At 66.9% G+C, this 55292-nt stretch carries 55 protein-coding genes (2 of these 55 only partly in view); 23 read left to right on the forward strand and 32 right to left on the reverse strand.

Going from position 1 to position 55292, the window contains the following annotated elements:
* The 4 genes from panB to AC6HZP_RS09985 form a co-directional block, all read left to right on the forward strand.
* On the forward strand, positions 1-589 hold the 3' portion of the coding sequence (gene panB, locus AC6HZP_RS09970) for a 3-methyl-2-oxobutanoate hydroxymethyltransferase (protein ID WP_497526433.1). The gene continues 230 nt to the left of window position 1, outside the view; the window shows 589 of its 819 coding nt (coding positions 231-819); its start codon lies off the left edge, out of view; it ends in the stop codon at positions 587-589.
* Positions 590-783: 194 nt separating this feature from the next.
* Positions 784-1461, forward strand: a complete 678-nt coding sequence (locus AC6HZP_RS09975) for a tetratricopeptide repeat protein (RefSeq protein WP_201403413.1) — start codon at positions 784-786, stop codon at positions 1459-1461.
* Positions 1462-1610: 149 nt separating this feature from the next.
* The gene (der, locus tag AC6HZP_RS09980) at positions 1611-3023 is read left to right on the forward strand and encodes a ribosome biogenesis GTPase Der (RefSeq protein WP_497526434.1); all 1413 of its coding nucleotides are present in this window, start codon (positions 1611-1613) and stop codon (positions 3021-3023) included.
* A 51-nt stretch (positions 3024-3074) separates the two neighbouring features.
* Complete coding sequence (locus tag AC6HZP_RS09985; protein WP_497526435.1) at positions 3075-4076, forward strand: NAD(P)-dependent oxidoreductase; 1002 nt, start codon at positions 3075-3077, stop codon at positions 4074-4076.
* Between the two features lie 201 nt (positions 4077-4277).
* On the opposite strand, the gene AC6HZP_RS09990 is transcribed toward AC6HZP_RS09985, so the two are convergent.
* The 14 genes from AC6HZP_RS09990 to AC6HZP_RS10055 all read right to left on the reverse strand — a co-directional run bounded on the left by AC6HZP_RS09990 (position 4278) and on the right by AC6HZP_RS10055 (position 17821).
* Positions 4278-4472, reverse strand: coding sequence for a type II toxin-antitoxin system HicA family toxin (locus AC6HZP_RS09990; protein ID WP_497526436.1), 195 nt, complete (start codon positions 4470-4472; stop codon positions 4278-4280).
* The gene (locus AC6HZP_RS09995) at positions 4469-4726 is read right to left on the reverse strand and encodes a DUF1902 domain-containing protein (protein WP_201403417.1); all 258 of its coding nucleotides are present in this window, start codon (positions 4724-4726) and stop codon (positions 4469-4471) included. The genes AC6HZP_RS09990 and AC6HZP_RS09995 overlap by 4 nt, the downstream gene beginning before the upstream one ends.
* Positions 4727-4783: 57 nt before the next feature.
* Entirely contained in the window at positions 4784-5518 is a 735-nt protein-coding gene (locus AC6HZP_RS10000) for an SDR family NAD(P)-dependent oxidoreductase (protein WP_244669892.1), read from the reverse strand.
* Between the two features lie 104 nt (positions 5519-5622).
* Positions 5623-7089 (reverse strand): amidophosphoribosyltransferase, encoded by a 1467-nt coding sequence (purF, locus tag AC6HZP_RS10005; protein WP_497526437.1) that lies wholly within the window; start codon positions 7087-7089, stop codon positions 5623-5625.
* A gap of 82 nt (positions 7090-7171) precedes the next feature.
* The gene (locus tag AC6HZP_RS10010; protein WP_497526438.1) at positions 7172-7873 is read right to left on the reverse strand and encodes a CvpA family protein; all 702 of its coding nucleotides are present in this window, start codon (positions 7871-7873) and stop codon (positions 7172-7174) included.
* A gap of 61 nt (positions 7874-7934) precedes the next feature.
* Positions 7935-9392, reverse strand: coding sequence for a DNA repair protein RadA (gene radA / locus AC6HZP_RS10015; protein WP_497526439.1), 1458 nt, complete (start codon positions 9390-9392; stop codon positions 7935-7937).
* A complete protein-coding gene (gene alr / locus AC6HZP_RS10020; protein WP_497526440.1) occupies positions 9392-10522 on the reverse strand; it encodes an alanine racemase in 1131 nt (376 codons plus the stop codon). Before alr ends, radA begins: the two co-directional genes overlap by 1 nt.
* A gap of 352 nt (positions 10523-10874) precedes the next feature.
* A complete protein-coding gene (locus AC6HZP_RS10025; RefSeq protein ID WP_201403423.1) occupies positions 10875-12362 on the reverse strand; it encodes a replicative DNA helicase in 1488 nt (495 codons plus the stop codon).
* A gap of 217 nt (positions 12363-12579) precedes the next feature.
* A complete protein-coding gene (locus AC6HZP_RS10030) occupies positions 12580-13842 on the reverse strand; it encodes a cyclopropane fatty acid synthase (protein WP_497526441.1) in 1263 nt (420 codons plus the stop codon).
* A gap of 222 nt (positions 13843-14064) precedes the next feature.
* Complete coding sequence (gene rplI / locus AC6HZP_RS10035) at positions 14065-14625, reverse strand: 50S ribosomal protein L9 (protein ID WP_201403425.1); 561 nt, start codon at positions 14623-14625, stop codon at positions 14065-14067.
* 39 nt (positions 14626-14664) lie between these two features.
* A complete protein-coding gene (locus tag AC6HZP_RS10040) occupies positions 14665-15612 on the reverse strand; it encodes a hypothetical protein (RefSeq protein WP_497526442.1) in 948 nt (315 codons plus the stop codon).
* Positions 15613-15818: 206 nt separating this feature from the next.
* Positions 15819-16082, reverse strand: coding sequence for a 30S ribosomal protein S18 (gene rpsR, locus AC6HZP_RS10045; RefSeq protein WP_201403427.1), 264 nt, complete (start codon positions 16080-16082; stop codon positions 15819-15821).
* Positions 16082-16543 (reverse strand): 30S ribosomal protein S6, encoded by a 462-nt coding sequence (rpsF, locus tag AC6HZP_RS10050; protein WP_201403428.1) that lies wholly within the window; start codon positions 16541-16543, stop codon positions 16082-16084. Before rpsF ends, rpsR begins: the two co-directional genes overlap by 1 nt.
* Positions 16544-16954: 411 nt before the next feature.
* Positions 16955-17821, reverse strand: coding sequence for an aldo/keto reductase family oxidoreductase (locus tag AC6HZP_RS10055; protein WP_497526443.1), 867 nt, complete (start codon positions 17819-17821; stop codon positions 16955-16957).
* 96 nt (positions 17822-17917) lie between these two features.
* On the opposite strand from AC6HZP_RS10055, the gene AC6HZP_RS10060 reads away from it, so the two are divergent.
* From AC6HZP_RS10060 to AC6HZP_RS10080, 5 genes are all read left to right on the forward strand, one after another.
* Positions 17918-18817 carry a LysR family transcriptional regulator gene (locus tag AC6HZP_RS10060; RefSeq protein WP_497526444.1) on the forward strand — a complete coding sequence of 300 codons (900 nt, stop codon included), beginning with the start codon at positions 17918-17920 and terminating at the stop codon, positions 18815-18817.
* A gap of 146 nt (positions 18818-18963) precedes the next feature.
* The gene (locus tag AC6HZP_RS10065; RefSeq protein WP_497526445.1) at positions 18964-20718 is read left to right on the forward strand and encodes an alkaline phosphatase; all 1755 of its coding nucleotides are present in this window, start codon (positions 18964-18966) and stop codon (positions 20716-20718) included.
* A 399-nt stretch (positions 20719-21117) separates the two neighbouring features.
* Positions 21118-21576 carry a hypothetical protein gene (locus AC6HZP_RS10070; protein WP_497526446.1) on the forward strand — a complete coding sequence of 153 codons (459 nt, stop codon included), beginning with the start codon at positions 21118-21120 and terminating at the stop codon, positions 21574-21576.
* A gap of 11 nt (positions 21577-21587) precedes the next feature.
* Positions 21588-22274 carry an ABC transporter ATP-binding protein gene (locus AC6HZP_RS10075; protein WP_497526447.1) on the forward strand — a complete coding sequence of 229 codons (687 nt, stop codon included), beginning with the start codon at positions 21588-21590 and terminating at the stop codon, positions 22272-22274.
* Positions 22271-23587, forward strand: a complete 1317-nt coding sequence (locus tag AC6HZP_RS10080; RefSeq protein WP_497526448.1) for an ABC transporter permease — start codon at positions 22271-22273, stop codon at positions 23585-23587. Before AC6HZP_RS10075 ends, AC6HZP_RS10080 begins: the two co-directional genes overlap by 4 nt.
* On the opposite strand, the gene AC6HZP_RS10085 is transcribed toward AC6HZP_RS10080, so the two are convergent.
* On the reverse strand, positions 23577-23918 hold the full coding sequence (locus tag AC6HZP_RS10085) for a hypothetical protein (RefSeq protein ID WP_497526449.1): 342 nt from the start codon (positions 23916-23918) through the stop codon (positions 23577-23579). The genes AC6HZP_RS10080 and AC6HZP_RS10085 overlap by 11 nt on opposite strands.
* A gap of 312 nt (positions 23919-24230) precedes the next feature.
* On the opposite strand from AC6HZP_RS10085, the gene AC6HZP_RS10090 reads away from it, so the two are divergent.
* From AC6HZP_RS10090 to mltG, 6 genes are all read left to right on the forward strand, one after another.
* Complete coding sequence (locus AC6HZP_RS10090; protein WP_497526450.1) at positions 24231-25451, forward strand: MFS transporter; 1221 nt, start codon at positions 24231-24233, stop codon at positions 25449-25451.
* Positions 25452-25732: 281 nt separating this feature from the next.
* Positions 25733-26671 (forward strand): ACP S-malonyltransferase, encoded by a 939-nt coding sequence (fabD, locus tag AC6HZP_RS10095; RefSeq protein WP_497526451.1) that lies wholly within the window; start codon positions 25733-25735, stop codon positions 26669-26671.
* A 35-nt stretch (positions 26672-26706) separates the two neighbouring features.
* Positions 26707-27444, forward strand: a complete 738-nt coding sequence (gene fabG / locus AC6HZP_RS10100) for a 3-oxoacyl-[acyl-carrier-protein] reductase (protein WP_497526452.1) — start codon at positions 26707-26709, stop codon at positions 27442-27444.
* Between the two features lie 269 nt (positions 27445-27713).
* Positions 27714-27950 carry an acyl carrier protein gene (locus AC6HZP_RS10105; protein WP_104218330.1) on the forward strand — a complete coding sequence of 79 codons (237 nt, stop codon included), beginning with the start codon at positions 27714-27716 and terminating at the stop codon, positions 27948-27950.
* Between the two features lie 74 nt (positions 27951-28024).
* On the forward strand, positions 28025-29287 hold the full coding sequence (fabF, locus tag AC6HZP_RS10110; protein WP_497526453.1) for a beta-ketoacyl-ACP synthase II: 1263 nt from the start codon (positions 28025-28027) through the stop codon (positions 29285-29287).
* 95 nt (positions 29288-29382) lie between these two features.
* A complete protein-coding gene (mltG, locus tag AC6HZP_RS10115) occupies positions 29383-30639 on the forward strand; it encodes an endolytic transglycosylase MltG (protein ID WP_201403440.1) in 1257 nt (418 codons plus the stop codon).
* Between the two features lie 424 nt (positions 30640-31063).
* Here mltG and AC6HZP_RS10120 read toward each other — a convergent pair whose 3' ends face one another.
* Positions 31064-31471, reverse strand: coding sequence for a GFA family protein (locus AC6HZP_RS10120; RefSeq protein ID WP_497526454.1), 408 nt, complete (start codon positions 31469-31471; stop codon positions 31064-31066).
* Between the two features lie 177 nt (positions 31472-31648).
* Positions 31649-33289, reverse strand: a complete 1641-nt coding sequence (locus AC6HZP_RS10125; RefSeq protein ID WP_497526455.1) for an FMN-binding glutamate synthase family protein — start codon at positions 33287-33289, stop codon at positions 31649-31651.
* A 211-nt stretch (positions 33290-33500) separates the two neighbouring features.
* Here AC6HZP_RS10125 and AC6HZP_RS10130 point away from each other — a divergent pair, with 211 nt between their 5' ends.
* Positions 33501-34388: a YicC/YloC family endoribonuclease gene (locus AC6HZP_RS10130; RefSeq protein ID WP_497526456.1), complete on the forward strand. Its 888-nt coding sequence runs from the start codon at positions 33501-33503 to the stop codon at positions 34386-34388.
* Between the two features lie 10 nt (positions 34389-34398).
* Entirely contained in the window at positions 34399-35043 is a 645-nt protein-coding gene (gene gmk / locus AC6HZP_RS10135; RefSeq protein WP_201403444.1) for a guanylate kinase, read from the forward strand.
* A gap of 146 nt (positions 35044-35189) precedes the next feature.
* Here the strand turns inward: gmk and rsmA are convergent, their stop codons facing one another.
* From rsmA to lptF, 6 genes are all read right to left on the reverse strand, one after another.
* Positions 35190-36023 carry a 16S rRNA (adenine(1518)-N(6)/adenine(1519)-N(6))-dimethyltransferase RsmA gene (gene rsmA / locus AC6HZP_RS10140; RefSeq protein WP_497526457.1) on the reverse strand — a complete coding sequence of 278 codons (834 nt, stop codon included), beginning with the start codon at positions 36021-36023 and terminating at the stop codon, positions 35190-35192.
* Positions 36020-37066, reverse strand: coding sequence for a 4-hydroxythreonine-4-phosphate dehydrogenase PdxA (gene pdxA / locus AC6HZP_RS10145; protein ID WP_497526776.1), 1047 nt, complete (start codon positions 37064-37066; stop codon positions 36020-36022). The genes rsmA and pdxA overlap by 4 nt, the downstream gene beginning before the upstream one ends.
* A gap of 6 nt (positions 37067-37072) precedes the next feature.
* Entirely contained in the window at positions 37073-38002 is a 930-nt protein-coding gene (locus AC6HZP_RS10150; RefSeq protein ID WP_201403446.1) for a SurA N-terminal domain-containing protein, read from the reverse strand.
* A 127-nt stretch (positions 38003-38129) separates the two neighbouring features.
* Positions 38130-40511, reverse strand: a complete 2382-nt coding sequence (locus tag AC6HZP_RS10155) for an LPS-assembly protein LptD (RefSeq protein ID WP_497526458.1) — start codon at positions 40509-40511, stop codon at positions 38130-38132.
* 44 nt (positions 40512-40555) lie between these two features.
* A complete protein-coding gene (locus AC6HZP_RS10160; protein WP_201403448.1) occupies positions 40556-41734 on the reverse strand; it encodes an LptF/LptG family permease in 1179 nt (392 codons plus the stop codon).
* Between the two features lie 3 nt (positions 41735-41737).
* A complete protein-coding gene (gene lptF, locus AC6HZP_RS10165) occupies positions 41738-42955 on the reverse strand; it encodes an LPS export ABC transporter permease LptF (RefSeq protein ID WP_497526459.1) in 1218 nt (405 codons plus the stop codon).
* A gap of 284 nt (positions 42956-43239) precedes the next feature.
* Here lptF and AC6HZP_RS10170 point away from each other — a divergent pair, with 284 nt between their 5' ends.
* Complete coding sequence (locus AC6HZP_RS10170) at positions 43240-44769, forward strand: leucyl aminopeptidase (protein ID WP_497526460.1); 1530 nt, start codon at positions 43240-43242, stop codon at positions 44767-44769.
* A 71-nt stretch (positions 44770-44840) separates the two neighbouring features.
* Complete coding sequence (locus AC6HZP_RS10175) at positions 44841-45290, forward strand: DNA polymerase III subunit chi (protein ID WP_201403451.1); 450 nt, start codon at positions 44841-44843, stop codon at positions 45288-45290.
* A gap of 481 nt (positions 45291-45771) precedes the next feature.
* On the opposite strand, the gene AC6HZP_RS10180 is transcribed toward AC6HZP_RS10175, so the two are convergent.
* From AC6HZP_RS10180 to AC6HZP_RS10190, 3 genes are all read right to left on the reverse strand, one after another.
* Entirely contained in the window at positions 45772-47661 is a 1890-nt protein-coding gene (locus tag AC6HZP_RS10180) for an ABC-F family ATP-binding cassette domain-containing protein (protein ID WP_497526461.1), read from the reverse strand.
* Positions 47662-47729: 68 nt separating this feature from the next.
* On the reverse strand, positions 47730-48554 hold the full coding sequence (locus AC6HZP_RS10185; protein WP_497526462.1) for a DUF4344 domain-containing metallopeptidase: 825 nt from the start codon (positions 48552-48554) through the stop codon (positions 47730-47732).
* A gap of 138 nt (positions 48555-48692) precedes the next feature.
* Complete coding sequence (locus AC6HZP_RS10190) at positions 48693-49208, reverse strand: DinB family protein (RefSeq protein ID WP_497526463.1); 516 nt, start codon at positions 49206-49208, stop codon at positions 48693-48695.
* Between the two features lie 168 nt (positions 49209-49376).
* On the opposite strand from AC6HZP_RS10190, the gene ndk reads away from it, so the two are divergent.
* Positions 49377-49799, forward strand: coding sequence for a nucleoside-diphosphate kinase (gene ndk / locus AC6HZP_RS10195; protein WP_201403455.1), 423 nt, complete (start codon positions 49377-49379; stop codon positions 49797-49799).
* Positions 49800-50020: 221 nt separating this feature from the next.
* Here ndk and AC6HZP_RS10200 read toward each other — a convergent pair whose 3' ends face one another.
* Genes AC6HZP_RS10200 through pgsA form a run of 5 tightly spaced genes read right to left on the reverse strand, consistent with a single transcriptional unit; the run spans position 50021 to position 52677 of the window.
* Positions 50021-50641 (reverse strand): glutathione S-transferase family protein, encoded by a 621-nt coding sequence (locus tag AC6HZP_RS10200; RefSeq protein WP_497526464.1) that lies wholly within the window; start codon positions 50639-50641, stop codon positions 50021-50023.
* Positions 50642-50686: 45 nt separating this feature from the next.
* The gene (locus AC6HZP_RS10205; protein ID WP_497526465.1) at positions 50687-51349 is read right to left on the reverse strand and encodes an HD domain-containing protein; all 663 of its coding nucleotides are present in this window, start codon (positions 51347-51349) and stop codon (positions 50687-50689) included.
* Positions 51346-51810, reverse strand: coding sequence for a molybdenum cofactor biosynthesis protein MoaE (locus tag AC6HZP_RS10210; protein WP_201403458.1), 465 nt, complete (start codon positions 51808-51810; stop codon positions 51346-51348). Before AC6HZP_RS10210 ends, AC6HZP_RS10205 begins: the two co-directional genes overlap by 4 nt.
* 7 nt (positions 51811-51817) lie before the next feature.
* Positions 51818-52069 carry a molybdopterin converting factor subunit 1 gene (gene moaD / locus AC6HZP_RS10215; protein ID WP_497526466.1) on the reverse strand — a complete coding sequence of 84 codons (252 nt, stop codon included), beginning with the start codon at positions 52067-52069 and terminating at the stop codon, positions 51818-51820.
* The gene (pgsA, locus tag AC6HZP_RS10220) at positions 52066-52677 is read right to left on the reverse strand and encodes a CDP-diacylglycerol--glycerol-3-phosphate 3-phosphatidyltransferase (protein ID WP_201403460.1); all 612 of its coding nucleotides are present in this window, start codon (positions 52675-52677) and stop codon (positions 52066-52068) included. The genes moaD and pgsA overlap by 4 nt, the downstream gene beginning before the upstream one ends.
* A gap of 235 nt (positions 52678-52912) precedes the next feature.
* On the opposite strand from pgsA, the gene AC6HZP_RS10225 reads away from it, so the two are divergent.
* Together AC6HZP_RS10225 and AC6HZP_RS10230 are read left to right on the forward strand one after the other, a co-directional pair.
* Positions 52913-53278 (forward strand): diacylglycerol kinase, encoded by a 366-nt coding sequence (locus tag AC6HZP_RS10225; RefSeq protein WP_497526467.1) that lies wholly within the window; start codon positions 52913-52915, stop codon positions 53276-53278.
* A gap of 81 nt (positions 53279-53359) precedes the next feature.
* On the forward strand, positions 53360-53611 hold the full coding sequence (locus tag AC6HZP_RS10230) for a DUF3297 family protein (RefSeq protein ID WP_201403462.1): 252 nt from the start codon (positions 53360-53362) through the stop codon (positions 53609-53611).
* Positions 53612-53630: 19 nt separating this feature from the next.
* Here AC6HZP_RS10230 and trhO read toward each other — a convergent pair whose 3' ends face one another.
* A complete protein-coding gene (gene trhO, locus AC6HZP_RS10235; protein WP_201403463.1) occupies positions 53631-54395 on the reverse strand; it encodes an oxygen-dependent tRNA uridine(34) hydroxylase TrhO in 765 nt (254 codons plus the stop codon).
* 147 nt (positions 54396-54542) lie between these two features.
* On the opposite strand from trhO, the gene AC6HZP_RS10240 reads away from it, so the two are divergent.
* Positions 54543-55292 carry the 5' portion of a Tim44 domain-containing protein gene (locus AC6HZP_RS10240; RefSeq protein WP_497526468.1) on the forward strand. Its footprint extends 285 nt past the window's final position, so the window shows 750 of its 1035 coding nt (coding positions 1-750); its start codon is at positions 54543-54545; its stop codon lies beyond the right edge, outside the window.

The raw sequence follows: 55292 nt of genomic DNA on the forward strand, positions 1-55292 counted from the left end.
GCGCGGCTCGAAGCGGGCGCTCGTCGTCGTCGACATGCCGTTCGGCTCCTATGAGGAGAGCCCGCAGGCGGCCTTCCGCTCGGCCTCGCGGATCATGAAGGAGACCGGCTGCGGCGCCATCAAGATGGAAGGCGGCGTGCACATGGCCGAGACGGTCAGCTTCCTGACCAAGCGCGGCATTCCGGTGATGGGCCATATCGGCCTGACGCCGCAGTCGATCAACACGATGGGCGGCTTCAAGGTGCAGGGCAAGAACGACGAGAGCGCGGCGGCGGTGATGGCCGACGCCAAGGCGATCGCGGAAGCCGGCGCCTTTGCCATCGTCGTCGAGGGCGTGATCGAGCCGGTCGCGCGCGACATCACGCGCGCGGTCGCGGTCCCGACCATCGGCATCGGCGCCTCGCCGGATTGCGACGGGCAGATCCTGGTGCTCGAGGACATGCTGGGCCTGTCGCCGCGCGTGCCAAAATTCGTCAAGAAGTTCGGCAATCTCGGCGGCATGATCGAGGAAGCGATCTCCGCCTATGCCGACGAGGTCAAGGCGCGCACCTTCCCGTCGCCCGAGCAGGTCTATACCAAGAAGGCCTGATTCCGGGCCGCCGGCCCGGGTTTTGGGGACCGCACGCAGGCCCGGCCGGTGTGCGCGTCCGCTCCCGATGCCACGGTGATGTTTCGGGCGCGGCGGCGAGCCGATATTCTCCTGGTTGACGGCGATCATCGATTTGCCAGCTGAGGGGCGCTTCGTTATGGTGCGCGCCGCTGACCGGAGCCGGAAAGAAGAGAATGACCGATATTTTTCACGAAGTGGAAGACGACCTTCGCCGCGAGAAGGCGAAGCGTCTCTGGGCTCGCTTCGGACCTTATGTTCTTCTGGTTGCGGTGCTGATCGTCATCGGCGTCGGCGGCTGGCGTGGCTGGGAATATTGGCGCGAGCAGCAGGCGGCCGCCGAGGGCGACCGTTTCGTCGCCGCGCTGAAGCTCGCCAGCGAAAGCAAGCATGACGAGGCGATCGCGGCGCTGAACGATATCGCGGCGACCGGCTCGGGCGGCTATCCCGTGCTCGCGAGCTTCCGGGCGGCTGCCGAACTCGCCGCCACCAAGAAGACCGACGACGCCGTGAAGGCGTTCGACGCGATCGCCGCCAAGGCCGATACGCCGCCGCTGTTGAAGTCGATGGCGCGGCTTCGCGCGGCGATGCTCGTCGTCGACACGTCCGATCTCGCCGGCATGAAGAGCCGCGTCGGCGATCTCGCCGAAGTCGGCAATCCTTGGCGCCACAGCGCCCGCGAACTGCTCGGCCTCACTGCCTGGCAGAAGGGCGACCTCGAGGCGGCGCGCGGCTATTTCCAGTCGATCCAGGACGATCCGGAGACGCCGCAGTCGATGCGCAGCCGCGCTCAGCTGATGCAGGACCTGATCCGTTCCAAGATCGGCGCGGCGCCGGCTCCGGCCAAGAGCTGATCTCCGGCCGAGCGGATCCGCTCGCCGTACCAACCGTTTTCGTCGTTCCGGGGCCACGCGGGGCGTGTTAGCCGGAACCTCGACGTGGCAGTCTTTCGGGAAGTCGCGGCCACCGCGGCTTCCCGTCGCCATTTGAGGCCCTACCCATCATGACCTTCACCGTCGCCATCATCGGCCGTCCCAATGTCGGCAAGTCGACCCTCTTCAACCGCCTCGTCGGCCAGAAGATCGCGCTCGTCGACGACACGCCGGGCGTGACGCGCGACCGCCGGCCGGGCGAGGCCAGGATCGGCGACCTCTATTTCACCATCATCGACACGGCCGGCCTCGAAGACGCCGATCCCGAGAGCCTCGAGGGCCGCATGCGCGCCCAGACCGAGATGGCGATCGAGGAGGCGGATGTCTCGCTGTTCCTGATCGACGCCCGGGTTGGCGTGACGCCGGTCGACGAGCATTTCGCCGAGCTGCTGCGCCGCGTCGGCAAGCCGGTCGTGCTGGTCGCCAACAAGGCCGAGGGCAAGCTTGGCGAGAACGGCGTGCTGGAAGCCTATTCACTCGGCCTTGGCGAGCCGATCGCGCTTTCCGCCGAGCATGGCGAGGGCATGGCCGACCTGTTCGCGGCGCTGCTGCCGTTCGAGCGGGAAGAGGACGAGCTCGACGACGAAGACGATGATTTCGACGCGCCGCTGCCGGTCGATCCCGAGACCGGCGAGGAGATCGAAGCGCCGCTCGACCTGACGAAGCCGATCAAGGTGGCGATCGTCGGCCGCCCGAATGCCGGCAAGTCGACGCTGATCAACACCATGCTCGGCGAGGATCGCCTGCTGGTCGGCCCCGAGGCCGGCATCACGCGCGACTCGATCTCGGTCGACTGGACCTGGAACGACCGCCGGATCAAGCTGTTCGACACGGCCGGCATGCGCAAGAAGGCGCGCGTCGAGACCAAGCTGGAGAAGCTCTCCGTCGGCGACTCGCTGCGCGCCATTCGCTTCGCCGAGGTGGTCGTGCTGATGCTCGACGTCACCATTCCGTTCGAGAAGCAGGACCTGCAGATCGCCGATCTGGTCGCCCGCGAGGGCCGGGCCTTGATCATCGCCTTCAACAAGTGGGACCTCGTCGAGGACCGCCAGGCGAAGATGGCGGAGCTGCGCGAGATGGCGGAGCGGCTGCTGCCGCAGGTGCGCGGCGTGCCGCTGGTGCCGCTCTCGGGCCTCACCGGTTCCGGCATCGACAAGCTGATGGGCGAGCTGCTCAAGGTCTACGCGACCTGGAACCGCCGCATTCCGACGGCGGCGCTGAACCGCTGGCTCGCGAGCGTGCTGGAGCATCATCCGCCGCCGGCCGTCTCCGGCCGCCGCATCAAGCTCCGCTACATGACGCAGCCCAAGGCCCGCCCGCCGACCTTCGTCGCCTTCTGCTCGCGCCCCGAGGCGCTGCCGGACGCCTATACGCGCTATCTGCTGAACGGCATCCGCGAACACTTCAAGCTCGCCGCCGTGCCGCTGCGCCTGCAGCTGCGCAAGGGCGAGAACCCGTTCGAGCACAAGGCGAAGAAGCGGTAGCTTCCCGGGGCCGGACAGGGCTCCCTGCCTCACGCAGATAGGATCGACGTCATGACATCGCCCATCCACGTCCTGATGACGGGCGATGATCTGCTGGAGCCGGCATCCCGGATCCTCGATCCGATCGGCGCCACGATCGAGACGATGAGCGGGCCGATCGACAAGGCGCGCATGATCGCGACGCTCGCGGCCCGGCGGTTCGACGCCATCCTCGTGCGGGCCAATCCACCGCTCGACGCCGCCGTGCTCGACGCCGCGCCGGGTCTCGCGCTGATCTCCAAGATGGGGGCAGGGGTCGACAGCGTCGACCTCGCCGGTGCGACCGAGCGCAACATCCCTGTGATGACGGCCGGCGACGCCAATGCCGATGCCACGGCGGAAATGGCGATCGCCTTGATCCTGGCGATCCGGCGCGATGTCGTGCGCCTCGATGCGCGGCTGAAGGCTGGCATCTGGGATCGCGGCCCCTACCGGGCGACCGAGCTTCGCGGCCAGACGCTGGGCATTGTCGGGCTCGGCCGCATCGGTCGCCGCGTCGGCGAGATGGCCCGTGCGCTGGGCATGCGCGTCGTCGCATCCGGCAGGCCCGGCGCTGCCGCGCCTCAGGCCGGCTTTGCCGTCATGCCGCTGCACCAGCTTCTGGCCGAAAGCGACATCGTCAGCCTGCACTGCCCGATGGATGCCAACAATCGCGGCTTCTTCGATCGAGAGGCGATTGCGCGGATGAAGCCGGGGGCGCTGCTGGTCAATACCGCGCGCGGCGGGCTCTTGAACGAGGCCGACATTGCCGAGGCGCTCGTCGACGGCCGCCTCGGCGGCGCGGCGCTCGATACGCTCGCGGTCGAGCCGCCGGCGGCGGGCAATCCGCTGCTGACGGCGCCCAACACGATCATCACCCCGCACATTGCCGCCGAGACGGCGGCGACCATGGAGCGCATCGCGTTGATGGGGGCGGAGAATATCGTGAACTGGTTCAGCCGGCGCGAGATCCTCGTCGACCGGCTGGTCAACCGCGCCGTGCTGTCACGACTAAAGGATGTTTCGGTCGTCTGACCGCTGGCGGGGGAGCGCATGCCACGCTGGCGGCGAAGCACCTTTTTGCACCCCTCCCTCAGGGAGAGGTCGACGCACGTAGAGGTCGTGCATCATCCAATCGACCGGCCGATCCGATTGACGCGATCCTGCTTCGCATCGAGCAGCAGGGCTGACGCGCCACACCCATGATTCAAGGGCCGGCCGAGGAAGCCGAATGGCTCAGAACGCCTTCGGAAGGCCTGCGTCCTTCAGGATCTTGCTGGCGGTATGGCGGGATCGGATGGATACCGGCACGGTAAATGGCAGGTCCGACTTCGGACTTCGCCAGATGTCGTGATCGCCGCGTCCATGTCGAACGAACCAGCAGCCGTTTGCGATCAGGATCGATCGAAGCGGCTTGCCGTAGTCGTTCATGCAGCCGTGCTCAGCCGTACCCGCGTGGTCGCATGGGCGACCACTTCGATCGAATATTCGCGTGTCGGGTTGTCGCGATCGGCGAGGAAGTCCGCTTCCTCGAGGAGGTCGGCGACGAGACCAGGCAACTGCTCGATCAGCGCTTCGAGCGTGTTGGATTCGGCGTTCAGGCCTGGGACATCGCTCGCCTCGACGAACCAGACACCCGCGTCCGGGTCGAGCGCCGCTTTCACGATGATGAGATGACCGGACATGAACAGGTCTCCAGTTGGCAACATCTGGCCACAGATGTCGCCATCCGGCAAGATCGCCTACAGGAAGCGCGTCACGTTCTTGCTCAGGAATTCGAACCGCGTGCCGTTGTCGGTGAAGCCGGGGGCGATCATGCGGACGATGTCGGGCGCGACGACACCGGGATGCTGCAGCGTGGCGGGATCCTCGCCGGGCCGGGCCTTGGCGCGCATCTGGGTGTGCAGCGGGCCGGGATCGAGCAGGTTGGCGCGGACGGTGCTGGAATCGATCTCCGCCGCATAGGTGCGGACGATCGCCTCGAGCGCTGCCTTGGAGGCCGAATAGGCGCCCCAATAGGGCCGGCAGGTCACCGCCGCGCCCGAGGTCAGGAACAGCGCGCGGCCGGCGTCCGACTGGCGCAGCAGCGGATCGAGCGAGCGGATCAGGCGATAGTTGGCCGTCACGTTGACGGTCATAACCGTATCCCATTCCTTCTGGTCGAGATGGGCGACCGGGGTGATCAGACCCAGCTGGCCGGCATTGCCGACGAGGCCGTCCAGCTTGCCCCAGCGCTCGTAGATCGAGTAGCCCAGCCGGTCGATCGCCTCGAGATCCTTCAGGTCGAGCGGCACCAGCGTCGCCGAGCCGCCCTTGGCCTTGATGGCGTCGTCGAGCTCCTCCAGCGCGCCGACCGTGCGGGCGATCGCGATGACATGCGCGCCGGCCTCGGCCACCGCCAGCGCGGCGTTCCAGCCGATGCCGCGCGAGGCCCCGGTAACGACAACGATGCGGCCGGAGAGAGCGGGTGTAGTCAAGGAGGCGTCCAATCGAGCTTCGGGAGAGTGCCCGGTCCGGGCTGACGATCCGGCGTCCGGGATGGCCGGGCGCCGGAAGGGGCGGGGATGGGAGGCGGGGTGGTTCAGCTCGCCTCGGCGAGCCGGGCCAGCGGCTGCACCTTGCCGCGATCCTCGAAATCGGCGAGGCGGGTCGGATAGTCGCCGGTGAAGCATGCGTCGCAGAACTGCGGGGCGGCGTTGTCGCGCTGGGCCTCGCCGACGGCGCGATAGAGGCCGTCGATCGACAGGAAGGCCAGGCTGTCGGCTTTGATGAAATCGGCGATCTCCTGCACCGACATGTGCGAGGCGATCAGCTTCGATTTCTCCGGCGTGTTGACGCCGTAGAAGCAGGAATCGGTCGTCGGCGGGCTGGCGATGCGCATGTGCACCTCGGCGGCGCCCGCGTCGCGCACCATCTGCACGATCTTCATCGAGGTGGTGCCGCGCACGATCGAATCGTCGACCAGCACGACCCGCTTGCCGGCGATCACGTCCATATTGGCGTTGTGCTTGAGCTTGACGCCCATGTGGCGGATCGCGTCGGTCGGCTCGATGAAGGTGCGCCCGACATAGTGGTTGCGGATGATGCCGAGGTCGAACGGGATGCCGGCGGCTTCCGCATAGCCGATCGCCGCCGGAACGCCGGAATCCGGCACAGGCACGATCACGTCGGCGTCGATGCCGCTTTCGCGCGCCAGCTCGGCGCCGATGCGCTTGCGGACCTGGTAGACGCCGCGGCCGTCGACCGACGAATCCGGGCGGGCGAAATAGACGTATTCGAACATGCAGAAGCGCGAACGCTGGCGCTCGAACGGGAAGAAGCTCTCGATGCCCTCGTCGGTGATGATGACCACTTCACCGGGCTCGACGTCGCGCACATAGGTCGCGCCGATGATGTCGAGCGCGCAGGTCTCGGAGGCGAGGATATGCGCGTCTTCGAGCTTGCCGAGCACGAGAGGGCGCACGCCGAGCGGATCGCGGCAGCCCATCATCTTCTTTTCCGACAGCGCGACGAGCGAATAGGCGCCCTCGATGCGGCGGATGGCGTCGATGAAGCGGTCGAGCAGCTGGCCGTGGATCGAGGTGGCGATCAGGTGGATGATCGTCTCGGTGTCCGAGGTCGACTGGAACAGCGAGCCGCGCCGCTGCAGCTCGCGCTTCAGCGTCATCGCGTTGGTGAGATTGCCGTTATGCGCGACAGCGAAGCCGCCGCCGGCGAATTCCGCGAACATCGGCTGCACGTTGCGCAGGCCGACGCCGCCGGTCGTGGCGTAGCGGTTGTGGCCGATGGCGCGCCGGCCGGGCAGGCGGTCGATCACCGTCTTGCGGGTGAAGTTGTCGCCGACGAGGCCCATATGGCGCTCGATCGAGAACTGGCGGCCGTCATGGGCGGCGATACCGGCCGCCTCCTGGCCGCGATGCTGGAGAGCATGCAGGCCGAGCGCGGTCAGCGCGGCCGCATCGTCATGGCCGAAGACGCCGAAAACGCCGCATTCCTCTCGGAGATGGTCGTCGTCCGAGTCCATCGGCAGCATCGAAAAGTCGTTCATTTCCGGTCCTCATAACCCGAACAGGCGCCCTGTCGCGGGCGTCTCAGGGATTGGTCAATTCCCCCGGTCATTCCGGCGTCGGCTATTGCTCCGGCCCTTCGGCTGGCGCTTCGCCATTGTTATCGAACAGATTGTCCAGGCCTTGGCGCTCCTGGGATCCGTAGCTCGGCGTCGGCTGCTGCGGCGCTGCGCCCGGCTGCGGGGCCGCCGCCGGCGCACCGGCATCGGGCGCTTCGTCGACAGGCGTGTCCGTGGGGGACGCCGTATCCTCGCCGCCGCGGTGCAGCCGATCCTGTATCGTCTTCTCGATGTCCTCGGGCAAGGCCGCGACGAGCTTGTCGGCTAGTGACTTCAACATAGGCGCGCTTTGCGCATCCGCAACCCATGCCGGCTGGCGATCGGAGAGGATCCAGGACAGGAAGGCGAAGGCGATCACCACCAGCAGCAGGCCGCGCGCCACGCCGAAGCAGAAGCCGAGGATGCGGTCGAGCAGGCCGACGCGGCTGTCGATGACGAAATCGGAGATCTTCATCGCGACATAGCTCGCGATGATCAGCGCGACGAAGAAGATGCCGGCAGCGGACGCGATGACCGCCACGTTCTTGTTGGCGATGTAGGGCTCCACGAAGGGCAGCAGCGACTTGTAGAAGAAGAAGGCCGCCGCCGCCGCCAGCGCCCAGGAGGCGACCGACAGCACTTCTCGGACGAAGCCGCGCACCATGGCCAGCATGGCCGAGATCAGCACGACGACGAAAACCACACCGTCCAGTATCGTGACCGGCATACCTATCCTGACCCCTCAAGCCACGCGCTCTTGCCCATCGGTGGGGTTTAGCCCGTCGCGCTCACGAATCCAATGCCTCATCGGCCACAGCCGACCGTCGTCTTTCGGCCTGGTCGGGCACGGCGCGGCGCTCGGGCCGTGTCCCGGAGGCCGCGATGGTGGCCACCAGGGCGGCGAGCTGGTCGATCCCCTGCAGTCCGGGAACGGCGCTGGCGTCCTTGTCGATCGAGACGAGGGGCAGCACGGCCCGCGAAAAACCTAGCTTTTGCGCCTCTTTCAGCCTTTGCGACGCCTGCGAAACCGGCCGCACGGCGCCCGACAGGCTGATCTCGCCGAAATAGACGCAATCGGCCGGCAAGGCGATGCCGGAGAGCGAGGAGACGAGCGCCGCCGCCACTGCGAGATCGGCCGCCGGCTCAGCAATTTTCAGCCCGCCGGCCACCGCCAGATAGACGTCGTTCGGTCCGAGCTTGATGCCGCAATGCGATTCGAGCACGGCGATCACCATGGCGAGGCGGCCGGAATCCCAGCCGACAACGGCGCGGCGCGGCGTGCCGAGCGGCGAGGGCGAGACGAGCGCCTGGATTTCGACCAGAACGGGACGCGTGCCCTCCATGCCGGCGAAGACGGCGGCGCCGGGCGAGGCGGCGTTGCGCTCGCCGAGGAAGAGCTCCGACGGATTGGGCACTTCGCGCAGGCCGCTGCCGGTCATCTCGAAGACGCCGATCTCGTCGGTCGCGCCGAAGCGGTTCTTTACCGCTCGCAGGATGCGGAAGTGATGGCCGCCTTCGCCCTCGAAATAGAGCACGGCGTCAACCATGTGCTCGACGACGCGCGGGCCGGCGATCTGGCCGTCCTTGGTGACGTGGCCGACAAGAACCACCGTCGCGCCGGAATGCTTGGCGTAGCGGATCATCGCCTGGGCCGAGGCGCGCACCTGCGACACCGTGCCCGGCGCCGATTCCGCCAGCTCCGTCCACAGCGTCTGGATCGAGTCGATGATGACGAGCGCCGGCACCGGGCCGGCCTGCAGCGTGGCGAGGATGTCCTCGACGCTGGTCTCGGCCGCAAGCGCCACTGGCATGTTGGCGACGCCCATGCGCTCGGCGCGCAGGCGAACCTGCGCCACGGCTTCTTCACCGGAGATGTAGACGACGCGTTCGCCTCGTGCCGCGAGCGCCGCGGACGCCTGCAGCAGCAGCGTCGACTTGCCGATGCCGGGATCGCCGCCGACGAGGAGCGCCGAGCCGCGCACGAAGCCGCCGCCCGTTACGCGGTCGAGTTCGGCGATGCCGGAGGGAATGCGCGGCGCGTCGGCGCTGCCGCCGGAGAGCGGCTGCAGCTCGACAATGCGGCCGCGCTTGCCGCCGGCGCTCTTGGCGGGGCCGCCGCCGATGCCGCCCGTGGCGCTTTCCTCGACCAGCGTGTTCCACTCGCCGCAGGCTTCGCAGCGACCCTGCCAGCGCGGGCTGGCGGCGCCACAGTTCTGGCAGATGTACTGGATCTTGGCCCGGGCCATCACACGCCTCCGACGTAGTGGCGGTCGTAGCGGCCGCCGAGGCTGGTCAGGAGTTCATAGCCGATCGTCCCGGCCGCCGAGGCGACCTCGGCGAGCGGCATATCACGGCCGAACAGCTCGACCCAGTCGCCGCGCTCCGCTTCCGGGATATCGGTGACGTCGATCGCCATCAGGTCCATCGAGATGCGGCCGACGAGCGGCGCGCGCCTGCCATGCAGGAAGGTCTCGGCGCCCTTGGCCGCGTCCGTCGAGCTCGCATGGCGGTGGTAGCCGTCGGCATAGCCGGTCGAGAGGATGGCGATGCGGCTCTGGCGATGCACCGTTTCCGCCGCGCCATAGCCGACGGTCTCGCCCGCCGGCACGTCGCGGATCTGCACGATGCGCGCCTCGGCGGTCACGACCGGCTCGAGCGGCGGCAGGTCGATCCGGTAGGTGCCGCCATAGAGGCCGATGCCGGGGCGAACGAGATCGAACTGGAAGTCGCGGCCGAGCGTGATGCCGGCGGTGTTGGCGAGCGACACGGCGACGCCCGGAAACAGGCTCTTGACGTCCTGCATCGTCGTGAGCTGGCGGGCGTTGAGCGGATGATCGGGCGTGTCGGCGCAGGCGAGATGGCTCATCACCAGGGAAAGGCCGAGCTTGTCGAGCCTAGCCTTGTCGCTCGCGAGCTCGCGCGCCTCGTCGAAGGTAAGGCCGAGCCGGTTCATGCCGGTGTCGACATGCAGCGCCGCCTGGCCGGTGCCGCCGGCGGCGCGATAGGCGGCCCAGTCCTCCAGCTCGCCCGTCGAGCCGATCACCGGTCGCAGATGGTTCGCCGCATGCATCGAGGCGAGATCGCGCGCCAGTCCGTTCAGCACGTAGATGGTGGCGTCCTTCAGCACCGAGCGGAGGCGAACCCCTTCCTCCGGCAGCGCGACGAAGAAGCTGCGGCAGCCGGCGGACGAGAGGGCGCGCACGGCCGGCTCGACGCCGATGCCATAGGCGTTGCCCTTGACGGCGGCGCCGGTCTCGGCCGCGCCGGCCTGCGCATCCAGCGTGCGCCAGTTGCGCGCCAGCGCCGCGAGATCGATCGTCAGCCGGTTGCCGGCCGTGATCGGCGTTTCGACGGGATTGGGATCTGATTGTTCCATCGGGAGAGGGTACGCGATTCTCGGTCGTCGGCGGGCGATCATGGACGGGAACTTCCTGCCTCCCGTCTCTCCGATTTTCGCGGCGATCTCAAGGCGGTAGCCCGCACATCTCGAGAACGCCAACCTCATCATGCTGAGGAGGCCGCAGGGCCGTCTCGAAGCACGCAGAGAGGTCGTGCCATCGATCTGTTGCCCGGAGGCCGTGCGTCCTTCGAGGCCCGAGCTGCGCTCAGGCACCTCAGGATGATGGAAATCGAGCGCTGCATGACGGCTGGAGAGGAACGCGCAGAGGCCTCCCCAAGGCGAGAGGTGAATTGCGCCTGTGCTTCAGGGCAGCCGATGCGTCAGGCCGCTACTCGAAGGATTCGGGCAGGTGGTCGCGCCTGGCGAGGTTGGAGAAGCGGGTGATCTCCGCCTCGAACTGCAGCGGCACGGTGCCGGTCGGGCCGTGGCGCTGCTTGCCGATGATCACTTCGGCGACGCCGGCGACCTGCTCCATCTCCGCCTGCCACTTGAAGAACTCTTCGGTGCCTTCCTTCGGCATCTTGCCCTTCAGGTAATATTCGTCGCGATAGACGAACATCACCACGTCGGCGTCCTGCTCGATCGAGCCGGATTCACGCAGATCCGCGAGCTGCGGCCGCTTGTCCTCGCGCGCCTCGACCTGACGCGAGAGCTGCGACAGCGCGATGACAGGCACGGCGAGCTCCTTGGCGAGCGCCTTCAGGCCGGTGGTGATTTCGGTGATTTCCTGCACGCGGTTGGCCTGGCCCTTGCCGGAGCCCTGCAGCAGCTGGAGGTAGTCGATGATCAGGAGGTCGAGGCCACGCTGGCGTTTCAGCCGGCGGGCGCGGGCCGTCAGCTGCGCGATCGAGATACCACCGGACTGGTCGATGAAGAGCGGAATCCGCGCCATTTCGCGCGAGGCCTCGACGACCTTGGCGAACTGGCGCTCGTCGAGCGAACCGCGGCGGATATGCGAGGACGAGACGCCGGATTGCTCGGCGACGATACGCGTCGCCAGCTGTTCGGCCGACATTTCGAGCGAGAAGAAGCCGACGATGCCGCCATTGACGGACTTGGTCGACCCGTCGGGCTGAACTTCGCCGCGATAGGCCTTGGCGATGTTGAAGGCGATGTTGGTGACGAGCGAGGTCTTGCCCATGGCCGGACGGCCGGCGAGCACGATCAAGTCGGACGGTTGCAGGCCGCCCATCTGGCGGTCGAGGTCGTCGAGGCCGGTCGAGATGCCGGAGAGATGGCCGTCGCGCTGGTAGGCGGCGCTGGCCATGTCGATCGCGGCCTTGAGCGCGTCCTCGAAGGACTGGAAGCCGCCTTCGTTGCGGCCGGTTTCGGCCAGCGCGAACAGGCGGCGCTCGGCGTCCTCGATCTGCGCCTTGGGTGGCATGTCGATCGGCGCGTCGAAGGCGATGTTGACGACGTCCTCGCCGATGCCGATCAGCGAACGCCTGAGCGCCAGATCGTAGATCGAGCGGCCATAGTCCTCAGCGTTGATGATGGTCGTCGCCTCGGCGGCGAGGCGGGCGAGATACTGCGCCGGATTGAGCTCGCCGATGGCGAGGTCCGCCGGCAGGAAATTCTTCAGCGTGACCGGATTCGCGATCTTGTTCTGGCGGATGATCTGCGCGATGAGCTCGTAGATCTGCTTGTGCACCGGCTCGAAGAAGTGGCCGGGGTCCAGAAAGTCCGAGACGCGGTAGAACGCCTCGTTGTTGACGAGAACGGCGCCCAGAAGCGCCTGCTCGGCCTCGATGTTGTGCGGCGGCTGCCGGTAAAACTCGGCAGGCTGCGGCTGCGCGGCTCGTGCTGGAACGTTCATGGTCAACTTGCTCTCAATCCCCTGAACCTTAGTTAGGCGCAGGTATGGCCGATCTCCTAGCGTTTGCTGGTTTGTGCCCGTTATCCAGAGGCCCGGACCGAGGATCCCCGGCGATTCGCACTTCCTGCTTGCACGACGCGATTCATGGACGATCCGGCCACGGTAGTGGCCGATTCGCCCATGAAGATGACGTCCGTATGTCTGGACTGCGAAAAGATTATCCGCCGCCGGCCAGTTTCAGCGACGGTCGCGTGCCGGCCTTGTCGCGGATCCGGAGCGCTTCTTCCGCCTGCCAGATGTAGTCCCGCGTCAGCGGCAGCGCGTTCTGGTCGCGGACGATCTGGATCTGGAAGATCATCATGTCCTGGTAGCGGAACGCGGTTTCGGAAGCGGCGAGGTAGAACTCCCACATCCGGCAGAACGCCTCGTCATAGAGCGCCACCGCCTCGTCGCGTCGGGCCATGAAGCGTTCGCGCCAGGCCTTGAGCGTCTCGGCATAGTGCAGCCGCAGGATCTCGACGTCCGTGACCTTGAGACCCGCCTTCTCGATGGCCGGAAACACTTCCGAGAGGGCAGGGATGTAGCCACCCGGGAAGATGTATTTCTGGATCCAGGAGTTGGTCTCGCCGGGTTCGTCGAAGCGGCCGATGGCGTGCAGCACCATGACGCCGTCCTCGGTCAAAAGCTGGCGCGCCTTGTCGAAGTATTCGCGAAAATGCCCGACGCCGACATGCTCGAACATGCCGACCGAGATGATGCGGTCGAACTGGTTCTTCAGCCCGCGATAGTCCTGGAGCAGGAACTTGGCGCGATCGGCCATGTTGAGCGCGGTGGCGCGCGCGTTGGAGACCTTGTGCTGCTCCTCCGAGAGCGTCACGCCGGTGACGTCGACATCCGCGTGGGTGGCGAGGTAGAGGCCGAGGCCGCCCCAGCCGGAGCCGATGTCGAGCACCCTCTGTCCCGGCGCGAGCGCGAGCTTCGCGGCGAGATGGCGCTTCTTGGCGAGCTGCGCTTCCTCGAGGCTGGTATCCGGCGTCTCGAAATAGGCGCAGGAATATTGCTGGTCGCTGTCGAGGAAGAGCGAATAGAGCCGTCCGTCGAGATCATAGTGATGGGCGACGTTCTGGCGCGAGCGGAACGGCGTGTTCCACTGCCGGAAGCGGCGGGTCAGGACGCGGAGGCGGTAGAGCGCCCGCATCCACCAGGACCGGCCGCCGCTGCCGGTGTTCTGCAATACGACTTCGAGGAAGTCGTAGATCGAGCCGCGCTCGACGACGAATCCCCCGTCCATGAAGGTCTCGCCGAGTTTCAGCTCAGGGTTGGTCATCACCGCCCGTTCCGCGGCGGCGGTGGTGAACCGGACGCGGACTGGAATTCCGCTGCCGTCGCCGAAACTGTGAAGCCTTCCTTTGGCGTCGATAACTTCGAGCGATCCATGCTTCAGGACGCCCGACAAGTAGTTGATGAGCAACCGGTTCATCGTGATCCGCTGCCCCCTCCTGAATGGCTTGGTTTACCAAGGCAGGTTGCGACATGGCGGTCGGTGACGTCCGGCCGTCTACTGAATGGTAACTCCGATTCCGTCGCGTTATCAACCCGGTAAGCAGGGATATGACGACGTAGCGACACCCAAGAAAAAAGGGCGCCGCGATTGCCGCGGCGCCCCTCGAAAATAAGGCTCCCTTGCGGAAGCTGAGACCGATTAGATCTCTTCGTCGTCGACGCCGGCGAAGCCTTCGCCTTCCGGCAGCGGCTCGAGCTCGAAGTCATCCTGGACGGCCGACAGGTCTTCGCCCTGCGACTGGCGGGCAGCCTCGTCAACCGAACGCGCGACGTTGATCGTCACGGTGGCTTCGACTTCCGGATGCAGCGCGATCACGACGTCATGCAGGCCGATCGTCTTGATCGGAACTTCGAGCACGACCTGGCTGCGGCCGACCGAGAAGCCGTTCTCGCTGACCAGCTCGGCGACGTCGCGGCTCGAGACCGAACCGTAGAGCTGGCCGGTCTCGCCGGCCTGGCGGACGACGATGAAGGACTGGCCGTTGAGCGCCTCGGCGACCGTGTCGGCATCCTTCTTGCGCTCGAGGTTGCGGGCCTCGAGGTGAACCTTCTCGGCCTCGAAGCGCTTCTTGTTGGCTTCGTTGGCGCGGAGCGCCTTGCCCTGCGGCAGCAGGAAGTTACGGGCGTAGCCGTCCTTGACGTGAACGATCTCGCCCATCTGGCCGAGCTTGGCGACGCGTTCGAGCAGAATGACGTCCATGAGAGTGACTCCTTCGAAGTTTGAATCAGGAATGTTGACTTACGAGATGCCGGTCCGCGCCGCGAAGCGGCGGGCCCGGAATTGAAGCGCCGTGTCGACCAGTCCGACCACGGCCATGATGCCGAGCGGCAGCAGGAAGACGAAGCTGACGGCATAGACGAGGAAGAGCAGCAGCGGCCGCGCCGCCTTGCCGAGCAGCATGGCGTGCAGGAGGCCGAAGCCGGTCAGGGCGAAGGCGAAGCCGATCGCGCCGGCGACGGCCGCGGCGATCTGGCCGGGGACACCCGGGATCATGCTGGCGACGAAGGCGGCGCCGAACAGGAACGCGGCCTGCTGCGGCAGCACGACGGTCCAGAGCGGCGTCCATTCGCGCTGCAGCAGCCCCGACATGCGGGCGATGCGGGCGCCGAGCCAGGTCGAGAGCACGAGGATGCCGAGCGTCAGGCTGGCCGAGGTGAACGGCATCAGCGCGATGTTGAAGCGGATCAGCGGCTCGATCTCGGCGTCGGTCGGCGTCATGCCGTCGGAGGCCGATTCGGCCAGCCAGCCCTTGAGCACCGTCATCGTCTGGCTGATCAGCGCCTCGGGGTCATAGCCGAGCACGATGCCGGAGACGACGACGGCGACCGCGACGACGATCGCCGCGCGGAACAGCACCGAATCGAGCGGAAACCACTGCCGGCCGTCGCCCGTCTCGTCGGGGCGGGACAGGCCGATCAGATGGGCGACCCAGGCGACGGGCGCGGCGAACAGGATGAAATAGAGGCCGCCGGCGATCGGGCCGATGGTGAAGCCGATCAGCGCGGAGGCGAGCACCGCCGCGGCGGCGCCGGACATCGTGCCGAATCCGAGGCCGGCGATGGCGATCGGCAGCGGCGACAGGATGAAGAGGGGGAAGGCGAGCGCGGTGCCGCTGATGAGGCCGGCGAACAGAAGCGCCGAGGCCATTCCGGCGCCGAGGCCGATCAGGATGTTCCGCATTGTCATATCTCGCTGTCCCGCTTCGAGAGCGGTTAGAGGACGGTCAAAGACGCCGGCCCCAACCAAGTCTTCGCCCAATGGGCGATCGAACAAGTCTTTGCCCGGAGGGCAATCGAAAATCTGGCCCCGGAGGGCGTGTCGGGCCGGCGAGGCGTCGGCCCGACGAATTCAGCCGGTCGCGTATCGGGACCGAAGTCCCGGCGACCGAAGTCTTACTTGATCACGTAGGGGATCAGGCCGAGGAAGCGGGCGCGCTTGATCGCCTGGGCGAGCTCGCGCTGCTTCTTGGCCGAAACGGCCGTGATGCGGGACGGAACGATCTTGCCGCGCTCGGAGATGTAGCGCTGCAGGAGACGGATGTCCTTGTAGTCGATCTTCGGCGCATTCGGGCCCGAGAACGGGCAGGTCTTGCGACGACGGAAGAACGGGCGACGCTGGCCGCCGCTGGACGCGCTGGTGGTGCCGATCTCAGCCATTATTCAGCCGCTCCTTCAGATTCTTCCGAGCGCGGACGACGCTCGCCACGGAAACCGCCGCCGGCGCCACCGCCGAAGCCGCCACGCGGACGGTCGCCACGATCGCCGAAGCGGCCGCCGCGATCACCGTCGTCACGGTCGCGCTTCTGCAGCATGGCCGACTGGCCTTCCTCATGCGCCTCGACCTTGAGGGTCAGGATGCGGAGGATGTCTTCGTTCATGCGCTGCTGACGCTCGAGCTCGGCCACGGCGGCTGCCGAGGCGTCGATGTTCATCAGCGTGTAGTGCGCCTTGCGATTCTTGCGAATGCGGAACGCAACGGACTTCAGGCCCCACTGCTCGATCTTGCCGACCGAACCGCCATTGGCCTCGATGAGGCCCTTGAACTGCTCGGTCAGTGCTTCGACCTGCTGTGCGGACACGTCCTGTCGCGACAGAAATACGTGCTCATAAAGCGGCATGATTGCCCTTCCTTTTCGTTTCCCGGCGCCAAGCCTCACCGAAGCCTTCGAGAAAGGCTGATCGGTACAACTTCGAGAGCGGAGACACGGGAAGACGGGATCTGCGATCCCTGCGGCTCTCGCCGCCTTCCGTTCAACCCCCGGCCGGGTGTCGTTACGACGGGCGGTGCATATACGGGAATGGCGGCGAAGGCAAGGTGCGAGCGGGATTTCTTGGTGCGCCGGCTGTGTGATCCGGGCTCAGGAAAGTCCCTCACCCAACCCTCTCCCGCAGGCGGGAGAGGGCCAGGACTGCGGCCTTTCATCGGCCTTATAGCGCGGCCAGGTTTAGAGCCGGCGTCAAGACCGGCGCCGACGAACTCCCTCTCCCGCCTGCGGGAGAGGGTTGGGGGTGAGGGTCTTGTCGAGCCCTCAGCCGCCGATGCCGTTCAGCTCGGCAATCGCGTCGTCCGGCAGGACGAGGTCGGCGACGGCGAGATTTTCGCGGAGGTGGGCGACCGACGAGGTGCCGGGAATCAAGAGGATGTTCGGCGAGCGCCGCAGCAGCCAGGCGAGCGCCACCTGCATCGGCGTTGCGCCAAGGCGGGCGGCGACCTGGTTCAGCGTGGAGGACTGCAGCGGGCTGAAGCCGCCGAGCGGGAAGAACGGCACATAGGGAATGTTCTGGCGGGCGAGATCGTCGATCAGCGCGTCGTCGCCGCGATGCGCCAGATTGTAGTGGTTCTGCACGCAGGCGATCTCGGTGATCCCGCGGCCTTCGGCGACCTGGGTCGCCGTGACGTTGCTGAGGCCGATATGGCGGATGAGCCCCTGCTGCTGCAGTTCCGCCAGAACCGTCAGCATCGGCTCGATCGAGCCTTCCGCCGGCCCGTGGATGTCGAAGGAGATGCGCAGATTGACGACCTCGATCACGTCGAGGCCGAGATTGCGGAGATTGTCGTGCACGGCCTCGCGCAAGTCGTCCGGGGCGAGGGCGGGGAGCCAGGACCCGTCCGCGCCGCGCCGGGCGCCGAACTTGGTGACGAGGACGAGATTGTCCGGATAGGGATGGAGAGCCTCGCGGATCAGCAGATTGGTGACGTGCGGGCCGTAGTAGTCGCAGGTGTCGATGTGGTTGACGCCTTGCGCGATCGCCTCGTGCAGCACGGCGATCGCCGCGTCATGGTCGCGGGGCGGGCCGAACACGCCGGGGCCGGCCAGCTGCATGGCGCCATAGCCGAGGCGGTTCACGGTGCGGTGGCCGAGCTTGTAGGTGCCGGCGCGATCGATCGAGGACATGAGCTCTCTCCTTCAAGGGGGCGACGCAGAGATAGAGAGTGCCGGCGCTCGGGATAATCCGGTACAATCGGCACGGGCTGTGCGGGAATTCGAACAATGACGGTGGATCTGAGCGACCTGAATGCCTTCGCGGCGGTGGCCCGGGCGAAGGGGTTTCGCGAAGGCGCGCGCGCAAGCGGCAGCAGCGCCTCGTCGCTGAGCCAGGCGGTGCGCCGGCTGGAGGCGGAACTCGGCGTCCGGCTGCTCAACCGCACGACCCGCAGCGTGGTGCTGACCGAGGCGGGCAGGGGGCTGATGGAGCGGCTCGCGCCGGCGCTCGCCGAGGTCGAGGCGGCACTCGACATCGTCAACGGGTTTCGCGACCGGCCGGCCGGCGTGCTGCGCCTCAACGTGCCGATCAGCGCGATCCGCCTCGTGCTCGGCCGCATCGTGCCGCCCTTTCTCGCCGCTTATCCGGAGATCCGGCTCGACGTGACCGCCGAGGACAGTTTCGTCGACGTGCTCGCCGCCGGGTGCGATGCCGGCATCCGCTATGACGAGCGGCTTGAGCAGGACATGATCGCGGTGCCGATCGGGCCGCGCGTGCAGCGCTTCGCCACCGTCGCGGCGCCCGCCTATCTGGCTCGCCACGGCCGGCCGGAGCATCCGCGCGACCTGCTCGGCCATGCCTGCATCCGCAGCCGCTTTCCGAGCGGCTCGATGCCGGCCTGGGAATTCGAGCGCGACGGCGAGATCATCCGGGTCGATCCTACCGGGCCGCTGATCGTCCAGGCGGGCGCCGCCGGCGACCTCGCGGTCGATTCCGCGATCGCCGGCACCGGCATCCTGCATCTCTTCGAGGACTGGCTGCGGCCGCAGCTCGACAGCGGCGCTTTGGTGCCGCTGCTGGAGCCCTGGTGGCAGACCTTCTCCGGACCGTTCCTCTATTATCCCGGACGCCGCCTCGTGCCCGCGCCGCTCCGGGCCTTCGTCGATTTCATCCGCGCGTCGGCGTAGCCGCCCCGGCATCGGCGTCCCGGCGATCCACGACCCCTTTCCACACCGCTCCGGTTTCATCGGCAGGTTTCATATGGGTGTCATGCGCAACTCTTAAGGCCCGGACGTTGGCCGCTGCGCGGTCCCCCATCTTAAAGAGGCTCCCGATGCGCAAATTGCTGTTCACCCTTGCCGCGACGACCATGCTCGCCGGCACGGCACAGGCGACCACTGTCTATCCGCTCGACCGCGCCACGATTCTGGCCGGCTCGCCGTTCGACTTCAAGGTCGAGTTCAACGAGAACGTGAAGCCCGAGGACATCAAGGTCACGGTCAATGGCCAGGACTACAAGGCGGTGTTCGGCGCCGAGGCGACCTTCACCGAATCCGAGACCGGCAAGAACGACAAGAAGCTCGGCTCGGCGCTGATGCTGCGCAAGCTCGTGCTCGCCACGCCCGGCACCTACACGGTCGAGGCTTCGGCCGGCGCCGAGAAGAAGTCGGTGACCTGGGACGTGTACGGCACCGCCGAGCAGCCCAAGGCCAAGAACGTCATCTTCCTGCTCGGCGACGGCCTCTCCGTCGCCCACCGCACCGCGGCCCGGATCATGGCCAAGGGCATGACCGAGGGCAAGGCCGACGGCCGCCTCAACATGGACGACCTCGACCGCATGGCCTTCATCGGCACGTCGTCGACCGAAGCCGTCGCCACCGACAGCGCCAACACCATGTCGGCCTACATGACCGGCCACAAGACGGCCGTGAACGCCCTCGGCGTCTATGCCGACCGCACGCCGAACAGCTTCGACGATCCGAAGGTCGAGACGCTGGCCGAGGCGCTGCGCCGCCAGACCAAGAAGTCGATCGGCATCGTCACCACCTCGGAACTGCAGGACGCGACGCCTGCCGCCGTGGTCGCCCACACCCGCAAGCGCGCCGACAAGGCCGAAATCACCGGCATGATGTTCGACATCCAGCCGGAAGTCGCTCTCGGCGGCGGTTCCGCCTACTTCCTCGGCAAGGACACGCCCGGCTCCAAGCGCAAGGACGACAAGGACTACATCAAGCAGTTCCAGGACGCCGGCTACACGCTCGCGACCGATCAGGCGGAGCTCGAGAAGGCCGCCGGCACCAACACCGGCAAGATCCTCGGCCTGTTCCACACCGGCAACATGGATACGCTGCTCGACCGCAAGTTCCTGAAGAAGGGCACCGTTCCGAAGTTCCCGAACCAGCCCGGCCTGGTCGAGATGACGGAAACCGCGCTGGAGCAGCTCTCGAAGAACCCCGAGGGCTTCTTCCTGATGGTCGAGGGCGCGAACATCGACAAGATGTCCCACCCGCTCGACTGGGACCGCGCCGTCGTCGAGACCATCGAGTTCGACAAGGCGGTCGGCGCGGCGCGCGCCTTCGCCGAGAAGAACCCGGACACGCTGATCATCGTCACCGGCGACCACACCCATGGCGTCTCGATCATCGGCACCGTCGATGACGACAAGCCGGGCACCGAGATGCGCGAGAAGGTCGGCACCTATGCCGACGCCGGCTTCCCGAACTACACGCATGAGAACAAGGACGGCTACCCGGACCGGGTGGACGTGTCGCGTCGCCTGTTCCTCGCCGCCAACAACGGCCCGGACCACTACGAGACCTTCCGTCCGAAGCTCGACGGCCCGTTCGTGCCGGCCGTGCAGAACGAGAAGAAGGAATATGTCGCCAACGAAGCCTACAAGGACGTCCCCGGCGCCGTCTTCGTCCAGGGCAACATCCCGAAGGAAGGCGACTCGGGCGTGCATGCGGTCGACGACGTCGTCCTGCAGTCGGCCGGCCCCGGCTCGGAAGGCTTCAAGGGCTACATGGAGCAGAGCGACGTCTACCGCGTGATCGTCGACGCGCTGGCGCTGGCGCCCGCCAAGAAGTGATCCGCCGGCCCCTGGCTGCGATCTGAAACACAGGCTTCGGGCGCCCGCGCCCGAAGCCATCTCCAGTTTGGCTCGGTCCGTGCAGTTCCTTGCCTTCACCTCTCCCTGAGGAGACCTTCGCGCAACACCGCCGTCATCGTGCTGATGGGGTCTTGCCACCCACCGCCGTCATCCCGGCGAAGGCCGGGATCCAGACACACCGGCCGATGGCCGACAGGCTCGGCCAAGCTTTCTTGGCCGGTGTCTATGGGCCCCGGCCTCCGCCGGGGCGACGGAGCCCTGCCGATAGGGTGTGGGTCGTATGGCGACCCAGGTGTTCTGCAAAGATCTCCTCAGGGAGAGGTGAGGGACACAGCTCTTCCGGGCGAAGCCGGTCCTTTCACCAGAAGGAACGATGTCATGACGCTGATACGGATTTCGCGACGCGCGGCGCTGGTTGGCGGCGTTGCGGCGCTGGTGGGGGCGGGAATGCGCCCCGCATTGGCGGCGGTCCCGACGCTTACCTTCGACGAGCTCTATGGCTCCGTCGGCGTGCTCGGCCTCACCTTTTCCGACAAGGTGAAGCAGCTCGCCGGCCAGACCGTCAGCATGCGCGGCTTCATGGCGCCGCCGCTGAAGGCGGAGGCCGCCTTCTTCGTGCTCACCGAAATCCCGATGGCGCTCTGCCCGTTCTGTTCGTCCGATGCCGACTGGCCGGACAACATTCTCGTCGTCTATCTCGGCGAGAAGCAGACCTTCGTGCAGCCGAACGCCGTCATCGAGGTGCGCGGCCAGCTGGAATTCGGATCCTGGACCGATCCGGAAACCGGCTTCGTCAGCCTGCTCAGGCTGCGCGACGCCAGCTTTCGCGCGATCTAGGGGCGCGCGCCATGCTCGGATTGCATCTCGAAGCCCTGGATGTCTCCTTCGCCGGACTGCCGGTTCCCGTCCTCTCGATCCCGCTTCTGCAGATCGCGCCCGGCGAACGGGTCGCCGTCACCGGGCCGTCCGGCTCCGGCAAGAGCACGCTGGTCAATATCGTGACCGGGCTCGAGCGCGCGACCAAGGGTGTCGTGCGCTGGCGCGACACCGATATCGCCCGGCTCTCGGAGGGCGCCCGCGATGCGTGGCGCGCCGGCAATGTCGGCCTCGTCATGCAGGATTTTCACCTCTTTCCCGGCCTCTCGGCGCTGGAAAACGTGCTGCTGCCGGTTCGCCTGCGCGCCCGCGGCGTCGGCCCGCATATCGACCGGGCGCGGGACCTGATGCGCCGCGTCGGGCTCGGCCGGCACGACCAGAAGGTCACCACCATGTCGCGCGGCGAGATGCAGCGCGTCGCCGTCGCCCGCGCCCTGCTGCGCAAGCCCGGCGTGCTCATCGCCGACGAGCCGACGGCGAGCCTCGATGCCGAGAGCGGCGGCGCGGTGGCGGAGCTGCTGCTCGAGCTCTCCCGCGAGGAGGGCACGACGCTCCTCGTCGTCTCGCACGATCCGCGCCTGGTCGAGCGGATGGATCGCCGCATCCGCCTCGCCGCCGGCCGGATCGCCTCCACCGCCGAGGGAGATCTGGCCGCATGATTCGCTTCGTCTTCGCCGATCTCCGCCGCCTCTGGGCGGGATCGCTGGTCGTCATCCTGCTGGTTGCGCTGGCGACCGCGCTCGGCATCGCGGTGACGCTGCAGGAGCGGGCGCTCCGCCTCGGCAGCGCGCGGGCGGCCGACAAGTTCGATCTCGTCATCGGCGCCGCCGGCAGCGAGACGCAGCTGGTCCTCTCCTCGGTCTTCCTGCAGGCAGCACCTCTGCCGCTGCTGCCGGGCAAGATCCTGCACGATCTCGCCGGGGATCCGCGCGTCGGCTGGGCGGCGCCCGTCGGCTTCGGCGATTCCTTCGGCGGGTATCCGATCGTCGGCACCACCACGGTGCTGATCGACGGCGCCGGCGGCGGGCTAGCCGAGGGCCGCGCCTTCGCCGCCAAGCCGGAGGCGGTCGTCGGTTCCAGCGTCGCGCTGGCGCTCGGCCAGGAGGTCAAGCCGATGCACGGCATGGCGGGCGAGGGCGGTCACACCCACACCGAAATCACCTATCGCGTCGTCGGCCGCATGGCGCCGACCGGCACGCCCTGGGATCGCGCCATCCTGGTGCCGATCGAAGCCGTCTGGGGCATCCACGGCATGGGGCCGGGCCACGATCACGATCACGACCATGACGCCGCCGGCCATCAGGAAGAGGGCCACGAGGAGGCGGGTCACGAGGAGGCGGGGCACGACGAGCCTGGTCATGCGCGCGAGGCGGAGCCGGATCACGACCACGATGCGGATAAGCCGGTCGCGCTCGGCGGTCCGTGGAGCGACGCGACGCCCGGCGTCCCCGCCATCCTCGTCAAGCCGAAGACCTTCGCCGACGCCTACAAGCTCCGCGCCCAGTACCGCGCCGCTCCGACGCTGGCCGTGTTCCCGGGCGAGGTGCTGACGGCGCTCTATGCGACGCTGGGTGACGCCAAGGCGGTGCTGACGGCCGTCGCCATCGGCGCGCAGATGCTCGTCGCGGCGGCGATCGCGCTGGTGACGGTGATGCATGTCAGCCAGCGCCGCCGTCAGATCGGCGCGCTCCGGGCGCTGGGTGCGCCCCGGCTGGCGCTGTTCGGCATCGTCTGGACGGAACTGTTCCTGCTCGTCGGCGTCGGCATCCTCGCCGGCTGCGCGCTCGGCTATGGCGCCGCGCAATTCCTGTCGGCCTGGTTCACCCGCGAGAACGGCGTCGTGCTGCCGGTCGAGTTCGCGCGCTCCGATTTCTGGCTCCTCCTTGCGCTGCTTGGCGTCTCGGCCGTGCTGGCGGCGCTGCCGGCCTGGCTCGCCTATCGCCAGCCGCCCGCGGCCGCTCTCAGATCGTGAGGGCGCTGACGACGATGATCATGGCGACGCCGAAGGCCGTGATCAGCAATCCGACCATGAAGCGGTTCTTCGCGCGCTGGTAGACGGGGATCTCGAGCGAGTTGACCTCGAGCATCTCGGCCAGCGCCTTGATCTGCAGCACGATGCCGATCGCGAGCGCGATGGCCGCGACGTAGTCCCACGGCATCCAGGCGGAAGCGTCCGTCGCCCACTGCGCCGTGAAGCCGAGCGAGAAGCCGACGATGATGCCGATCGCGGTCAGCGATCCATTGCGGAAGGCGGCGTCGATTCGCGCCGCCGGCTCGCTCTCCTTGCCTGCTAGCTCTTGCATCGGCGGGTCTCCTCGCGCGCCTCTTCCCCAGCTGCCGGGAGCGGTCAAGCCGCGCTTGAGCCTACCCGATGCGGGATGTTCGATACATGACGTTGCGGAGTCGGCGGGAAAAGGGCTGCGCGGAAAGCCATGCGCAGGATGGGGCCATTCGCGCCCCGTTTGCACCCATCAATTCGCGTGATGCGAGCATCACGTTTTCTACGCTTCACTTTCCAAATTACCGGGGTCATAGTGCAAATCCTCCATACGACCTCCGGAATCCGCCGCCTTCGAGCCCGCCTTCCTCTGGTCTCTCAATCAAGGACTTTGGAAGTGAGCGAAAGCGCGCAAGCCTTGCCCGCGTCGCCGGGGCGCGGCGTCGTCGAACGGACATCCCTCGGCATTCTGGTCGCGATCAGCGTCTCGCACATGCTGAACGACCTCATGCAGTCGGTCATTCCGGCGATCTATCCGATCCTGAAGGACGAGTTCACGCTGAGCTTCGGCCAGATCGGTCTGATCCAGCTGGCCTTCCAGCTGACGGCGTCGATTCTGCAACCGGTGGTCGGCATCTATACGGACAAGCGCCCGCAGCCCTTCTCGCTGGCAGTCGGCATGGGCGTGACGCTCTGCGGCCTGCTGATGATGTCGGTCGCGACCAGCTATCCGATGCTGCTGCTCGCCGTCGCCCTGATCGGCATGGGCTCGTCGATCTTCCATCCCGAGGCGTCGCGCGTCGCCCGCATGGCATCCGGCGGAAGGCACGGCTTCGCGCAGTCGCTGTTCCAGGTCGGCGGCAATTTCGGCTCGGCGATCGGGCCGTTGCTGGCGGCGCTGATCGTGCTGGCGCGGGGGCAGGCGAGCGTCGCCTGGTTCTCGCTCGTCGCGCTCGCCGGCATGATGATCCTGACGCGGGTCGGCTTCTGGTATCGCGATCACCAGCGCGAGCGGGCGAAGGTGGCCGCGCCGCCGGTCGTCCAGACCCTGCCACGCAAGGTTGTCGTCCGGTCGATCCTGATCCTCGCCGTGCTGATCTTCTCGAAGTTCTTCTACATGGCGGCGCTGACCAGCTACTACACCTTCTACCTGATCGAGACCTTCGACGTTTCGGTGAAGGATTCGCAGCTCTACCTGTTCGCCTTCCTGGCGGCGGTGGCGGCGGGAACCATCGCCGGCGGCCCGATCGGCGACCGCTTCGGGCGCAAGTCGGTGATCTGGTTCTCGATCCTCGGCGTGCTGCCCTTCACGCTGCTCCTGCCGCACGTCAACCTGTTCTGGACCTGTGCCTTCTCGATGGTCATCGGCGCGATCCTGGCCTCCGCCTTCCCGGCGATCATCGTCTATGCGCAGGAGCTGGTGCCGGGGAAGGTCGGTCTCGTCTCCGGCCTGTTCTTCGGCTTCGCCTTCGGCATGGGCGGCATCGGCGCCGCGGCGCTCGGCGAGCTGGCGGACTGGACGTCGATCACCTTCGTCTTCCAGATCTGCGCTTTCCTGCCGCTGCTCGGCCTGCTGACGGCGTTCCTGCCGAACATCCGGTCGCCTCGCCGGACCTGAACGGCGGATTTCACGGTGGACAAGCGGGCGCGTGCCGATGCGGTGCGCGCCCGCTCCGTTTGAAGGGCTGAAACATCAGGCCGTCGCAACGTTTCCGGGGAGGACGCCGGTCCTGCGCATCGTCGTCGGAGGCATGAGCCGGCGAAGCGAAACAGCACTGTTTCGGGGCGGTCGCTGCGTGCCTTCCCTAGCGCGAGGCTTGACTTCGCGGCCGTTACAGCGGATTAGCCGCCGCCGAACACGCGATCATCAGCGCTGAAACATTTCGTGCGGAGCCTGCCATGACCATTGCTCTCACCTTTCCCGGCCAGGGAAGCCAGGCCGTCGGCATGGGCAAGTCGCTCGCCGACAATTTCGCCGAGGCCCGGGCCGTCTTCGACGAGGTCGACGCGGCGCTTGGCGAGAAGCTCTCGGCCGTCATGTGGGACGGGCCGATCGAGACGCTGACGCTCACCGCCAACGCCCAGCCCGCCCTGATGGCGGTCAGCCTCGCCGCGCTCCGCGTGCTCGAGGCCCAGGGCTTCGAGGTTTCCAAGGCCGCCTATGTCGCCGGCCATTCGCTCGGCGAATATTCGGCGCTCGCCGCTGCCGGCAGCCTGTCGATCGGCGACGCCGCCCGGCTGCTGCGCATTCGCGGCACCGCCATGCAGGCCGCCGTGCCGGTCGGCGAGGGCGCCATGGCGGCGCTGCTCGGCCTCGATTTCGAGACGGCCAAAGCCGTGGCGGACGAAGCGGCAGAGGGCGAGGTCTGCGAGGCCGCCAACGACAACGGTCCCGGCCAGGTCGTCATTTCCGGCGCCAAGGCCGCCGTCGAGCGCGCGCTCGACATCGCCAAGGCCAAGGGCGCCAAGCGTGCGCTGCTGCTCCCCGTGAGCGCGCCGTTCCATTGCCGCCTGATGCAGCCGGCCGCCGACGTGATGGCGGATGCGCTTTCCAAGGTGACGATCCACGCGCCGGCCGTGCCGCTGGTCGCCAACGTGCTGGCCGCGCCGATCTCCGATCCCACCGAGATCCGCGCCCGTCTCGTCGAGCAGGTCACCGGCATGGTGCGCTGGCGCGAATCGATCGGCTGGCTCGCCGCCAACGGCGTCGACCTTTTTGCCGAGATTGGCGCCGGAAAGGTGCTTTCGGGGCTTGCCAAGCGCATCGCACCCGAGGCACAGACGCTGAATGTCGGCACGTCGGATGACGTCGCCGCCGCCGTCGAGCGGCTGGTTTGAGTGATCCGGAATACGGAAAGCAGAAGGAAGTCGTCATGTTCGATTTGACCGGCAAGCGCGCGCTGGTGACCGGCGCGAGCGGTGGCATCGGCCGGGCGATCGCCCTCGCCCTGCACAAGCAGGGCGCGACCGTCGCGATCTCGGGCACGCGGCGCGATGCGCTCGATGCGCTCGCGACCGAGCTCGGCACCAATGTGCATGTGCTGCCGTGCAATCTCTCGGTCGCCGAGGAAGTCGAGACCCTGATCCCGCGCGCCGAAGAGGCGCTGGGCGAGGTCGACATCCTGATCAACAACGCCGGCATCACCCGCGACATGCTGTTCGCGCGCCTGTCCGACGAGGCCTGGCAGGAAGTTCTCGACGTCAACCTGACGTCCGCCTTCCGCCTGACCCGCGCGGCGCTGCGCGGCATGATGCGCCGCCGCGCCGGCCGCATCATCTCGATGACCTCGATCGTCGCCGTCACCGGAAATGCGGGGCAGGGCAACTACACCGCCTCCAAGGCGGCGCTGATCGCCATGTCGAAGTCGCTGGCCCAGGAAGTCGCCAGCCGCAACGTCACGGTCAACTGCGTCGCGCCCGGTTTCATCGAAACGGCGATGACCGATGCGTTGAACGAAAAGATTCGCGCCGCGCTGCTCGAGCGCGTTCCGGCGAAGCGTCTCGGCTCGGCCGACGACATCGCCGCCGCCGTGGTCTATCTGGCCTCTGACGAGGCGGCCTACGTGACCGGTCAAACCCTTCACGTCAATGGTGGTATGGCTATGATCTAATTGAGGAATTCGCATCTGCGCATTCCTCTGGGAGCGGGTTGTCACGCCCCTTCGCTGCGGCTGGTCAAGGTTCTGAAACTATGTTAGGACCGCGCAATATCACTGCCGCGGCTTCGTCGATTTTGCGGCGAAGCGGGTGTGGATTGACGATCGCCGAAGACTAGTGACGATATCGCGGTGCGTTTTCGGGGGATTGCCGATACGTCCGGGTTTCCAGCGCGCGAGAAGTCGCGGCAATAGTAGACAGAGAACAATCGAGGTTTTGAAACATGAGCGACATCGCTGATCGGGTAAAGAAGATCGTCATCGAGCATCTCGGCGTCGAAGCCGACAAGGTGACCGAGGGCGCGAGCTTCATCGACGATCTCGGCGCTGACAGCCTCGACACGGTCGAGCTGGTCATGGCGTTCGAAGAAGAATTCGGCGTTGAGATCCCCGACGATGCAGCCGAGACGATCCTGACGGTCGGCGACGCAGTGAGCTTCCTGGAGAAGAACGCCGGCTAATCGCCGATGTTCAATCTTTGCAAGCGAGTGAAAAGAACGGCCGGACCCGCATGGGTCCGGATCGGGGGAAGCGTATGAGACGAGTCGTTGTAACCGGCATGGGTATGGTGACGCCGCTCGGTTGCGGCGTCGACGCTAACTGGGCCAACATTCTTGCGAGCAAGAGCGGCGCCCAGAAGGTCACGAGCTTCCAGGTCGATGACCTGCCGGCTCAGATCGCCTGTCTCATTCCGCACGGTGACAAGGCCGACGGCAAGTACAATCCGGACGATTGGATGGAGCCGAAGGACCAGCGCAAGGTCGATGATTTCATCGTCTACGCGATGGCTGCCGCCGATCAGGCCGTGCATGATTCGGGCTGGCTGCCCACCGCCTACGAGGACCAGATCCGCACCGGCGTGCTGATCGGCTCCGGCATCGGCGGCATCCAGGGCATTGTCGAGGCCGGCTTCACGCTGCGCGACAAGGGCCCCCGCCGCATCAGCCCCTTCTTCATCCCCGGCCGCCTGATCAACCTCGCCTCCGGCCAGGTCTCGATCCGCTACGGCTTCAAGGGACCGAATCATTCCGTCGTCACGGCCTGCTCGACCGGATCGCATGCGATCGGCGACGCGGCCCGCCTGATCGCGCTCGACGATGCCGACGTCATGATCGCCGGCGGCACCGAGGGCTCGGTCTCGCGCATCGCGCTGGCCGGCTTCGCCGCCTGCAAGGCGCTGGCGACGAACTTCAACGACCGCCCGGAAGAGGCCTCGCGTCCGTATGACCGCGACCGCGACGGCTTCGTCATGGGCGAGGGCTCGGGCATCGTCGTGCTCGAGGAGCGCGAGCATGCCATTGCCCGCGGCGCCAAGATCTACGGCGAAGTGATCGGCTACGGCATGTCCGGCGACGCCTATCACATCACCGCGCCGTCCGAGGACGGCGACGGCGCCTATCGCTGCATGGTCGCCGCGCTGAAGCGCGCCGGTCTCCAGCCTTCCGACATCGACTATGTCAACGCGCACGGCACGTCGACGATGGCCGACGGCATCGAGCTGAAGGCCGTCGAGCGCGTCGTCGGTGACGCCGCCTCGTCGATCTCGATGTCCTCGACCAAGTCGGCCACGGGCCATCTGCTCGGCGCCGCCGGCGCCGTCGAGGCGATCTATTCGTTGCTCGCCATTCGCGACAACGTCGCGCCGCCGACGATCAATCTCGACAATCCGTCCGTCGAGACGGCGCTCGATCTGGTCCCCAAGGTGGCCCGCAAGCGCAAGATCGACGTCGCGCTCTCGAATTCCTTCGGGTTCGGCGGCACGAATGCGTCGCTGGTCTTCCGTCGTCACGTCGATTGAGAGCGCGGCTTCGCGCTTTCGCCATAATCCTCCATACAGTCGCCTCTCGGCATCCGGGACTTCCCGGGTGTCGGCAGGGTGAAAAGTAGGATGCGATGAACGACACGAATCAACCGGGCGCCAAGGACAATAATGCCGGCGAACCCGGTGACGCCCGGTCGTCCGAATTCGGAAATCGCATCAATCCGCGCAGCCCCGGCGACGCGCTTCGTCCGGAGCGCGTGCCGCCCCCGCCGCCGCGCTCGCAGCAGGCGCGCCACCCCGTCGTCATCATCATGAATTTCGCCATGACCATTCTGGTCGTGGGCGTGCTCGGCACGGTGGGTCTTTTCTTCTTCGGCAAGCTCCGCTTCGAGCAGGCGAGCCATTTCGACCAGCCGCGGACGGTCTCGATCCAGCGCGGCTCTGGCCTGCGCGCGATCGCCGAGGAGCTGCATGAACGCGGCTTGATCTCGTCGAAATGGATCTTCATCGCCGGCGTGCGGGCCTATCGCCTGCAGGACGATTTGAAGTCCGGCGACTATCTGATCGCGCCGCGCTCCAGCATGCGCGAGATCATGAACACGCTGGTCGACGGCAAGGCGATCCTCTACCAGGTCTCCATTCCCGAAGGCCTCACCAGCAAGCAGATCGTCGATCGCCTCAATGCCGATCCGGTCCTGGTCGGCGAGATCAGCGATATCCCGCCTGAGGGAACGCTTCTCCCCGATACCTATCGCTATTCGCGCGGCGACAGCCGCCAGAACATCATCGATCGCATGCTGCGCGAGCGCGACCGGGTGATGACCGCGGTCTGGAACAGCCGCGACAAGAACCTGCCGATCGAGACGCAGGAGGAGCTGATCACGCTCGCTTCGATCGTCGAGAAGGAAACCGGCATCGCCGACGAGCGCAGCCGCGTGGCGGCCGTGTTCATCAACCGGCTCCAGAAGAACATGCGCCTGCAGTCGGATCCGACGGTGATCTACGGCATCTATGGCGGCTCGGGCCTGCCTTCCGGCACGCCGATCCGTCGCTCCGATCTCGACGCCGTCAACGACTACAACACCTACAAGATCGCCGGCCTGCCCAAGGGGCCGATCGCCAATCCGGGCAAGGCCGCGCTCGCCGCCGCCGCCAATCCGTCGCGCACCAAGGATCTCTACTTCGTCGCCGACGGCACCGGTGGTCACGCCTTCGCCGAGAGCTATGCCGAGCACCGCAAGAACGTGGCGCGCTATCGCAAGTGGCTGGCTGAGCAGAAGGCCAAGGGCGACGCCTCGGCGGCCGACCAGAGCGCCGGCCCGGGCGATGCGGAAGACGATGCGGATGCGCCGGTCGACGACGCGCCGAAGCCGGCACCGAAGCCGTAGGGCTGGCCTTCACCTCTCTCTGGGGAGACTATTGCGGAACCCTGAAGGTCACCATGCTGCTCACAGGGCACCGTCGCCCCGGCGAAGGCCGGGGCCCATGAACACCGGCCAGGAAAGCCCGGCCCAGCCTATCGGCCGCAGGCCTGTGCGTCTGGATCCCGGCCTTCGCCGGGATGACGGCGGAGGGGGCACGGTTTGTCTGCGCGATGAGAGCGGTGTTGCCCTTCACCTCTCCCTGAGGGAGAGGTCGGAGCGAAGCTCCGGGTGCGGGTTTAGGGAACTCTCCGGTGAGGCCGTAAACCCTCACCCGCCGGCCTTTGGCCGTCGACCTCTCCCTCAGGGAGAGGTGAAGGAAGGAGACCTTCCCGCAGCCGCTAGTCGTCGCTGAGGGCGGCGGCGCGGCCGGCTCTCCACGGCAAGTGGGTCAGCCGGGCAGGCCGTCGCAGCGGGGGACGTCTTCCAGATGGTCGTCCCATTCGGCGCGGTCGGCGACGAGGATATGCGCGTTCGGCCGGATCTCGATCGCGCTGTCGAGGCTTCCCGCCGGCACGGCCAATAACGCGCCGTTCATCTGCAGGCCCGGAAGCGCCGAGCCGCAATCCGAGCAGAAGCTCCTCTGGTGCCGCGTCGACGGCAGCCGGAAGGTCCGCACCTTGGGCTCGCCCGAGAGCCAGGTGAGCCGCGCCGTCGTCGAGAACAGGTTCGCGGCGTGGGCCGATCCGGTGTCCTTCCGGCAGCGCGAGCAGTGGCACAGGAAGAAGCTCTGGAAGTCGCCGTCAACCTCGAAGCGGACCTCGCCGCAGAGGCACGAGCCGGCATGGCGTTTGCTCATGAAAGGGTTCCTGTCGGAGAGAGGGCGGCCGGCAGGTCTGCCGGCTCGCCATGGAGCCTTGCGCTCACGGAGCAGGGGCGAGATATCCGCCGACGTTCCCCCGTGAACCGGCCGTGACGGCCGGTCCAGGTTTTTGGAGGAAGGACGCACCTTCCGTCAAGGTCAGGTTGTCCCGCCTCAGCTTGCCCGGCGCAGTTCGCCGGTAATGGCAAAGCTTTCGGCCGAGGCGAGCGCCCAGGCCTGGCGATAGAACGGATGCGGGCTGTCGTCGCCGAGCAGCTCGCCCGGCGCCAGATAGGGGAAGAGCTGGGAATAGAGCCGGATCTCGTTGGCGCTGACGCGCCGCGCCAGATGGTGCGGCTTCAGGTCCGACGGGTGTTCGAGCCCTGCCGTCGCCAGCAGCTCGGCCAGCGCATGCAGCGAATTGCGATGGAAGTTCGCCACCCGCTCCGCCTTGTCCGGCACGACGAGGGCGCGCTGGCGCAGCGCGTCCTGCGTCGCGACGCCGGTCGGGCACTTGTTGGTGTGGCAGCTCTGCGACTGGATGCAGCCGATGGCGAACATGAAGCCGCGCGCCGAGTTCACCCAATCGGCGCCGATCGCCAGCACCGACGCGATGTCGAAGGCAGAGACGAGCTTGCCGGCGACGCCGATCCGGATCTTTTGACGCAATCCGGTTCCGACCAGCGTGTTGTGGACGAGCAGCAGCGCCTCGCGCATCGGCACGCCGACATGGTCGGTGAGCTCGACTGGCGCGGCGCCGGTGCCGCCCTCGGCGCCGTCGATGACGATGAAATCAGGCACGATGCCGGTCGTCAGCATCGCCTTGACGATCGCCATGAACTCCCAGGGCTGGCCGATGGCGAGCTTGAAGCCGACGGGCTTGCCGCCGGAGAGCTGGCGGAGCTGCGCCACGAACTGCATCATCTCGGTCGGCGTCGCAAAGGCGGAATGCGAGGCGGGCGAGACGCATTCCATGCCGACGGGAATGCCGCGCGTCTCGGCGATCTCGGGGCTGACCTTGTTGGCCGGCAGGATGCCGCCATGGCCGGGTTTCGCGCCCTGGCTGAGTTTCACCTCGATCATCTTGACCTGGTCGCTGGCGGCCTGGATCGCGAACTTCTCGGGCGAGAAGGTGCCGTCCGGATTGCGGCAGCCGAAATAGCCGGAGGCGATCTGCCAGACGAGGTCGCCGCCATAGCGGCGGTGATAGGGGCTGATCGAGCCTTCGCCTGTATCCTGCGCGAAGCCGCCGAGCTTGGCGCCCCGGTTCAGCGCCATGATGGCGTGGCTGGAAAGGGCGCCGAAGCTCATCGCCGAGACGTTCAGCACCGAGCCGGAATAGGGCTTGGTGCACTGCTCGTTGCCGATGGTAATGCGGAAGCTCTCGGGATCCTGCAGCGGCGCCGGCCGCATCGAATGGCCGATGAACTCGTAGCCGTTGGCATAGGTGTCGAGCAGGGTGCCGAAGGGGCGCTGATCCGGCTCGTTCTTGGCGCGCTGATAGACAAGCGAACGCTCGGCCCGGGAGAAGGGAAGCTTGTCGGAATCGGATTCGAACAGATACTGCCGGAGCTCCGGCCGCACGGATTCGACCAGGAAGCGCATGTGGCCGATCACCGGATAGTTGCGCGTGATCGCATGGCGCTGCTGAACGAGGTCCCAGACGCCCAGCACGCTCAGGGCCGCGAAGATCATCGTCAGCAGGAGGCTCAGCGTCCGGTCCATGGGGATCAGCGGTATGAGTAGCGCGGCCAGGATGCAGAGCGCGAAGGCGCTGTATCGGGAGATGAGGGAAAGCTTCAGAATCGATTGCATGGGTATCCCCGGCAGGCGCGGCGGCCTGGGTCTGGCGGTGGTGGAGCCGAACGGCCCGGTTCGTCCGGATATTAGCCGAGATTCAAGACAGTCTCGGGATTGGATCGACGGATATCCGCCGCCTTGCCCTTGAGCGGCCTTGGCACGCGGATTACTGTCGCCGCTTCACGCGGGCGGGCCAGCCCTGATAGACCAAGGCCGGGGAAACTTCATGGCATTGACGAGCATGACCGGCTTTGCCCGGGCCGCGGGCGCGGGACGGGGCTATCGCTGGACGTGGGAGCTCCGCAGCGTCAACGGCAAGGGGCTCGACATCCGGCTGCGCCTGCCGCCCGGCTTCGACCATCTCGATCAGCCGGTCCGCGAGCGCGTCGGCAAGGCCGCGCAGCGCGGCAGCCTCCAGATCGGCCTCAGCCTGCAGCGCGAGACGAGCGCCTCGGCGCTGCGCGTCAACGAGGCGCTGCTCGAGCAGGTGCTGGATCTCGTCCGCCGGGTCGGCGCGCAGGTCGATGCCGCGCCGCCGACGCTGGATGGCCTGCTGTCGATCCGCGGCGTGCTGGAGACCGTCGAGGCCGAGGACGATCCTGACGCCGCCGCAGCCCTTACCGCCGACCTGCTGGCCGATCTCGATACGGCGCTCGCCGAGCTGGTGACGGCGCGCGACCGCGAGGGCGCCGCGATCGGCGCCATTCTCTCCGCGCGCATGGACGAGATCGAGCGCCTGAAGAACGCCGCCGAGACGGCGCCGGCGCGCACCACCGAGGCGATCAAGAAGCGGCTGGCCGAACAGGTCGCCGCCCTGCTCGAGGCGTCGAATTCGCTCGACCCCGACCGGCTGCACCAGGAAGCCGTTCTGCTGGCGACCAAGGCCGATATCCGCGAGGAGCTCGACCGGCTGACGGCGCATGTCGCCGCCGCCCGGGCGCTGCTCGCCGAGGGCGGCGCCGTCGGCCGCAAGCTCGATTTCCTCGCCCAGGAATTCAATCGCGAAACCAACACGCTCTGCGCCAAGGCGAATGATCGCTCCCTGACGGCGATCGGCCTCGATCTGAAGGCCGCCGTCGACCAGCTGCGCGAGCAGGTCCAGAATCTCGAATAGGAAGTCCCGAATGTCAGTTGCCGGAAATTCACCCTCGCGGCGTGGCCTGATGCTGGTTCTGTCCTCGCCGTCGGGCGCGGGCAAGTCGACCATCGCCCGTCATCTGATGGCGGAGGACAAGGATATCGTCCTCTCCGTGTCGGTGACGACGCGCGCCCGCCGCCCGAGCGAGATCGACGGCGTTCACTACCATTTCATCGACCAGCCGACCTTCAACAAGCTGCGCGATACCGGCGAGCTGCTGGAATGGGCCGAGGTGCACGGCAATTGCTACGGCACGCCGCGCGCGCCGGTCGAGGACTGGCTGACTTCCGGCAAGGACGTGCTGTTCGACATCGACTGGCAGGGCGCCGACCAGGTGGCGAAGGCGATGCCCGAGGATCTCGTGCGCATCTTCGTGCTGCCGCCGTCCATGACCGAGCTGGCATCGCGCCTCGTGCGCCGGGCCGAGGATGCGCCCGACGTCATCGCCAAGCGCCTCGCCAATGCGCGCTCCGAGATCCTGCACTGGCGCGACTACGACTATGTTCTGATCAACAAGGACCTGCAGTCCTCGCTCGAAAAGGCGCAGGCCATCCTCTACGCCGAGCGCATGCGCCGCGCCCGCACGACCTGGCTGGAAGGCTTCGTCGAGGATTTGCTGCAACAGGAGTGAGGTGGGCCTTGGCCCTCTCCCGCTCGCGGGAGAGGGTTGGGTGAGGGGCTTGCTCTAGCTGCCTCGTGACCAACGGAAATCCGATCGGAAGAACCCTCACCCCATCCCTCTCCCGCAAGCGGGCGAGGGGGCTGATGGCGTGTGGTCTATGGCAGCGCGTTGGCCAGACGGACGAAGCCGGCGACGTCGATCTCTTCGGCGCGCGCCGTCTCGACGATACCGGCGGCGGCCAGCAGCGGCAGCGGGTCGGTGCCGAGGCTCTTCAGGCTCTGGCGCAGCATCTTGCGGCGCTGGCCGAAGGCGGCGGCCGTGACGCGCTCCAGCTTGGCGCGCTCGCAGGCGAGGGGCGCCTGACGCGGCACGAGTTCCACGACCGACGACACCACCTTCGGCGGCGGCGTGAATGCCTTGGGCGAGATGTCGAACAGGATGCGCGCCTCGCTGCGCCAGCCGCACATCACGCCGAGCCGGCCATAGGCGTCGTCGGCATTGGTGGCGACGATCCGCTCGGCCACCTCGCGCTGGAACATCAGCGTCATCTTCTCGTAGAAGGGCGGCCAGGGCTCGCTCTGCAGCCAGCCGAGCAGCAGCGGCGTCGCGATGTTGTAGGGCAGGTTGGCGGCGATCCGCACGCGCCCCGTCGCGAGCTTCGACATGTCGACCTGCATCGCGTCGCCTTCGATCACCTCGAGGCGGCCCGGATAGTGGGCGGCGATCTCGGCCAGCGCATCGAGGCAGCGACGGTCGCGCTCGATGGCGACGACCTTCTTGGCGCCCTCGGCGAGCAGCGCCCGGGTCAGGCCGCCGGGGCCGGGGCCGACCTCGATCACCGTGACGTCGGCGAGCGGCCCGGCGGCGCGCGCGATGCGGCCGGTCAGGTTCAAATCGAGCAGGAAGTTCTGGCCGAGCGCCTTCATGGCCTGCAGGCCATGGGTGGCGATGACGTCGCGAAGCGGCGGAAGCCCGTCCTGGGCCGTCACGTAGCGAGCTCGCGCTGGCGGTATTCCGCCTCGTGGCGCGCCAGCTCGTCGGCGAGCCGAAGCGCGGCGGCGAGGCTGGAGATATCCGCCTTGCCGGTGCCGGCGATGTCGAAGGCGGTTCCGTGGTCGGGCGAGGTACGTACGAAGGGCAGGCCGAGCGTGACGTTGACCGTCTCGGAGAAGGCGATCGTCTTGGTCGGGATCAGCGCCTGGTCGTGATACATGCAGAGCGCGACGTCATAGCGGGCGCGCGCCTCGGCATGGAACATCGTGTCGGGAGCGAGCGGTCCGAAGGCGTTGATGCCCTCGTCGCGCAGAGCCGCGACCGCCGGGCGGATGACGGCGTCGTCCTCGGTGCCCATCACGCCGCCTTCGCCGGCATGCGGATTGAGCCCGGCGACGGCGATGCGCGGGTTCGGCATGCCGAAGCGCCGGCGCATGTCGTGGTCGATGGTGCGTCCGGTGCGGATCAGCATCTGCTCCGTCAGCAGCTCGGGAACCGCTGAGATCGGCACATGGATGGTGGCGGGTACCGCGCGCAGCCCGGGTCCAGCGAGCATCATAACCGGATGGGCCGGCGAGCCGCTCCAGGCGGCCGACAGCATGCCGAGGAACTCGGTATGGCCCGGATGCTGGAAGCCGGCGTCGAACAGCGCCTTCTTGTTGATCGGATTGGTGACGAGCGCCGAGGCAAGTCCCGCCCGCACGTCGCCGACGCCGCGCGCGATCGCCTCGATGACGCCGCGCGCCGCCGCCGGATCCGGCCGGCCGGGCGAAGCCTGGGACGCCGATTCGAGCGGCACCACCGGCAGGAACCGGTCGAAGGCGTCGACCGCCTCCGACGCATGGATGGTCTCGATCGGGATGTCTAGGCCGAGCAGGGCGGCGCGGGTGCGGAGCGCTTCCGGATCCGCCAGCACGTAGAAGGCCGGCAGCTTCCGTTCGCGCCGCTCGCGCCAGACGGCGAGCGTCACGTCCGGCCCGATACCGGCCGGCTCTCCCATCGTCAGCGCCAGCGGCCTGAAGGGCTCGAGCTCCGCCATCATGCGTTACTTATAGGAAATCTTGGCGTTCTTGCGGAGCTCGGCGACGAACTCCTTGCCGAGATTCTTGTTCTGCTCGCTGGCGAGCTTCTCTTCGATCTCGGCACGAACGCCGGCGGTGCTGCGGATGTCCTTGGCTTCGCAGACGGCGATGATCTCGACGCCGCGCTCCGTCACTTCCGGCTTCAGCGTGCCGCCGACGGGCGTCGTCTTCAGCGCTTCGCCGGCCGCGCCCTGGACCTGCGTGGTGTCGCGGCGGCCCATGTCGAGCACGACGACGCCCTTCAGCGCCTTGGCCTGGGCCAGGCTGTTGCCGCAGCCGCTGAAGCGGGAGCGGAAGGATTCCGCCTCGCGCTGGCGCTGGCCGACCAGACCGGGCGAGGAGCCCTTCGGCACGACGAAGACGATCTGCTGGAGCTTGAACTCGCGAATCGTCGCCGTCTCGGTCTGGATGCCTTCCTTCTCGATCTGCGCCTGCACGTCGGCTTCGCTGACCTTGGTGCTGCGGGCGCGCGCCTGGATCACCATGGCGCCGGTAATCTGCGCGCGCAGGAAGCGGCGGAGCGAATCGGCCTGCACGCCCTGCGAGCCGAGCGCCTTGACGAACTGCGCCGGCGGCAGCTTGACCTGCTTGGCGATGCCGTTGAAGCGCTCCTCAACCATGGCGTCGGTCGGGCCCATGTTGCGACGCTTCGCGACCTGGTCCAGCAGCGATTCGTCGATCAGCTCCTCCAGCGCCTTCTTGTCACCGGTGGCCTGGTGGAAGAGCGTCATCAGCTTCACGCGCTGCGAAACGTCATAGGACGTGATCGCCTGGTCGTTGACGGTGGCGCGGACCGTCGACTGGGCGAAGGCGCTCGCCGGAACGCCGACGCTGCCGAGGCAGAGACCGATGGCGAGAGCGGGAAGGCAGAGTGACTTCAGGCGAATACGCATGGCGATGGATCCGAATCCTGTCAGATGCGGCGAGTTGCCGGCGTCTCGGCGCACCGAACCGACCTGCCGCCACGACGGCGTGTGTTTCGAACGGGTAGACCCTGCAAATCCGGCGAAAGCATGAAGATCAATTGCTGCTGCTCGACAGTTCGCCGACATTGCTGCGCAGCTTCGTGCCGCCGAGCGTCCGGAGTTCGAGCCGAACCATCAGCTGCTTCGACGTCTGCAGATCCGTGTAGTCGTCGCGGATCTCGCTGTAGGCGATCGAGAAAGTCGTGCACTCGTCGTCATAGGCGATGCCGATGCCGCTGGACGCCAGCTGGGTGTTCTCGATGTCCCAGGCGACCGAACCGAACAAGCGCCACGTCTCCGTCATCTGCCACGAGGCACGCGCGCTGATCGTGTCGGTGCGGGCGTCGTTGCCGATCGCCGGCTGCTCGCGCAAGAACAGGTAGGATGCCGACGCGGTCACGTCGCCGAACTTGCCGGTCGCGGTGACCTCGGCGCGGTTGACGTCGAGATTGGCTTCGTCGAAGCGGCCGCGGGCCGTCAGGAAGTAGCCATAGCCCGTGTCGAGCGTGACGCCGGCGACGACGTCGGAGACGTTGGTCTCGAGGCCGGAGACGGCGCCCGTCGCGGTCAGATCCTCGACGGCGAAGGAGTTGAGACCCGCCACCTGGTAGGACTGGCCGATGACGCCCTGCACCGTGGCGACGGAGCCGACATTGGCGAGGTAGCGGAAGCCCACATTGACGCGGGTGCCGCCTTCGATGCGGTCGTAGCCGGAGAACTTGTCCCAGTCGAACAGGCTCGAATCGTCGAAGACGAGGCTCTGCGCGTCTTCATTCGGCAGCCTGCCGGCCATCGGCTCGTTCGGACGCACGATCATCTGCGCGACCGGCTCGAACAGGAAGCTGGAGGAGAGGCCAGCGGCCATGATCGGCCAGCGCCATTCCATGCCGACGGCAGGCATGCCGCGGAAGAACGAGCCCTGGTCGTTCAGGCCGTTGATGATGTCGTCCTGGTTGGCGTAGATCGCGTCGCCGCGCAGATAGCCGAACGGCTTGAAGACCATGCCCAGCGGGCCGATCATCGTGCGCTGCCACGTCGCCTGGCTGCTCAGGCGATTGTAATTGCCCGACAGGCCCAGGATGTGCGCGTTGCTGTCGAGCACGCCGTTTGTGACGCCCTGCGCGACCGTGATGCCGTTGCCCTGGTCGTTGACGATGTCCGTCTCGTCGCGCGACAGGCTGGTCAGGTTCGACTTGAGCGACAGCTGACCGCCCAGGACCGAGTCGTCGAAGATGTAGCTGTGGTCGATGACCGGATGGACGACGGCCTGGCGGCCCTGGTCGTACTTGATGTCCGAGTCGTTCGTCAGCACCTGGAAATAGAGCGCGCTCGCATTGAAATAGTTACGCTCGCTGATGCCCGTCAGGTGGACGGTCGAGACATTGATGTCGGTGTTGGGCGACAGCAGGCTGTAGTCGCGGCTGAACGTTCGGTCGCTCAGGAACGTCGCGTCCCAGCCGACCGTCCAGTAGCGGTTCAGGTAGAACTCGCCCGCGGTCTTCACGCCGCCGCGCCAGTCCTTGACGCCCGAATTGCGGGTGCCTTCGTCGATGAAGTCGTCCGGGTTCAGCTGGTTGATGCCGGCCATGCGCAACGAATACTGGCCGTACTCCAGCCGATGGCGCCATTCGACGTCCAGCAGGAAGCCCTGATTGGTGTAAACGGCCGGAGCCAGCGTCAGGTCGTAGTTCGGCGCCAGCGCCCAGAAATACGGCGTCTGCAGGAAGGCGCCGAGCGTCTTCTTGTAGCCGGCGGACGGGAACAGGAAGCCGCTCTTGCGCTTGACGGTCGGATCGGGCGCCGAGAAGGCCGGGAAATAGGCGATCGGCATGCCCAGGAATTCAAGCGAGGCGCGCTTGAAATAGACCATGTGCTCGTTGTGATCGACGATGATCCGGGCGGCCTTCACCTGCCAGATCGGCGCCTTCTGGGGCTTCTCGCGGCAGGGTTCGCAGGCGGTGTAGACGCCGCGGTAGAAGGTGGTCGTCTTGCCCTGGTCGCGCAGCGCCTTCTCGGCCGCGAAATGCGTCTGGGTCGGCGTGTCGAGCCGGAGCGCATTGACGAAGCCGGTGGCGAAATCGTCGGTGATGTCGATCGTGTCCGCGGTCACGGTGGCGCCGGTGCGGTCGACGATCTTCACGCGCCCTTCGGCGCGCATCTTCTTGTTCTTCTGGTCGTAGGTGACGCGGTCGGCTTCGAGCGTGTAGCCGTCGTAATAGATCTTGACCCCGCCGACGGCCGAAACCGCCGACTGGTCATAATCATAGACGAGCTGGTCGGACTCGAGCACCATCTGCCCGCTGCCGGACGGCTTGGGCAGCGTGTCGAGACCGAAGCCGAGCGTGCCGGGATTCGATTGCGCCAGCGCCGTGTCGGGGAGGGCGGTTCCGAGGCCGAGCGTCGCCGCGATGACGAAAATGCCGAGCCCACGCGCCAAACGCGCGACGTAACCGTGCCTCGGGAGAGGAGCGGAAACAAACATCATCCGTCCTCCCGATGAAGAAGCACTGTGACACTTAACAAGATGGCGATGGCAGCGGGAGTCCAAGCGGCAATCATCGGTGACACGACGCCGCTCCTCCCCAAACCCCTAGCCAATTCCGTGACCACATAAAGCACGAAGCCTACCGCGACACCAGTCAAAATCACCTGCCCGAGATCGCGCGAACGGGAGAACCGGAGGGACACGGTCGCGGCCACGAAAACCATGGCGAGGAACAGCAGCGGCTGCGCCAGCAGGGATTGGAACTGCATTTCATACGCGTCACTCGGAACAGCCGATTTCTTTGAAATTTCAACAAGTTGAGGCAAAGACCAGAACGACACGGTCTCAGGGTCCGCCAGCCTCTGGCTGACCTGATTTGCATTCAGATCGGTCGGCAGACGAAACTCCGCGACCGGCTCCGGACGGCTGCCTGCCTGCAGGATCGTAGCGTTGCGGAACACCCAGTCGCCGTCCTCGAAATCAGCTGTGGATGCATCGATCCGACGGGCCAGGGAACCGTTCGATTTGAACACGAATGCCGAGGCGTCGACGAGCGAAAGACCGCGGTTGAGGCTCTGCCGCGCGCCGATGATCGAGGAGCCCTCGCGCCCCGTCTGTCGCATCCAGACGGGCCAGTCGGATGATTCGGCCGAGGGGACGACCTCGCCGGCGGATCCCGGCGTCGCCTCCGGCTCCGGTTCGGCCGTCTTGCTCGCTTCGAGCTTCGAGGCCTCGATTCGCGTTCGCTCCTGCGCCAGCTGGTTGCCGAGCAGGATCGATCGCTCCTTCAACTCTGTGGATATCGGATTGAACACGGTGGTCGCGAACACACCGATCATCACGGCGACCAGGCCGGCCGGCAGCAGGAACTGCCAGGCCGAGACGCCGGCCGCGCGCGCCACCACCAGCTCCAGCTGCCGATTCGCCATCACGAAGCTCGCCATCGAGGCGAACAGGATGGTGAAGGGCAGGGCTCGTTCGATGACGTTGGGAACGCGCGCGAGCGAGACGAGGAGATAGAGGAAGGCATCGAAGCCCTCGCGCCGCGCGGCGCGGCGCGCCAGCTCGAGATAGTCGATGAAGGCCATCAGCACGAAGACGACGATGAAGATGATCAGCGCGGTCTTGGCGAAGCGTCGGGCGAAATAGAAGCTGAGCGTCGGATTGCGGAACATGTCTTACATTCCGCTCCCGGCCGAGGGGCGCGGTCCGATCCGCAGGCGATTGGCGATCCGCTGCGCGAGATCCGTCACCGCCGAGGCGATGCTGTCGGAAGCGGTCAGGCGGACGGAGCTGTAGACGGCGACGAGCGACAGCAGGATGAAGACGATCGGCAGCGCATAGAGCGCCGGGATCAGGCGCGTGTCGTTGGCGGCGAGGCTGGCCAGAATCAGGCCGCCGATGCGCACGCCGGTCGCGACGGCGATCGTGCCCAGGATGACGAGGCTGCGCCCCTGGCGGGTCGTCTGGGCCTGGCCGAGGGCTGCCACCGGCAGGATGGCGAACAGGATGGCGTAGAGCGGCGCCGAGAATCGGTCATGCAGCTCCGACGCGAACGAGCCTGGCCGCTTCTGATATTCGGGATCGTTCGGATCGGGCGACATCAGGAAGGCGGTGCTGCGTTCGCCGGCAGTAAAGGCGGGTAGGGTGGTCTTGCTGCCGAAGGTCGAGAGGTCGAACGCATAGGATTCGAACTCGATGATCGACATCGAGTTGTTGGTTTCCGACTTCTGCTGGATCGTGCCGTTCTGCATGATCAGGAACGTGCCGAGCGGGTTCTTCAGCACGACGCCGCGATTGGCGATGTAGATAGACGTCTGGTCGTCCTGGCGCCCGTCCTGGATGAAGATGCCTTCCAGCGTGCCGTCCGCCTTGCGGTCGCGGACATGGAACACCAGCCGGTTGCCCAGTTCCATGAACTGGCCTTCCTTGACGAAGCTGGTGATCAGGTCGGCGTTGATGCCGGTAAGCAGGCCGCGAAAGGCCTGCAGCGAGCGCGGAACCAGATAGAGCGACATCGAGCCGACGATGATCGCCGTGATCAGGCCCATGACCAGAGCCGGCTTCAGAAGCCGCGTCTGCGAGGCGCCGCTCGCATTGATGACGACGAGCTCCGAATCGGCATTCAGCTGGTTGAAGGTGTAGATCGCGCCGATCAGCAGCGCGACGGGGCAGACTATGAGCAGCAGGCCGGGGAAGATCAGGCTCGACACCCGGAAGAAGGTGACGAAGTTCTGGCCCTTGCTCGTGATCAGGTCGAGTTCGCGCAAGGCCTGGCTGAGCCAAACCGTACCGGACAAGCCGCAGAGGCTGAGCAGAAACGCTCCCAGCATGCGGTTAAAGATGTAACGCTCGATGAGCTTCATCGGGTTGTTGTCGATCCTCGAACTCTGCACGCCCCCCGTGTCAAAGACAGCCATGCCCTCGGCTGTAACAAGATGGCGGATCGAACCTCCTACGGGCCCCGACGATCGGGAGCTCCATGGGTGGACTAATTGGGTGAATCAAACGCGAAAAAACAGTCTTAACGAACGGTAAACGTCTATCGTGAAGCCGCGCCACTTGCCAGAGACGACCGTCGCAGGACAGATTGATCGTTCAAGGGTGTGGCGGAACCCACGCACCTCCTGTCCCAGACAGCGCCGATCGGCGCCTGCCGCTCATATCCCAGCGAGCCCAAATGACCCAAAGTCCTGCCGTTTCCTTCCACAAGTCGACGACGAACGAGACGGGGACGGTGATCGTCCTGACTGACGAAACCCTGGCGCTCGGCGCCGCGGCGCAGGGCCTCGGCATCGCCGAGCTGCTCCAAAAAGCCGCAGCGACGGCGGACTACAAGGGCAAGTCGCTCGCGGTCCTCGACCTGCTGGCGCCGGCGAATCTCGCCTTCGACCGGCTCGTCATCGTCGGGCTCGGCAAGGCTGAAGAACTTGTGGAAGGCGACTGGTCGCGGCTCGGCGGCGTCGTTCTCGGGGCTCTGCGCAAGGGCGAGACGGCGACGCTGTTCGCCGAGCGGCCGGATGGGGTCGTGATTTCGGGCGACCAGCTGGCGGATATCGCGCTCGGCGCGGTGCTGCGCGCCTATTCGTTCGACCGCTACAAGAGCAAGGCCAAGAACGGGAAAGACGGAAAAGACGGCAAGGATGGCGACAACGGCAAGGCGGCCAAGGGGCCGGTGACGCTCGATATCGTCGCCGCCGAAGCCGGCAAGGCGAAGAAGGCCTGGGTCTCCCGTTCGGCGATCGCCGAGGGCGCCATCCTCGCGCGCGAGCTGGTCAATGAGCCCGCCAACATCCTCGGCCCGGTCGAGTTCGCCGAGAAGGCGGCCGAGCTGGCGTCGCTCGGCGTCACGATCGAGACGCTGACCGAAAAGCAGATGAAGAAGCTCGGCATGCGGGCGCTGCTCGGCGTCGCGCAGGGCTCCGTCCGGCCGCCGCGCCTCGTCGCCATGCACTGGAACGGAACGAAGTCGAAGGAGAAGCCGGTCGCCTTCGTCGGCAAGGGCGTCGTCTTCGACACGGGCGGCATCTCGATCAAGCCGGCCGGCGGCATGGAGGACATGAAGGGCGACATGGGCGGCGCCGCCGCCGTCGTCGGCCTCCTGCACGCGCTCGCCTCGCGCAAGGCGAAGGCGAACGTCGTCGGCATCATCGGCCTGGTCGAGAACATGCCGGACGGCAACGCCCAGCGTCCGGGCGACATCGTCGAGGCGGCGTCCGGCGTGACGATCGAGATCATCAACACCGACGCCGAGGGCCGCCTCGTGCTGGCCGACGCGCTCTGGTACGCGCAGAAGACCTATGAGCCGAAGGTGATCGTCGACCTGGCGACGCTGACCGGCGCCATCATGGTGGCGCTCGGCACGGACCATGCCGGCATGTTCGCGACCGACGATGCGCTGGCGAATGCGCTCTCGAAGGCGGGCGAGGCGACGGGCGAGAAGGTGTGGCGCATGCCGCTCGGGCCGGCCTACGACAAGCTGATCGAATCGAAGTTCGCCGACATCAAGAACACCGGCGGCCGCTATGGCGGCTCGATCACGGCGGCGCAGTTCCTGAAGCGCTTTGTCGAGGACGACGTCGCCTGGGCGCATCTCGACATCGCCGGCACGGCGATGGGCTCGCCGCAGACCGAGATCAACCGTTCCTGGGCCTCGGGCTGGGGCGTGCGCATCCTCGATCGCCTCGTTGCCGACAATTACGAGGGCTGAGCTGCTACAAGGCGGGCGACGTCGGACGCTTCGAATGACTCGGAGCGCTCGACGCCGCGTGAGAAGGCGTGATGGCTGAGGTCCTGTTCTATCATCTGCAGCAGCAGCCGCTCGAGGCGCTGCTGCCGGGTCTGCTGGAGAAATCCCTCGAAAGGGGATGGCGCGTCGTCGTCGAGGCCGGCGCGGCGGAGCGCTGCGAGGCGCTCGACGCGCTGCTCTGGACCTATGGCGAGGAGACCTTCCTGCCGCATGGCCTCTGGCGCGATCCGGATGCGGCGCAGCACCCGATCCTGATCACGCCGGAACAGGACAATCCGAACGGCGCCAATGTGCGCTTTCTCGTCGCCGGCGCGCAGGCGGGCGACCTCAGCGGCTATGTCCGCGTCGTGCTGATGTTCGACGGCAACGATCCCGAGGCGCTGGACGGCGCGCGCGCCTCCTGGAAGCGCGTCAAGGCCGAGGGCCACGACGCGACCTACTGGCAGCAATCCGAACAGGGCCGCTGGCAGAAGAAGGCGTGAGGGCGCTGCTGCGCTCCACGAGGCGCACGGCGCGGTTTTCACCTCGGCCCTAGGGTGAGGTGAGGAAGGCAGCCTTCGTCGCTGGAGCGCTGCCGCCGGCAACACGCTCGCCGTCATCCCGGCCTCCGAGCCGGGATCCATTCCCGCCGGGTTGGCTGCGCGCGAACCTCCCGAGCCCTCGGATGCATGGATCCCTGCTTTCGCAGGGATGACGACGGAGGGTGGGGAAATGGCGGAACTCACCTCACCCTGAGCGAGAGTTGAGGAAGGAAGCCTTCGACGCGACGCTGGATAGCTGCCGCCGGCAACACGCTCGCCGTCATCCCGGCCTTCGAGCCGGGATCCATTTCCGCCGGGTTGGCTGACGCGCGAACCTCCGAAGTCTCGGATGGATGGATCCCTGCTTTCGCAGGGATGACGACGAGGGTGGGGAAAGGGCGGAGCTCGCCTCACCCAAGAGGCGAGGGGCGAGGAAGGGCGGTCAGTCCGCCCCGACGGCCTCTTCATATTCCGCCGACATCTCCAGCCAGCTTTCTTCCCGCTCGCCCAGCGATTTGACCGCGTCAGAGCGCTGCTTGGCCAGCGTCGTCGCCTTGGCCGGATCCTTGACGTAGAGCTCGACGTCGGCGAGCGCGGTATCGAGCTTCTGAATCTCTTTCTGAAGCTTCTCCATCAAGGACTCGGTTTCCTTGATCTTTTTCCGGAGCGGCGCCAGCTCGGAACGCTTGGCGGCGGATTCGCGGCGGCGATCCTGGGCCGAACTCTTGGCCGTCGCATCGCTGTCCGATTTGCCGTTGGAGGTGTCGGGGCCTTTCACAATCAGCTTGCGATAATCGTCCATGTCGCCGTCGAAATTCGACACCGTGCCGTCGGCGACCAGCAGCAGCCGGTCGACCGAGGCCTCGATCAGGTGGCGATCGTGGCTGATCAGGATGACAGCGCCCGGATAGTCGTTCAGCGCCTGCACGAGCGCCTCGCGGCTGTCGATGTCGAGATGGTTCGTCGGCTCGTCGAGGATCAGCAGGTTGGCGCCGCGGAAGGTGGCGATGCCGAGCAGCAGCCGCGCCCGCTCGCCGCCCGAAAGCTCGCGCGCCGGCGTATCCATCTTGGCGGTCGGAAAGCCCATGGCGCCGACGCGGGCGCGAACCTGTGCTTCGGTCGCGTCCGGCATCAGCATGCGGATGTGCTGCACGGCGGTCTCGGCCGGGCGCAGGTCGTCGAGCTGGTGCTGGGCGAAGAAGGCGATGTCGAGCTTGTCGGCGCGCCGCATCGCGCCGGTGAGGTTGGGCAGGCGGCCGGCCAGCAGCTTGGCGAAGGTCGACTTGCCGTTGCCGTTCGCGCCGAGCAGGCCGATGCGATCCTCGACGTCGATGCGGATGTCGAGCTTGCGCAGGATCGGCTTGCCTTCCTCGTAGCCGACCGAGGCGTTGTCGAGCGCGATGATTGGCGGCGCCAGGATCTTGGCCGGCGGCGGGAAGTAGAACGGCGTCACATCGCTGTCGACGATGCCGGCGATGGGCTGCATTTTCTCCAGCGCCTTCATGCGCGACTGCGCCTGGCGGGCCTTCGAGGCCTTCGCCTTGAAGCGGTCGACGAAGGCCTGCAGGTGCTTGCGCTGGTCGTCCTGCTTCTTCTTCAGCTTGAGCTGCAGCGCCTGTTTTTCGCGGCGCTGGCGGTCGAAGCTGTCATAGCCGCCGCGATAGATCGTCAGCTTGCCCTGGTCGAGATGCACGATCATGTCGACGGCGCGGTTCAGCAGGTCGCGGTCGTGGCTGATCAGGAACACGGTGTGTGGATAGCGCGCCACGTAGTTCTCGAGCCACATCGTGCCTTCGAGGTCGAGATAGTTGGTCGGCTCGTCGAGCAGCAGCAAGTCGGGCTCGGCGAACAGCACGGCGGCAAGCGCCACGCGCATGCGCCAGCCGCCTGAGAAGGCGGAGCAGGGGCGAAGCTGCGCCTCGGCGTCGAAGCCGAGGCCGGCGAGGATGGTGCCGGCCCGCGCCTCGGCGGCATGGGAGCCGATGTCGGTCAGGCGGATCTGGATCTCGGCGATGCGATGCGGGTCGGTGGCGTGCTCCGCCTCGTGGAGCAGCGCCGCGCGCTCTGTGTCGGCGGCCAGCACGAAATCGATCAGCGATTGCTCGGTGCCGGGTGCTTCCTGCGCGACCTGTCCGATGCGGACGCCGCGCGGCAGGCCGATGGAGCCGCTCTCCGGCGCGATGTCGCCGGTGACCAGCTTGAACAGCGTCGTCTTGCCGGTGCCGTTGCGGCCGACGAAGCCGGCCTTGACCCCGTCGGGCAAGGCAATGGTCGCCCCCTCGAGGAGCGTACGGCCGGCGATGCGATAGGTGACTTCATTGACGTGCAGCATGGCCGGCTATGTGCCGTGCCTTGGCGCCGGACGCAAGCGCTGCCTCGTTGCCAAGCGCGTGCGAACCGCTAGCGGCCGGCGATGTCGCGGACGATCAGCTCGGCGTGGTAGCTCGACAGCTCGTAGCAAAGGACGATTTCGTTCAGCGCCGGGTCGTAGCTCGACGTCACCGTGCCGCAGCTCTTGGCGCGGATCGTCGGGGCCGGGGAGAGGGAGAAGTCGTGCGCCAGCCGTGTCGCCACTTCCTCCAGCACGCGATTGTCCTGCAGGATGGTCCTCTCGGCGATCTCGCCGCCGGCCGGTTCGTCATAGAACACGGCGATGGTCGATTGCGGCTGGCCGGCCGAACGGGCGAGTGGCTTCAGTCCCTCCGCCCAGAGCGCGCGCTTGCGCTGGTAGGTCGCGGCGCATTCGGCGCGGGCGGCCGGTGTCAGCGACGCGGCGTCCGCCACGTCAGCGAAGTCCTTGCTGTCGGCGCCCACCATGTCGCAGACGATGCCGTTGGCCCGCTCGGCGTCGAGCGAATGGCGATCCGGCAGGCCGGCGACATCGGGCTGGGCCGAAGCGGTCACGTGGCTGGAGAGCATCCAGCTGTCGACGGCGTCGACCAGGGTCTGGTCGCCGGCGCCGGTGCGCGGTTCCAGCAGAATCACGGCGGCGAAATCGTCGGCCGCCTGCTCGCCGCCATCCTGCTGGACGCCATAGCGCTGCATCATCATGTGGCCGGCCTGGTGATAGAGCGCGTAGACCGCGTTACCGACGACGAAGTCGACGACCTCCGCCAGATGGGCGTCGTTGATCTCCTGCGGCGGCTCGGCCTGAATCGCCGGGGTCGCTGCCTGCGCGGCTGCAATCGGGAGAGCGAACGCGAGGAAGAGGGACCGCAGCAACATGGAGACTCGCAGCAACAAAGAACACGTTCTCAAAACGTGCGCTTCCGCCTTGGTTGAATCAAGCGACCGACTTCACACCTCTCCGATATATTTTCGTGACCGGTTGCGCCTCGGCCGGACGCAATCCTGCTTATCCGGCTAGCTAAGTCCGAGGCCGCTCGCGCGCTGAAACTGGATCAGGTCGAGGCTGGCGCAGGCGTCGCGGCCGCCGATGCGGGTCAGGATGGCGGTCGCCTGGCCGCGATGATGGGTCTGGTGGTTGAAGAGATGGGCGAGGGCGGGGCCGAGCGGCTGGGTCACCGCGACCGGGGTGGTGATCGGCGTGTAGGTGAACACGCCGGCGATATCCGCCTCGGTAAGCCCGTCCACATAGGCGACGATCCGCGCATCCTCGGCGGTGCGCAGCGCCGACAGCTCGCCGAGATCCTCGGTCACCACCTCGTTCAGCGCCGTGTGCAGCGGGCCCGTGCCGGAGAAGCGGCGCAGCCAGATGCGGTCGGTGACGAGGAGGTGGTTCAGCGTTCCGCAGAGCGAGCCGAAGAAGGCGCCCTCGTCGGCATGGAAGCGTTCCGGCGAAACGGCGCGCGCCGCCTCGTAGAGGCGCCCGTTGGCCCACGCGTTGTAGGCGGCGAACATTTCGAAATGCGGCTTCATGGCCCAGCTCCTGTTCCCGTCGCGAAACCGTCGTGTTCGGCAGGTCAGTATGCCTGACGTTTTTAAGCCCCGACAGTGTTGCTGACAGGGTTCGCGCCCTTGCCGGGTCGGGGCGGCGAGGCTATACAGCGCCACCCATTTACCCAAATCGAAACGACAGGACCGAACATGGCGATCGAACGCACCTTCTCGATGATCAAGCCCGACGCGACCAAGCGTAACCTGACCGGCAAGATCACCGCCAAGCTGGAAGACGCCGGCCTGCGCGTCGTCGCTTCCAAGCGCGTCTGGATGTCCCGCGCCCAGGCCGAGGGCTTCTACGCCGTCCACAAGGAGCGTCCCTTCTTCGGCGAGCTGGTCGAGACGATGACCGCTGGCCCGACCGTCGTGCAGGTCCTGGAAGGCGAAGGCGCCATCCTGAAGAACCGCGAAGTCATGGGCGCGACGAACCCGGCCAACGCCGATGCCGGCACGATCCGCAAGGAGTTCGCGCTCTCGATCGGCGAGAACTCGGTGCACGGCTCGGACGCTCCGGAGACGGCAGCGCAGGAAATCGCCTACTGGTTCTCGGGCGTCGAGCTCGTCGGCTAATCCGCCGAAGCTTCTGAATTCAAGAATGGCCGGGCTCGTCCCGGCCATTTTTATTTTTGGGCATTGGCCGCGTTGGCATGTCCAGGCTCGCCGTCATCCCGGCCCCCGAGCCGGGATCCATGCAGCCGGGTTTGGGGCCGCACGAGCCTCCCTACGCTTCGGCTGGATGGATCCCGGGTCTCCGCCCGGGATGACGCGGAGCTTGTGGCTGACCCAGTGCCTCAGCTCAACGGTATCGCGACGACTTTGGCGTAGGCCGGCCGCGCCAGCAGCCGTTCATGCCATCTGGCGAGATGCGGCAGGTCCGGTCGCTCGATCGGCATGGCGAACCAGGCATAGGCGAGGCAGCCGAGCGGGATGTCGCCCATGCCGAAGGCCTCGCCCGACAGATAGGGGCGCTCGGCGAGGGCGCGATCCGCGATGGCGAGCAGGGTGGAGCATTTCTGCCGGCTGGCTTCGATCACGGCCATGTCGCGTCGTTCTACCGGCGTGCGCACCATGCCCCAGAACACGTCGCGAAACGGCGCGGCGAAGGCGGACGTCGTCCAGTCCATCCAGCGGTCGGCGCCGGCGCGCTCCGCGATGTCGCGCGGCCACAGCGTGCCCTCGGAATAGCGGGCGGCGAGATAGCGCACGATGGCGTTCGATTCCCACAGCACGATATCGCCGTCGCGGATCGTCGGTACCAGCCCGTTCGGGTTCATCGCGCGATAGGCGGGATCGGCGGTGACGCCGAAGGCGCCGCCGGCCGGTATCGCCTCATAGGCGAGGCCGATTTCCTCGGCGCACCAGAGAACCTTCTTGACGTTGCTCGAATTGTTGCGGCCCCAGATCGTCAGCATGCGGCATTCCTCCGGGCGCGGGATCGTCGCCGATGCGCCGTGTGGTCAGATCTCGTCCAGAAATTCGTCATAGAAGCGGCGGAGGCGATCCTGCCGCAGTGTCGCCAGCTTGCGTCCGGCCTCGGTCTGGAAGCCGCCAGCGAGCTTGAAGAGCTTGTTGTCGAAATGGTCGAGCGCGAAGCGCGCGTCGGCGAGGGGGCGGGCTGTCGCTTGCGGATCCCGCGGGTCGTAGAGGCCGCTGCCCATCCGGCCGGCGATGTAGAAGCAGCGCGCCACCCCGACCATGCCGATCGCGTCCAGGCGGTCGGCATCCTGCAGGATGCGCGCCTCCAGCGTTTCCGGCGCGATGCCGGCGGAGAAGCTGTGCGCCTCGACCGCGTGGGCGACGGCGGCGACGCGCGGCGCATCCCAGCCGAGCCCCTCAAGGATCCCGGCCGCCTTGCGCGCCGCCAGCCGCGATGCCTGCGGCCGCATCGGGTCGTTCTTCTCGACGGTGACACAGTCATGCAGCAGCGTCGCGGCGGCGAGAACCTCGCCGTCGCCGCCTTCCGCCGCATGGATGGCGGCGGCGTTCTTCCAGACGCGCTGGAGATGGGCGATGTCGTGCGAGCCGTCGTCACCTTCGGTGGCGTGCGGCAGCAGGCTCTCGGCCAAGGCCTCATGCGGCGCGAAGGCGCCGCCCGGCCGGTCACTCGGGGAATGGCTCAATCGGAGTTGTTCCAGCGCTCTTCGGCCTGGTCGTCCGAGGATTTGGCGTCGACCCAGGCGACCGCGCCGGACGCGGTATGCTCCTTCTTCCAGAAGGGCGCGTGGGTCTTGAGAAAATCCATGATGAACTCGGCCGATTCGAAGGCGGCGTGCCGGTGCCGCGAGGCGGTGACCACCAGCACGATGACCTCGCCCGGCTTCACCTTGCCGTGCCGGTGAAGGACGGTGACGTCGGTGATCTCCCACCGCTTGGCCGCCTGCTCGGCGATGCGGGACACTTCCGCCTCGGCCATGCCGGGATAGTGCTCGAGCTCAAGCGCTTCGAGCCGGCCGTCCTCGTCGCGGCAGAGGCCGGTGAAGGTGACGACGGCGCCGATATCGCCACGACCCGTCGTCACGCGTTCGATCTCGGCCGTGATGTCGAGCGGCTCGGAAACGATGGCGACGCGGGTCTTGGCCATGGCGGGCCTAGCCTCCCGTCATCGGGGGAAACAGGGCTACCTCGCGCACGCCGGAAAGCGGCGCATCGTGATCGGCATGGTCATGGTCGAGCGCCACGCGGATCGCGGTCGGCTCCGCCAGGGCGTATTCATAGGTCTCGCCGCGCGTGCGCAGCCAGCCCAGCAGATCGCCGACCGTCTCGACGCCCTCGGGCGGCGCGACGGTCTCCTCGGCCGTGCCGATCCGTTCGCGCACCCAGGCGAAATAGACGAGCTTCACGGCTCTTCCTCCAGGATGTGCCCGAGGCCCGCCCGGAAATAGTCGTAGCCGGTGTAGAGCGTGACGAGAGCGGAGATCCACAGCAGCACGATGCCGATCAGCGTCGTGTAGGCGAAATGGACGTCTCCGGCTGGGCCTGCGAGCAGGAAGCCGATGGAGACCATCTGCAGCGCCGTCTTCCACTTGGCGAGGCGCGAGACCGGCACGCTGACGCGCAGCTCCGCCAGATATTCGCGCAGGCCCGAGACGAGGATCTCGCGCGACAGGATGATCAGCGCCGCCCAGAGCGACAGGCCATCGATCGTGCGCTCGAAGACGAGCGCCAGCAGGCAGGCCGAGACGAGCAGCTTGTCGGCGATCGGATCGAGCATGCGCCCGAGCGAGGATTGCTGCTTCCAGATCCGGGCCAGGTAGCCGTCGAGATAGTCGGTGATGCTGGCGAGGATGAAGAGCGCGAGCGCGATCCATCGCCACGTATCCTTGCCGCCGACGACGCAGAAGACGACGAGGGGAACCGCCAGGATGCGGCCATAGGTCAGGATGTTCGGGAGCGAAAGCAGAAGCGCCCGCTGCGGCCGTCTGACGTCGAAGGTGCGAAGCTCGCTCATATCCGTCCTTGAACCCTCACCCTCATATTGCATCCGGGCCAGCCCCTGCCAAGGGTGGCTCGGAAAAGAGAGGACCGATTGAAGTTGGCCAGGAAACTGGCGTGACGATGCGATGCCGACACGGCGTTCGCGGGAATCGGCTACATGATATCCCGTCCGGCGGCGGTGTCGCCATGGCGATGCGGCCGGGGGCTGCAAACAATCGGCGAATGCCGACCAAAGGGGGAAGACGGACATGCGCGCCTGGTTGGAGCATCTCATCGCGGCGAGCCGCTGGTCGGCCTCGGGCGTCGCGATCCTGTTCCGGGGCGAGATGGCGGCCCGGATGGAACTGGCGGCGGCCGTCGCCGCGCTCGCCTGGATCGTCTTTCTCGGCCGTTCGCTGGCCGAGATCGGCGTTTACTTGATGCTCGCTTTCGCGACGTTTTCGGTCGAGGCATTGAACACGGCGATCGAGGAGATCGTCGACCGCGTGTCGCCCGAGCGTTCCGAATTCGCGCGCCGCGCCAAGGATCTCGGCTCGGCCGCGGTGATGTTCATGCTGCTGGGAACGGGCATCTATGTCGCGATCCTGACGATCGCCACGCTGCTCGGCCGCTGAGCTGCTCTTCGCGCCGGGTTGGCAGGACCGCATCGTCCCGCTATGTGTGCCGGCCAATGTACCCGATCTGAAGGTTCGACCATGACCGACACGCTGCCCGATCGCCTCTCGAACGATCCGAAGAGCCCTTTCCATGACGAGGCCTTGCTGGAGCGCGGCGTCGGCATCCGCTTCAACGGCGTCGAGAAGACCAATGTCGAAGAGTATTGCATCAGCGAAGGCTGGGTCCGCGTCGCCGCCGGCAAGGCGCGCGATCGCTTCGGCAACCCGCTGACGATCAAGCTGAAGGGCGTCGTCGAGGCCTATCTGCACGACGCCAAGGACGGCGAGTAATCAAGGGGTCGGCGCGGCCTCAGGCCGCGTCGTCCTCCGGCGGCTCCTCCGCCTTGGCCCGCTCCGCCAGCCCATGGCCGAGCGCCACGCGCTCGTCGAAGACGAAGCACTCGCCCTGCCACAGGCTTTCTTCCGGCGGGATCGTCTCGAGATATTTGAGGATGCCGCCCTTCAGGTGGAAAACCTCGGCGAAGCCCTGCGACAGCAGGTAGGAACTCGCCTTCTCGCAGCGGATACCGCCGGTGCAGAACATCGCGACCTTCTTGTTTTTGGCCGGATCGAGCGTACGGCTGACGAAATCCGGGAACTGCGAGAACTTCCGCGTTTCCGGATCGAGCGCCCGCTCGAACGTTCCGATCTTCACCTCGAAGCGGTTGCGGGTGTCGACGACGATCACGTCAGGATCGCTGATCAGCGCGTTCCAGTCCTCCGCGGCGACATAGGTGCCGACCTGCTTCGTCGGATCGACCTGCGGCTGCGCCAGGGTGACGATCTCCTTCTTCAGCCGGATCTTCAGCCGCTTGAACGGCATTTCCGCCGCGCCGGAGAATTTCAGCTCGAGATTGTCGAGCCGGCCGTCGAAGAGCGGGCCGGTCGTCAGCGCCGCGATCACCGCGTCAATCGCTTCGTCCGTGCCGGCGATCGTGCCATTGATGCCCTCGGGCGCCAGCAGCAGCGTGCCGCGAATCCCGAGCGTTTCGCAGAGCTCGAGCAGCGGGGCGCGCAGCGCTTCGAAGTCCGGAAGAGCGGCGAATTGATAGAGAGCGGCAACCTTGTATGTCATGGCGCGAGCCAATAGCACGCCGGCCGGGTTGCGCAAATCGTCACTGGCCGCAGTTTTGCCCTCAACAAATCGGGCATGAGACCCTACATCATACCTGCGGGGGCCTGAAAAGGACCCGGGTAATTTACGTAGGGAGAAGGAACTCACATGGTATTCGGCAAGCGCACACCGGCAATTCTCGCGATGATTGGTATCGCGACGGCGATGAGCTTCGCTGCATTCGATGACGCTGAAGCGCGTCGCGGCGGCAGTTTTGGCAGCCGTGGCGGCAGGACGTTCCAGTCCGCCCCGACAACCCCGACGGCGCCGACCGCGACGCAGCCGATCCAGCGCTCGATGACGCAGCCGGGCCAGGCGACGAACGCCGCCGCGCGTCCCACGCAGCAGGCGGCGCGTCCGGGCTTCCTCGGCGGTCTCGGCGGTTCCATCCTGGGTGGCCTGATGCTGGGCGGCCTGGTCGGCATGCTGTTCGGCCACGGCCTTGGCGGCATGGCCGGCGCCTTCGGCTTCATCCTGCAGATCGCGCTTCTCGCGATCGCCGGCATGTTCCTTTTCCGCTTCTTCGCCAACCGCAACCGGTCGCAGACGGCGGGCGCCGCTCCGGCTGGCATGCCGCGCGGCATGATGCCCGACGCTCCGGCCGAGGCGCAGTCGAACGCCGCCCCGCGCAGCGGCCTCGGCAATCTCGGCGGCCTGGGTTCGGCTCTTGGCGGAGGCCTTGGCGGCTTCGGCGGCGCCCAGAAGGCGCGCCCGGCCAACGCCATGAACGCCAATGACGAGATCGGCGTCACCGGCCAGGATCTCGACACCTTCCAGAAGCTGCTGGACGAGGTGCAGGGCGCCTTCGGCCGCGAGGACTATGCGGGCCTGCGCGAGCGCACGACGCCGGAGGTCATG

Source organism: Kaistia sp. SLG-1 (genome assembly GCF_059699055.1).

What these genes read in the sequence shown, in the direction of transcription:
- AC6HZP_RS09975 (WP_201403413.1), top strand. Translation starts at nt 784, where the DNA reads ATGACCGATATTTTTCACGAAGTGGAAGACGACCTTCGCCGCGAGAAG.
- der (WP_497526434.1), top strand. Translation starts at nt 1,611, where the DNA reads ATGACCTTCACCGTCGCCATCATCGGCCGTCCCAATGTCGGCAAGTCG.
- AC6HZP_RS09985 (WP_497526435.1), top strand. Translation starts at nt 3,075, where the DNA reads ATGACATCGCCCATCCACGTCCTGATGACGGGCGATGATCTGCTGGAG.
- AC6HZP_RS09990 (WP_497526436.1), bottom strand. Translation starts at nt 4,472, where the DNA reads ATGAACGACTACGGCAAGCCGCTTCGATCGATCCTGATCGCAAACGGC.
- AC6HZP_RS09995 (WP_201403417.1), bottom strand. Translation starts at nt 4,726, where the DNA reads ATGTCCGGTCATCTCATCATCGTGAAAGCGGCGCTCGACCCGGACGCG.
- purF (WP_497526437.1), bottom strand. Translation starts at nt 7,089, where the DNA reads ATGAACGACTTTTCGATGCTGCCGATGGACTCGGACGACGACCATCTC.
- AC6HZP_RS10010 (WP_497526438.1), bottom strand. Translation starts at nt 7,873, where the DNA reads ATGCCGGTCACGATACTGGACGGTGTGGTTTTCGTCGTCGTGCTGATC.
- radA (WP_497526439.1), bottom strand. Translation starts at nt 9,392, where the DNA reads ATGGCCCGGGCCAAGATCCAGTACATCTGCCAGAACTGTGGCGCCGCC.
- alr (WP_497526440.1), bottom strand. Translation starts at nt 10,522, where the DNA reads ATGGAACAATCAGATCCCAATCCCGTCGAAACGCCGATCACGGCCGGC.
- AC6HZP_RS10025 (WP_201403423.1), bottom strand. Translation starts at nt 12,362, where the DNA reads ATGAACGTTCCAGCACGAGCCGCGCAGCCGCAGCCTGCCGAGTTTTAC.
- AC6HZP_RS10030 (WP_497526441.1), bottom strand. Translation starts at nt 13,842, where the DNA reads ATGAACCGGTTGCTCATCAACTACTTGTCGGGCGTCCTGAAGCATGGA.
- rplI (WP_201403425.1), bottom strand. Translation starts at nt 14,625, where the DNA reads ATGGACGTCATTCTGCTCGAACGCGTCGCCAAGCTCGGCCAGATGGGC.
- AC6HZP_RS10040 (WP_497526442.1), bottom strand. Translation starts at nt 15,612, where the DNA reads ATGACAATGCGGAACATCCTGATCGGCCTCGGCGCCGGAATGGCCTCG.
- rpsR (WP_201403427.1), bottom strand. Translation starts at nt 16,082, where the DNA reads ATGGCTGAGATCGGCACCACCAGCGCGTCCAGCGGCGGCCAGCGTCGC.
- rpsF (WP_201403428.1), bottom strand. Translation starts at nt 16,543, where the DNA reads ATGCCGCTTTATGAGCACGTATTTCTGTCGCGACAGGACGTGTCCGCA.
- AC6HZP_RS10055 (WP_497526443.1), bottom strand. Translation starts at nt 17,821, where the DNA reads ATGTCCTCGATCGATCGCGCCGGCACCTACAAGCTCGGCCACCGCACC.
- AC6HZP_RS10060 (WP_497526444.1), top strand. Translation starts at nt 17,918, where the DNA reads ATGACGGTGGATCTGAGCGACCTGAATGCCTTCGCGGCGGTGGCCCGG.
- AC6HZP_RS10065 (WP_497526445.1), top strand. Translation starts at nt 18,964, where the DNA reads ATGCGCAAATTGCTGTTCACCCTTGCCGCGACGACCATGCTCGCCGGC.
- AC6HZP_RS10070 (WP_497526446.1), top strand. Translation starts at nt 21,118, where the DNA reads ATGACGCTGATACGGATTTCGCGACGCGCGGCGCTGGTTGGCGGCGTT.
- AC6HZP_RS10075 (WP_497526447.1), top strand. Translation starts at nt 21,588, where the DNA reads ATGCTCGGATTGCATCTCGAAGCCCTGGATGTCTCCTTCGCCGGACTG.
- AC6HZP_RS10080 (WP_497526448.1), top strand. Translation starts at nt 22,271, where the DNA reads ATGATTCGCTTCGTCTTCGCCGATCTCCGCCGCCTCTGGGCGGGATCG.
- AC6HZP_RS10085 (WP_497526449.1), bottom strand. Translation starts at nt 23,918, where the DNA reads ATGCAAGAGCTAGCAGGCAAGGAGAGCGAGCCGGCGGCGCGAATCGAC.
- fabD (WP_497526451.1), top strand. Translation starts at nt 25,733, where the DNA reads ATGACCATTGCTCTCACCTTTCCCGGCCAGGGAAGCCAGGCCGTCGGC.
- fabG (WP_497526452.1), top strand. Translation starts at nt 26,707, where the DNA reads ATGTTCGATTTGACCGGCAAGCGCGCGCTGGTGACCGGCGCGAGCGGT.
- AC6HZP_RS10105 (WP_104218330.1), top strand. Translation starts at nt 27,714, where the DNA reads ATGAGCGACATCGCTGATCGGGTAAAGAAGATCGTCATCGAGCATCTC.
- fabF (WP_497526453.1), top strand. Translation starts at nt 28,025, where the DNA reads ATGAGACGAGTCGTTGTAACCGGCATGGGTATGGTGACGCCGCTCGGT.
- mltG (WP_201403440.1), top strand. Translation starts at nt 29,383, where the DNA reads ATGAACGACACGAATCAACCGGGCGCCAAGGACAATAATGCCGGCGAA.
- AC6HZP_RS10120 (WP_497526454.1), bottom strand. Translation starts at nt 31,471, where the DNA reads ATGAGCAAACGCCATGCCGGCTCGTGCCTCTGCGGCGAGGTCCGCTTC.
- AC6HZP_RS10125 (WP_497526455.1), bottom strand. Translation starts at nt 33,289, where the DNA reads ATGCAATCGATTCTGAAGCTTTCCCTCATCTCCCGATACAGCGCCTTC.
- AC6HZP_RS10130 (WP_497526456.1), top strand. Translation starts at nt 33,501, where the DNA reads ATGGCATTGACGAGCATGACCGGCTTTGCCCGGGCCGCGGGCGCGGGA.
- gmk (WP_201403444.1), top strand. Translation starts at nt 34,399, where the DNA reads ATGTCAGTTGCCGGAAATTCACCCTCGCGGCGTGGCCTGATGCTGGTT.
- pdxA (WP_497526776.1), bottom strand. Translation starts at nt 37,066, where the DNA reads ATGGCGGAGCTCGAGCCCTTCAGGCCGCTGGCGCTGACGATGGGAGAG.
- AC6HZP_RS10150 (WP_201403446.1), bottom strand. Translation starts at nt 38,002, where the DNA reads ATGCGTATTCGCCTGAAGTCACTCTGCCTTCCCGCTCTCGCCATCGGT.
- AC6HZP_RS10160 (WP_201403448.1), bottom strand. Translation starts at nt 41,734, where the DNA reads ATGTTCCGCAATCCGACGCTCAGCTTCTATTTCGCCCGACGCTTCGCC.
- AC6HZP_RS10170 (WP_497526460.1), top strand. Translation starts at nt 43,240, where the DNA reads ATGACCCAAAGTCCTGCCGTTTCCTTCCACAAGTCGACGACGAACGAG.
- AC6HZP_RS10175 (WP_201403451.1), top strand. Translation starts at nt 44,841, where the DNA reads ATGGCTGAGGTCCTGTTCTATCATCTGCAGCAGCAGCCGCTCGAGGCG.
- AC6HZP_RS10180 (WP_497526461.1), bottom strand. Translation starts at nt 47,661, where the DNA reads ATGCTGCACGTCAATGAAGTCACCTATCGCATCGCCGGCCGTACGCTC.
- AC6HZP_RS10185 (WP_497526462.1), bottom strand. Translation starts at nt 48,554, where the DNA reads ATGTTGCTGCGGTCCCTCTTCCTCGCGTTCGCTCTCCCGATTGCAGCC.
- AC6HZP_RS10190 (WP_497526463.1), bottom strand. Translation starts at nt 49,208, where the DNA reads ATGAAGCCGCATTTCGAAATGTTCGCCGCCTACAACGCGTGGGCCAAC.
- ndk (WP_201403455.1), top strand. Translation starts at nt 49,377, where the DNA reads ATGGCGATCGAACGCACCTTCTCGATGATCAAGCCCGACGCGACCAAG.
- AC6HZP_RS10200 (WP_497526464.1), bottom strand. Translation starts at nt 50,641, where the DNA reads ATGCTGACGATCTGGGGCCGCAACAATTCGAGCAACGTCAAGAAGGTT.
- AC6HZP_RS10210 (WP_201403458.1), bottom strand. Translation starts at nt 51,810, where the DNA reads ATGGCCAAGACCCGCGTCGCCATCGTTTCCGAGCCGCTCGACATCACG.
- pgsA (WP_201403460.1), bottom strand. Translation starts at nt 52,677, where the DNA reads ATGAGCGAGCTTCGCACCTTCGACGTCAGACGGCCGCAGCGGGCGCTT.
- AC6HZP_RS10225 (WP_497526467.1), top strand. Translation starts at nt 52,913, where the DNA reads ATGCGCGCCTGGTTGGAGCATCTCATCGCGGCGAGCCGCTGGTCGGCC.
- AC6HZP_RS10230 (WP_201403462.1), top strand. Translation starts at nt 53,360, where the DNA reads ATGACCGACACGCTGCCCGATCGCCTCTCGAACGATCCGAAGAGCCCT.
- trhO (WP_201403463.1), bottom strand. Translation starts at nt 54,395, where the DNA reads ATGACATACAAGGTTGCCGCTCTCTATCAATTCGCCGCTCTTCCGGAC.